Annotated in this window: 58 protein-coding genes, 1 other RNA gene and 1 pseudogene (2 of these 60 only partly in view); 20 read left to right on the top strand and 40 right to left on the bottom strand. The window is 55.5% G+C overall.

Annotated features, from left to right (window positions below):
* From CVU69_01950 to CVU69_01850, 21 genes are all read right to left on the bottom strand, one after another.
* Window positions 1-60, bottom strand: partial view of an XRE family transcriptional regulator gene (locus CVU69_01950; GenBank protein ID PKN13458.1) — the 5' portion only. Its footprint begins 138 nt before the window's first position; 60 of the gene's 198 nt are visible here — the first part of the coding sequence; its start codon is at window positions 58-60; the stop codon falls past the left edge of the window.
* A gap of 136 nt (window positions 61-196) precedes the next feature.
* The gene (locus CVU69_01945) at window positions 197-973 is read right to left on the bottom strand and encodes a prepilin peptidase (GenBank protein PKN13457.1); all 777 of its coding nucleotides are present in this window, start codon (window positions 971-973) and stop codon (window positions 197-199) included.
* Window positions 973-2,052, bottom strand: a complete 1,080-nt coding sequence (locus CVU69_01940) for a glycosyltransferase family 9 protein (GenBank protein PKN13590.1) — start codon at window positions 2,050-2,052, stop codon at window positions 973-975. The genes CVU69_01945 and CVU69_01940 overlap by 1 nt, the downstream gene beginning before the upstream one ends.
* A 41-nt stretch (window positions 2,053-2,093) precedes the next feature.
* On the bottom strand, window positions 2,094-2,483 hold the full coding sequence (locus CVU69_01935) for a hypothetical protein (GenBank protein ID PKN13456.1): 390 nt from the start codon (window positions 2,481-2,483) through the stop codon (window positions 2,094-2,096).
* Window positions 2,484-2,612: 129 nt separating this feature from the next.
* Window positions 2,613-2,969: a transfer-messenger RNA gene (gene ssrA, locus CVU69_01930) on the bottom strand.
* Window positions 2,970-3,040: 71 nt separating this feature from the next.
* On the bottom strand, window positions 3,041-3,733 hold the full coding sequence (locus CVU69_01925) for an ABC transporter ATP-binding protein (GenBank protein ID PKN13455.1): 693 nt from the start codon (window positions 3,731-3,733) through the stop codon (window positions 3,041-3,043).
* Between the two features lie 18 nt (window positions 3,734-3,751).
* A complete protein-coding gene (locus CVU69_01920) occupies window positions 3,752-4,909 on the bottom strand; it encodes an ABC transporter permease (protein PKN13454.1) in 1,158 nt (385 codons plus the stop codon).
* An 8-nt stretch (window positions 4,910-4,917) separates the two neighbouring features.
* Window positions 4,918-5,421, bottom strand: coding sequence for a DUF2318 domain-containing protein (locus tag CVU69_01915; protein ID PKN13453.1), 504 nt, complete (start codon window positions 5,419-5,421; stop codon window positions 4,918-4,920).
* A gap of 9 nt (window positions 5,422-5,430) precedes the next feature.
* A complete protein-coding gene (locus tag CVU69_01910; GenBank protein ID PKN13452.1) occupies window positions 5,431-5,820 on the bottom strand; it encodes a hypothetical protein in 390 nt (129 codons plus the stop codon).
* Window positions 5,821-6,044: 224 nt separating this feature from the next.
* Window positions 6,045-6,506, bottom strand: coding sequence for an SsrA-binding protein (locus CVU69_01905; GenBank protein ID PKN13451.1), 462 nt, complete (start codon window positions 6,504-6,506; stop codon window positions 6,045-6,047).
* 88 nt (window positions 6,507-6,594) lie between these two features.
* Window positions 6,595-7,842: a metal-dependent hydrolase gene (locus CVU69_01900; GenBank protein PKN13450.1), complete on the bottom strand. Its 1,248-nt coding sequence runs from the start codon at window positions 7,840-7,842 to the stop codon at window positions 6,595-6,597.
* Between the two features lie 27 nt (window positions 7,843-7,869).
* Complete coding sequence (gene panP / locus CVU69_01895; protein PKN13449.1) at window positions 7,870-9,501, bottom strand: putative pyridoxal-dependent aspartate 1-decarboxylase; 1,632 nt, start codon at window positions 9,499-9,501, stop codon at window positions 7,870-7,872.
* Between the two features lie 51 nt (window positions 9,502-9,552).
* Complete coding sequence (locus tag CVU69_01890) at window positions 9,553-10,395, bottom strand: pantoate--beta-alanine ligase (GenBank protein ID PKN13448.1); 843 nt, start codon at window positions 10,393-10,395, stop codon at window positions 9,553-9,555.
* On the bottom strand, window positions 10,395-11,195 hold the full coding sequence (gene panB / locus CVU69_01885; protein PKN13447.1) for a 3-methyl-2-oxobutanoate hydroxymethyltransferase: 801 nt from the start codon (window positions 11,193-11,195) through the stop codon (window positions 10,395-10,397). Before panB ends, CVU69_01890 begins: the two co-directional genes overlap by 1 nt.
* A gap of 134 nt (window positions 11,196-11,329) precedes the next feature.
* Window positions 11,330-12,001: a flavoredoxin gene (locus tag CVU69_01880; protein PKN13446.1), complete on the bottom strand. Its 672-nt coding sequence runs from the start codon at window positions 11,999-12,001 to the stop codon at window positions 11,330-11,332.
* Window positions 11,946-13,136 (bottom strand): hypothetical protein, encoded by a 1,191-nt coding sequence (locus tag CVU69_01875; GenBank protein ID PKN13445.1) that lies wholly within the window; start codon window positions 13,134-13,136, stop codon window positions 11,946-11,948. The genes CVU69_01880 and CVU69_01875 overlap by 56 nt, the downstream gene beginning before the upstream one ends.
* Entirely contained in the window at window positions 13,127-13,969 is an 843-nt protein-coding gene (locus CVU69_01870; protein PKN13444.1) for a ribosomal RNA small subunit methyltransferase A, read from the bottom strand. The genes CVU69_01875 and CVU69_01870 overlap by 10 nt, the downstream gene beginning before the upstream one ends.
* Window positions 13,969-14,991 carry a tRNA (adenosine(37)-N6)-threonylcarbamoyltransferase complex transferase subunit TsaD gene (tsaD, locus tag CVU69_01865; protein ID PKN13443.1) on the bottom strand — a complete coding sequence of 341 codons (1,023 nt, stop codon included), beginning with the start codon at window positions 14,989-14,991 and terminating at the stop codon, window positions 13,969-13,971. The genes CVU69_01870 and tsaD overlap by 1 nt, the downstream gene beginning before the upstream one ends.
* Window positions 14,992-15,058: 67 nt before the next feature.
* Window positions 15,059-16,375: a phosphate starvation-inducible protein PhoH gene (locus CVU69_01860; protein ID PKN13442.1), complete on the bottom strand. Its 1,317-nt coding sequence runs from the start codon at window positions 16,373-16,375 to the stop codon at window positions 15,059-15,061.
* A gap of 119 nt (window positions 16,376-16,494) precedes the next feature.
* Entirely contained in the window at window positions 16,495-17,643 is a 1,149-nt protein-coding gene (locus CVU69_01855; GenBank protein PKN13441.1) for a cysteine desulfurase, read from the bottom strand.
* 5 nt (window positions 17,644-17,648) lie between these two features.
* Entirely contained in the window at window positions 17,649-18,707 is a 1,059-nt protein-coding gene (locus CVU69_01850; GenBank protein PKN13589.1) for a GGDEF domain-containing protein, read from the bottom strand.
* A gap of 353 nt (window positions 18,708-19,060) precedes the next feature.
* Between CVU69_01850 and CVU69_01845 the strand changes: the two genes are divergently transcribed.
* The 9 genes and pseudogenes from CVU69_01845 (at window position 19,061) to CVU69_01805 (ending at window position 30,034) form a co-directional block, all read left to right on the top strand.
* On the top strand, window positions 19,061-21,292 hold the full coding sequence (locus CVU69_01845; protein ID PKN13440.1) for a ribonucleoside-diphosphate reductase, adenosylcobalamin-dependent: 2,232 nt from the start codon (window positions 19,061-19,063) through the stop codon (window positions 21,290-21,292).
* A gap of 352 nt (window positions 21,293-21,644) precedes the next feature.
* Window positions 21,645-23,390, top strand: coding sequence for a hypothetical protein (locus CVU69_01840; GenBank protein PKN13588.1), 1,746 nt, complete (start codon window positions 21,645-21,647; stop codon window positions 23,388-23,390).
* Window positions 23,391-23,474: 84 nt separating this feature from the next.
* Entirely contained in the window at window positions 23,475-24,041 is a 567-nt protein-coding gene (locus CVU69_01835) for a hypothetical protein (GenBank protein ID PKN13439.1), read from the top strand.
* A 154-nt stretch (window positions 24,042-24,195) separates the two neighbouring features.
* The gene (locus CVU69_01830; protein ID PKN13438.1) at window positions 24,196-24,756 is read left to right on the top strand and encodes a transposase; all 561 of its coding nucleotides are present in this window, start codon (window positions 24,196-24,198) and stop codon (window positions 24,754-24,756) included.
* Window positions 24,757-24,794: 38 nt separating this feature from the next.
* A complete protein-coding gene (locus tag CVU69_01825; GenBank protein PKN13437.1) occupies window positions 24,795-25,781 on the top strand; it encodes a hypothetical protein in 987 nt (328 codons plus the stop codon).
* Window positions 25,778-26,995, top strand: coding sequence for a hypothetical protein (locus tag CVU69_01820; protein PKN13436.1), 1,218 nt, complete (start codon window positions 25,778-25,780; stop codon window positions 26,993-26,995). Before CVU69_01825 ends, CVU69_01820 begins: the two co-directional genes overlap by 4 nt.
* 34 nt (window positions 26,996-27,029) lie before the next feature.
* A complete protein-coding gene (locus CVU69_01815; GenBank protein ID PKN13435.1) occupies window positions 27,030-27,773 on the top strand; it encodes a DUF4197 domain-containing protein in 744 nt (247 codons plus the stop codon).
* A gap of 230 nt (window positions 27,774-28,003) precedes the next feature.
* A complete protein-coding gene (gene recQ / locus CVU69_01810) occupies window positions 28,004-29,806 on the top strand; it encodes a DNA helicase RecQ (protein PKN13434.1) in 1,803 nt (600 codons plus the stop codon).
* 30 nt (window positions 29,807-29,836) lie between these two features.
* Window positions 29,837-30,034, top strand: a pseudogene (locus tag CVU69_01805) (hypothetical protein).
* Window positions 30,035-30,282: 248 nt separating this feature from the next.
* On the opposite strand, the gene CVU69_01800 reads toward CVU69_01805, so the two are convergent.
* Both CVU69_01800 and CVU69_01795 read right to left on the bottom strand, forming a co-directional pair.
* The gene (locus CVU69_01800; GenBank protein ID PKN13433.1) at window positions 30,283-30,996 is read right to left on the bottom strand and encodes a hypothetical protein; all 714 of its coding nucleotides are present in this window, start codon (window positions 30,994-30,996) and stop codon (window positions 30,283-30,285) included.
* An 80-nt stretch (window positions 30,997-31,076) separates the two neighbouring features.
* Window positions 31,077-31,826, bottom strand: coding sequence for a hypothetical protein (locus CVU69_01795; protein ID PKN13432.1), 750 nt, complete (start codon window positions 31,824-31,826; stop codon window positions 31,077-31,079).
* Window positions 31,827-32,165: 339 nt separating this feature from the next.
* Here CVU69_01795 and CVU69_01790 point away from each other — a divergent pair, with 339 nt between their 5' ends.
* Window positions 32,166-32,816 (top strand): CAP domain-containing protein, encoded by a 651-nt coding sequence (locus CVU69_01790; protein ID PKN13431.1) that lies wholly within the window; start codon window positions 32,166-32,168, stop codon window positions 32,814-32,816.
* 55 nt (window positions 32,817-32,871) lie between these two features.
* Window positions 32,872-33,303, top strand: coding sequence for a hypothetical protein (locus CVU69_01785; protein PKN13430.1), 432 nt, complete (start codon window positions 32,872-32,874; stop codon window positions 33,301-33,303).
* 16 nt (window positions 33,304-33,319) lie between these two features.
* Here CVU69_01785 and CVU69_01780 read toward each other — a convergent pair whose 3' ends face one another.
* The 3 genes from CVU69_01780 to CVU69_01770 form a co-directional block, all read right to left on the bottom strand.
* Window positions 33,320-33,598, bottom strand: a complete 279-nt coding sequence (locus CVU69_01780) for a hypothetical protein (GenBank protein PKN13429.1) — start codon at window positions 33,596-33,598, stop codon at window positions 33,320-33,322.
* A 119-nt stretch (window positions 33,599-33,717) separates the two neighbouring features.
* Entirely contained in the window at window positions 33,718-34,503 is a 786-nt protein-coding gene (locus tag CVU69_01775; GenBank protein PKN13428.1) for a 4Fe-4S ferredoxin, read from the bottom strand.
* 78 nt (window positions 34,504-34,581) lie between these two features.
* Window positions 34,582-34,956 (bottom strand): hypothetical protein, encoded by a 375-nt coding sequence (locus tag CVU69_01770; GenBank protein ID PKN13587.1) that lies wholly within the window; start codon window positions 34,954-34,956, stop codon window positions 34,582-34,584.
* Window positions 34,957-35,191: 235 nt separating this feature from the next.
* Here CVU69_01770 and CVU69_01765 point away from each other — a divergent pair, with 235 nt between their 5' ends.
* From CVU69_01765 to CVU69_01755, 3 genes are all read left to right on the top strand, one after another.
* A complete protein-coding gene (locus tag CVU69_01765; GenBank protein ID PKN13586.1) occupies window positions 35,192-36,529 on the top strand; it encodes a cytochrome ubiquinol oxidase subunit I in 1,338 nt (445 codons plus the stop codon).
* Window positions 36,530-36,542: 13 nt separating this feature from the next.
* Window positions 36,543-37,568 carry a cytochrome d ubiquinol oxidase subunit II gene (cydB, locus tag CVU69_01760; protein ID PKN13427.1) on the top strand — a complete coding sequence of 342 codons (1,026 nt, stop codon included), beginning with the start codon at window positions 36,543-36,545 and terminating at the stop codon, window positions 37,566-37,568.
* An 88-nt stretch (window positions 37,569-37,656) separates the two neighbouring features.
* Window positions 37,657-38,895, top strand: a complete 1,239-nt coding sequence (locus CVU69_01755; protein PKN13426.1) for an FAD-dependent oxidoreductase — start codon at window positions 37,657-37,659, stop codon at window positions 38,893-38,895.
* A gap of 3 nt (window positions 38,896-38,898) precedes the next feature.
* On the opposite strand, the gene CVU69_01750 is transcribed toward CVU69_01755, so the two are convergent.
* From CVU69_01750 to CVU69_01735, 4 genes are read right to left on the bottom strand one after another with little or no spacing between them, the layout of a single operon-like run.
* The gene (locus CVU69_01750) at window positions 38,899-42,003 is read right to left on the bottom strand and encodes a CusA/CzcA family heavy metal efflux RND transporter (GenBank protein ID PKN13425.1); all 3,105 of its coding nucleotides are present in this window, start codon (window positions 42,001-42,003) and stop codon (window positions 38,899-38,901) included.
* A gap of 9 nt (window positions 42,004-42,012) precedes the next feature.
* Window positions 42,013-43,365 (bottom strand): hypothetical protein, encoded by a 1,353-nt coding sequence (locus tag CVU69_01745; GenBank protein ID PKN13424.1) that lies wholly within the window; start codon window positions 43,363-43,365, stop codon window positions 42,013-42,015.
* A gap of 9 nt (window positions 43,366-43,374) precedes the next feature.
* Window positions 43,375-44,751, bottom strand: a complete 1,377-nt coding sequence (locus tag CVU69_01740; protein ID PKN13423.1) for a hypothetical protein — start codon at window positions 44,749-44,751, stop codon at window positions 43,375-43,377.
* A gap of 52 nt (window positions 44,752-44,803) precedes the next feature.
* On the bottom strand, window positions 44,804-45,223 hold the full coding sequence (locus CVU69_01735; GenBank protein PKN13422.1) for a hypothetical protein: 420 nt from the start codon (window positions 45,221-45,223) through the stop codon (window positions 44,804-44,806).
* A 200-nt stretch (window positions 45,224-45,423) separates the two neighbouring features.
* On the opposite strand from CVU69_01735, the gene CVU69_01730 reads away from it, so the two are divergent.
* From CVU69_01730 to CVU69_01705, 6 genes are all read left to right on the top strand, one after another.
* A complete protein-coding gene (locus CVU69_01730; protein PKN13421.1) occupies window positions 45,424-46,146 on the top strand; it encodes a hypothetical protein in 723 nt (240 codons plus the stop codon).
* Window positions 46,147-46,253: 107 nt separating this feature from the next.
* Window positions 46,254-46,586: a transcriptional regulator gene (locus CVU69_01725; GenBank protein PKN13420.1), complete on the top strand. Its 333-nt coding sequence runs from the start codon at window positions 46,254-46,256 to the stop codon at window positions 46,584-46,586.
* Between the two features lie 58 nt (window positions 46,587-46,644).
* Window positions 46,645-47,967: a hypothetical protein gene (locus tag CVU69_01720; GenBank protein ID PKN13419.1), complete on the top strand. Its 1,323-nt coding sequence runs from the start codon at window positions 46,645-46,647 to the stop codon at window positions 47,965-47,967.
* 64 nt (window positions 47,968-48,031) lie between these two features.
* Complete coding sequence (locus CVU69_01715) at window positions 48,032-48,265, top strand: thioredoxin family protein (GenBank protein PKN13418.1); 234 nt, start codon at window positions 48,032-48,034, stop codon at window positions 48,263-48,265.
* Window positions 48,266-48,297: 32 nt separating this feature from the next.
* Complete coding sequence (locus CVU69_01710; protein PKN13417.1) at window positions 48,298-48,723, top strand: thioredoxin; 426 nt, start codon at window positions 48,298-48,300, stop codon at window positions 48,721-48,723.
* A 15-nt stretch (window positions 48,724-48,738) separates the two neighbouring features.
* The gene (locus CVU69_01705) at window positions 48,739-49,437 is read left to right on the top strand and encodes a cytochrome C biogenesis protein (GenBank protein PKN13416.1); all 699 of its coding nucleotides are present in this window, start codon (window positions 48,739-48,741) and stop codon (window positions 49,435-49,437) included.
* 37 nt (window positions 49,438-49,474) lie between these two features.
* Here CVU69_01705 and CVU69_01700 read toward each other — a convergent pair whose 3' ends face one another.
* The 10 genes from CVU69_01700 to CVU69_01655 form a co-directional block, all read right to left on the bottom strand.
* On the bottom strand, window positions 49,475-50,392 hold the full coding sequence (locus CVU69_01700) for a LysR family transcriptional regulator (protein PKN13415.1): 918 nt from the start codon (window positions 50,390-50,392) through the stop codon (window positions 49,475-49,477).
* A gap of 353 nt (window positions 50,393-50,745) precedes the next feature.
* Window positions 50,746-51,120: a hypothetical protein gene (locus CVU69_01695; protein ID PKN13414.1), complete on the bottom strand. Its 375-nt coding sequence runs from the start codon at window positions 51,118-51,120 to the stop codon at window positions 50,746-50,748.
* A gap of 33 nt (window positions 51,121-51,153) precedes the next feature.
* Entirely contained in the window at window positions 51,154-51,906 is a 753-nt protein-coding gene (locus CVU69_01690) for a twin-arginine translocation pathway signal protein (protein ID PKN13413.1), read from the bottom strand.
* Between the two features lie 61 nt (window positions 51,907-51,967).
* Window positions 51,968-53,182, bottom strand: a complete 1,215-nt coding sequence (locus CVU69_01685; protein ID PKN13412.1) for a polysulfide reductase — start codon at window positions 53,180-53,182, stop codon at window positions 51,968-51,970.
* Window positions 53,183-53,594: 412 nt separating this feature from the next.
* Window positions 53,595-53,936, bottom strand: a complete 342-nt coding sequence (locus CVU69_01680) for an alkylphosphonate utilization protein (protein ID PKN13411.1) — start codon at window positions 53,934-53,936, stop codon at window positions 53,595-53,597.
* A 69-nt stretch (window positions 53,937-54,005) separates the two neighbouring features.
* A complete protein-coding gene (locus CVU69_01675; GenBank protein PKN13410.1) occupies window positions 54,006-54,629 on the bottom strand; it encodes a DNA polymerase III subunit epsilon in 624 nt (207 codons plus the stop codon).
* 257 nt (window positions 54,630-54,886) lie between these two features.
* Entirely contained in the window at window positions 54,887-55,387 is a 501-nt protein-coding gene (locus CVU69_01670) for a hypothetical protein (GenBank protein ID PKN13409.1), read from the bottom strand.
* Between the two features lie 6 nt (window positions 55,388-55,393).
* Window positions 55,394-55,990, bottom strand: coding sequence for a penicillin-binding protein activator LpoB (locus CVU69_01665; protein PKN13408.1), 597 nt, complete (start codon window positions 55,988-55,990; stop codon window positions 55,394-55,396).
* A 29-nt stretch (window positions 55,991-56,019) separates the two neighbouring features.
* Window positions 56,020-56,445, bottom strand: a complete 426-nt coding sequence (locus tag CVU69_01660; GenBank protein PKN13407.1) for a hypothetical protein — start codon at window positions 56,443-56,445, stop codon at window positions 56,020-56,022.
* Between the two features lie 50 nt (window positions 56,446-56,495).
* Window positions 56,496-56,896, bottom strand: partial view of a hypothetical protein gene (locus CVU69_01655; protein PKN13406.1) — the 3' portion only. The gene runs 1,003 nt beyond the window's last position; only the last 401 of its 1,404 coding nucleotides appear in the window; its start codon lies beyond the right edge, outside the window; it ends in the stop codon at window positions 56,496-56,498.

The raw sequence follows: 56,896 nt of genomic DNA, 5'->3' as shown, positions 1-56,896 counted from the left end.
TTCAGCCTTGGTCATTAACAGTGACTCTCTGAATTTCTTTACATTATTCACGCAACCCACCGCATATATTGAAATAATAAATCTTATTATGCAAAATTAGGCCTAATTATATGTCCTTCAATAATACAGTCAAGTAATTTTTTTAAAGGGAATATAATTTATCTCTTTAAAAAGGTTCCACATCAGGCTGCAACGATTATCCATAGCGAAAAAATCCGAGATACCAACGTAACAACAATCCTCCATAAAAAAACCAGATCAGAGCAGCTGCAGACAAAAACGGACCGAAAGGAATAGCAAGTTTGCCACTCGCACCTTGACGTAACATCAGCGGAACGCCGACGAGGGTTCCAAGGCATGAACTGATAAAGATGACAGGCAAAATGGCCTTCCAGCCGAGAAAAGCGCCGATCATCGCCAGCAACTTGATATCCCCTCCCCCCATCCCCTCGTTCTTGGTCAGAAACTCGTAAATAATCGCGATCAGCCAAAGGGAACCGCCACCAAGCAGGATGCCAAGGATGGAATCACTCCACGTCAACGGGGTCAAAGCAACTGTGGAAAAGCCAAGAATTACCCCCGGAAGACTAATAACGTCAGGAATAATCTGGTGATCGAGGTCGATAAAGGTCAGAATCACCAACGCCGCCGCAAAGGCCCAAAAGACCAAAGTTGCCGGATGGATTGCAAACATCATGAAAATTTTAAGGAAGAGCAGGCCGGTCAAAATCTCGACCAGCAGATAACGAGTGCTGATTTTCACTTTGCAGGTTGCACATTTACCCCGCAGAAACAACCAACTCACAATCGGAATATTCTGCCACCAGCGAATTTGTGTTCCGCACTGCGGGCAACGCGACGGAGGATGAACGATCGAAAGACCAGCGGGAATCCGGTAAATACAAACATTGAGAAAAGAACCGATGCAAGCACCAAGAGAAAAGACCAAGAGATAGACGATAATGGAGGACATCAATCAATTCCGTTCTGTAGTAACTGTTTTTTCACTGCCTGAATAACTGCATCAACGCTGATCCCCGACAAACACGCCAGCTTATTTTTACATGCAGGGGTCGTACCAAAGAGCGTACAGGGAGAGCAAGGGAGCTGCAGATTAAGAACACTATGCCCTTCTCCGCGTGGTGCCCATTTCTCCGCAATCCCGGGACCAAAAAATGAAACCGTTGGAATTCCTAAAGCAACACCGATGTGTAAAAGGCCAGAATCTCCGCTGACCAAAAGATCGGCACCGGCAATCAATGCTGCCGTTCCGGCAAGACTGGTCTGGCCGGAGAAGTCGTGCCCCCATCCGTCCCGACAGATCGCGTCAGCGGTCGAACAGTCGTCGCGACCGCCGACGACAACCACCTGCCAGCCAATCTCATAAATGGCGCGCGCCAGAAGTCGAAAACGCTCCGCCCCCCAGCGACGAGCTGCGATACTTGCTCCGGGAAAAAGGACAAGGTAACGACCGTCAACCTTTGTCCGTAACGAAGTGATCTCCGATGCTATGTTGTACGGAATTCGCAGCCAGGGTGGAGGTGGCAGTGATTTATACGGAATACCTAGTGGTGTCAACAAGGAGAGAAAGATTTCCGCTTCGTATTTTTCCTGAGAATAAGGAAGCGGATCCGTAAAGAGACGTTGGCGCACGTTGCCGGCAAATCCAATCTTGACCGGAGCCCGCACCATCCGGGCGACAACGGCAGAAAGACAATGCCACTGTTCTGAATCGATAACAACATCATATTGACTAATCAAAGATCGGAGAAATTCAAGGGGCCGATCGTAACACAAGACAGTCACTTTGACCGGCGAAAGGACGAAAACACCGACGTTACGGCGCTCGCCCAGAACAAAGATGCGGGCCGTGGGGAAGCATCCCCGCAAACGTTGTAGCAACGGGAGGAGATGAACTGCATCACCAATTCCGCCAGGACGGATAACAAGAATCGACTGCAGCGCACCGTGAGGCCGCCGCGACGGTGCAGGCCAGAAGCGCACCACCCCACCAACGACACGATCAATGAATTTCAGTAATGAAATCTTGATATTCACTCGGCTTACCCTATAAAAATCCGCCAATAAAATACTTACCTTAAGCGCGCTAGAGCCATGAAGATGATCACCAGTCCTATTGCTACAGTTAACCAGATAACCCGAATACGATTAGTCTCAATCCGTTTAACAAGCTGTGCATTCTGGTCGGCAAGCTCTTTGATAAGCTCTGATGAAGCAAGCATTTGATTCTGCAGATCGGAATGGCCCGCCTCCATGGCGATGAGACGCGCTTCCATGCCGGCTATAAAAGTAGCATCCGGCAAAAAATGAGGGGGTGCAACGTCGGTCAGAGTTTCGGATGAAACAGACTTGTTAGCCACAGCTTTCCACAACTTCTTTGCGGCATCAGCAACCTTGGGAGCATTGCTGATGACTTCCGACCATGGAACTTTTGTCAAAAGTGCAAACCAACCGATTGCCATAACATAAACCTTTCATCACTGAGGACCTTCAACCACCACCCTGCAAGCCGCAAGATAAAAGAAAGCCTCCCTGTATCACACGAGGGAGGCAGCTTACTAAAATCAGTGACCTGATTTTATGCTTCTTTTTGGTGGAGGCGGCGGGAATCGAACCCGCGTCCGAAAATCATCTACGAAAAGCTTCTACATGCGTAGTCCGTATTTTAGTTTACCCTCGAAACTCCCACGGACAGGATTTTCTTTGGGGGATCCTGCTAGATTTCGCTCTCGCGCCGCAGGCGAACTTGAGAACTATCCCACATTAATGACGTCTCTAAACCCCACATGGGCGATGAAGCGAAGAGACGTAGCGGCAATTAAGCCGCTAGTGCGTAACGAACGTCAGTATCGGCGTTTGTATGTGTTGCCAGATTTTTTAACGAGGCCAACTGGCATCCCCGGCATGCAACCTTCGCTTCCTATCCCCGTCGAAACCTTGGCGCCCCCGAAAAGTGCTGAGTGTCAAATCTACGGTTTGTACCTGGTGAGTGTTACTATGCCACAGCTATCGTTAAAGTTCAAGCGGCAGAGAGAGGACGAAACTGATCGCTGGCAATGCGGCCATCACGCAACAGGATAGTACGATCGAAATGGCTACAGGTCTCGGGATTGTGGGTGACCATGACGATCGTCTGCCCCTCGCGGTGAAGTTCGGCCAGAAGCCCCATGATCTCGCTGCTTGTTGCGGAATCGAGGCTGCCGGTCGGCTCATCGGCGAGGATCAGTGGCGGCTTATTGACGAGAGCTCGGGCAATGGCGACCCGTTCCTGTTCGCCGCCAGAGAGCTGATTAGGTAGGTGTCCGATGCGGGCGCCGAGGCCGACCCGCTCCAGAACTTCCTGCGCCCGGCGCCTCTTTTCTCGCGCCGATAGCGACTTGACGGCCATCGGTAGCATGACATTCTCCAGAGCGGTGAGATATGGAATAAGGTTAAAAGCCTGGAAGACAAAACCGAGGTATTCCCGCCGAAAATCAGCGAGCTGTTCGCTGCCGAGGGCATATAGATCAATAGTATTGACGACAACGCGACCGCTCCCCGGCTGACAGAGTCCGCCAAGGATGGAGAGAAAGGTGCTCTTCCCCGATCCCGACGGCCCCATCATCCCGACAAAGGAGCCGCTCTGAATCTCCAGATCGATGCCGTCAAGGGCAACGACGGTATCTGCACCAAGGTAGTGTTTGCTCAGGTTGGTAATTTTAATCAGAGACATCCCTGACTCCTTATGAATTTACAGAGCCCGTAGTGCAACCGTCGGCTCCATGCGACTGGCATGCAGCGCAGGATAAAGGGACGCGAGGGCGCCGACGATGACCGCTAGAAGGAGCGCACCGCCGGCGAGACGCAGATCCCAGATGATTTCCAGGTGGGCTTCCGCCAGAAAGGGAAGGATCATCCGGGTCGCTGTCATACCGAGGAGATAACCGAACAGTCCGGCAAAGCAGCTGACCGTCACGGCCTCGATCTCAATCAGGGCAACGACGTGACCACGACGAAAACCGAGAGCGCGAAAGATACCGATCTCACGAGTGCGCTCATTAACCGAACCCATCATCGTCACCAGCACCACGAGAGCGCCGATTAACAGAACCACTGCAGAGATGCCAAGGGCAAAGGTCTGGAACTGTGCCAGTGCGTGCATACGAGTTTTGACCACTTGCTGAATGGCGTTTACTTCAGCCTGGGGAAGGACGGCAGCGATCTGCTCAACCATCTCTTCAATCGGACAACCGGCACAAAGGGCGGCCACTTCGACAAGAGAGACCAGACCTTCCTTGGCAAAGAGGCGTTGCGCTACCGCCAGAGTCCCAATTACCAGTTCATCATCCTGCGAACCGGTCGGCTGAAGGATGCCGGTGATGACAAAATCGCTGCCATCGATACTGACCTGATCACCTATGGCTAAACCTAACCGCTGCGCCACACTGCTGCCGACGACCAGTTCGTTGTCTTTCGCCAGCGGCCGACCATCGACATTCCACCAGCGCTTCAGGGTAAACTCCACCTCGGAAGAGACCCCCATCAACAGCACCCGCACCCCTTTAATCTCGACAGCACCAAGGACCTTTGGAGCAATCCCTGCGATATTATTGAAGTTCTTTATCTGACCGATCCGCTGCAAATCGGCCATCCGAAGCTCGTTCTGTGTCACGTTGACGCCGGCGAGGGTGATACCGCCATAGCTCAGAGAAAGGTCATCACGCTTGGGGGTGATGACGATATTTGCGCCATAACTGTCGAGCTTGTGCTCGGCATCGAGAGTCAAGGACGTGGCCAGAGAGAAGAGAGTGACAACCGTCGCCACGCCGATCAGGAGTCCGGCAAGGAGGAAGGCCATCCGCCCCTTACGACGACGGAGATTATTGAAGGCGATGGTGCGCAGATTCATATCGCATCCTAACGGAAATAATGGGAACCAGACTCAAGATCGGCCACAGTGATCTCCAGGCTGGTGCCGACCAGAGTCGTCTTGAGGGGGGAAGGATTACAACCGCCACTCACTGTGCCGATTTTAGCCACCGGGAAGGACTGATTGCAGTTCTTGCAGATCATCTGTTCGCCCTTTTGCTCGTAGCCCTTCTTTTCTTGATAGCAGACATCACAGGCATCAAAAGCGGCGCGCAGCGTTCCATCCGTCCCTTTAATCACAAAGAAAGTAATCTTCCCTGTTTGACCCTTATAACTGTAAAAATGAGCTTTGCCGTCGTTCAAATCAGCAATGGGGATGGACAACTTGCCGTCTCTGGCAGCTACACTTGCAGCACCTCCGGTGCCGGGGATGCCAAGCCAACCGACCAGCGCGCTCGCCGTAACCAAAAGAGAAACAACAATCAGCAACAGCGTAACTGACGATTTTTTCATCGGGTTTTTTCCTTCTTGTCGTGACGGGTTATTCATCATTAGGCTCCATTATCTCGTTGTCGGATTGCAACAACTACCACAGCCACCGGCCTTTTTAGCGATCTCAACCGCCCCCGGCGCCACCTTGCCATTCAGGGCGACAATACTCCCCGGATAACCGGCCCTGTTCAATGCAAGAGCAATTTCTCCGGCATCCGTCCGTTTTTCATCGAAGGCGACCTTGACCGTCGTCGTCGCCACATTAACCTCCACCTTACTGACGCCAGCCAGCTTTTCCAGGTCAGCCGTAATCACCTGAACACAGGCACCACAGGTAATCCGCGGCACCAGATACTCGGCGCGTCCAGCCGGACTTTCCGAGGCAACGACGAACATTGCGGCGAGAGCAATAAGCAGGGCTGAAATAATCAGGGAGGAAATCAGTGTCTTTTTATGCATGGGAACTCCTTTTTCAGGAATAGAGTCGAAAGATTGTTTTCATATAGAACCTATACAGAAGCCGTGCCACCCACAAACTGTTCATGCAACCGACTATAATCATTTAACTTAATAGAAGAAAAACACTTCCTGCGTCCTAAAACAAACGAAAACTGCGGAATATCCGACAAGTTATTTGTCGAATATTCCGCAGTTGATCTTATCAAACAGGAGCAGAACAGAAACTAATCGTGCTGTCCCGACTTGAGGATCTTGGCGACCTCCCGCGTTGCCTGCTTCTCTTTCAGCGTTTCGCGTTTATCGTGCGTCTTCTTCCCCTTGCCCAGGCCGATCTCCAGCTTGACTCGACTCTCTTTAAAGTAGATGCGAGTCGGGACGATCGAAAATCCACGCTCGTCGACTTTACGGGTCAACTTGAGGATCTCGGCGTGATGGAGCAGGAGCTTACGCATCCGCGTCGGGTCCGCTGGATTTTCCCGACCGCCCTGCTCATAGGGGCTGATGTTCATGTTATTAACAAAGACTTCGCCGTCCTTGATGCGGCAAAAGGATTCCTTGAGACTGACCTTGCCGAGTCGCAACGACTTGACCTCGGTGCCGGTCAGGACCAGGCCGGCCTCAAAGACATCGTCGATAAAATAGTCGTGATACGCCTTTTTGTTGCTGGCAATAAGTTTGATACCCATATAAATCAATAATCCGTACAAAAGGTTTTCAATGGGGAATAAAGAAGGGGAATTATAGTCGCAGCACTTGTATTTAGCAAGAAACGTCTTAGCGCAACCGTTCAATGCCGCCAAGCCAGAGGGCAACGACCTGATGTTCAGCGCCGCATAACCATCCCGCAAGTCCCGCCACCGGCGGGAGGTTCGCGGCGGTCAGCACCTGCAAATGCGCGCCAGAACCGACGGTCAACACTCCCATCTCCTGTTCCAGTCCCAAGGCCCGCGCCCCGCCGCAAGTGGCGATGGCAAGGAGTTCCTCCGGCGACAATTCCGGGTAGACAGAGCGGGCAAAGGCGATCTCCTCCCAGAGGGAAAGGGAATCGTTGCTCGCTCGCGAGTCGGTGCCGAGAGCAAGAGAAACGCCGGCTTTCTTGTAAAGTCCGATTGGGGCAGTGCCGACACCCAATCGGGCATTAGAACGGGGACAAAGGACAACGATGGCGCCGCTACCGGCAATGCGCACCGCATCCTCCGCATTGACCTGCACCCCGTGAACAAGAAGGGTTTGCGCACTCAAGGCACCCTGTGCCGCCAGCCAAGCAACCGGCGATAGGCCGGGCGCGGGCTCCGGAAGCGGCCAACCGGCGGCAGCGTAAAGTTCCGCGGCAATCGGGCCCCTTCCCTCACGGAGAAAGAGGCTCTCCTCGGGCGACTCGGCACAGTGAATCGCCAAAGGAAGACCAGTGCTGATTGCTTTCTCCAAATGGCGGGCCGAGACCGTATAGGTTGAGTGCGGTGACAGTCCGCCACTCAGGGGGTAAGTAAGCGAACGGGCAGACGCGAGAGCCGCCGCGAGGGCAGGAATGAAGCGCTCTTCGTCGAGTCCGATTGTTTCGAAGAAGATCCGGCCGTAAAGGGGGGAGGCAAGGAGGGGAGCGAGGGCGCCGGGGGTGGTGAGAATGTCGCCGACCGCCCCGGTCCCGGCGGCAAGGAGCTGACGAATTCCGGTGCTGACAGAAGCCGGCACCGGGTCGGCCCCGATGGAGCGGCGCACCCGGATCAATCGCCGGATCCAGCCGACAAAGCTCGTAGGCAGAGTCGTTTCGCCGCACGCAGTTGTCCACTGGGGAAAATCGGTGAGTTCGAGATGGCAGTGGGCGTTGACCAGAGGAGGAAGGATGACGGCATCACCGTAATCGATGACTTCGGCGGCACTGTCTTGCAGGGTCGAATAACTGCCAACAGCAGCGATACGCCCCCCAACGATCAGCAGGGCGCCGTCTTCAATCGCCGGCGCTCCGGCGCTCGGAAGGAGGTAACGGGCGCGTAAAAGTTTTGCTTTTTTCATCGTTCCCATCGGTTCCCACAGGACGCCCCGTCAAAGTCAGCAGAGCGCCATCACTTGCTGGAGCAAAGTCGCAATCTCCGGTTGCTGCACGATCTCGCACTGTTCCGCTAGAACCGTAGCGAGGATCTCATCGGTCGTCAGCGGATTGGCGAGAACGACGCGCAGCACCGTCAACTCCTCATCATAACGAGGGACTCGCAATCGCGTCCGGGAAACAAACGTCTTGCCTGCTTCGCGCTGACTCTTCTGCAGCAATTGGCAGGCCTGATCCAGAAGGAGATTAATCTGCCCAGCCTGCTCCGGAGTCGACCGGGACAGTTGCTGCTGCACCGATTGCGGGCAGTAGCGGTAAGTCAGGATATTCAACTCCGGCTCGCTGGTCAGCTCAAAATCAGGGTGCTGGCGGATCATTTCAGCAAAAGTTTTTGCCCGCTCGATCCCGAGATTAATCAGGAGTTCATACCCTTTGCGACCGATAATCGATAATCCGGCATGAACGAGCAGCGACTTCCCCGGCCGTGAGCCTTCAAGGGTGTGGCTGCCAAGATCTTTCGATCCGTGCCGGAGGATATAGTTGGCGTGATGTTCGATCGCCGAGAGCGCGGTCGGATCTTTGAAGACGACCATCCCCGCCCCCATCGGCACATAAAGCTGCTTGTGTGCATCAATCGTCACCGAGTCAGCCCGTTCGATGCCGGCAAGGAGCGAGCGGTGCTGGTCAGAAAAGAGGGTCGGCCCGCCCCAGGCGGCATCGACGTGAAAATGGCAGCCGAGTTCTTGAGCAAAATCCGCCAGCGCATCAAGGGGATCGATGTTGCCGGTCTCGGTCGTCCCGGCGATACCGACCAAAGCCAGGGGACGGATATTCTCACCCTTCAGTCGGCGGCATTCTTCTCGCAATGCATTGAGATCGATGCGGTTGTTGGCATCGGTCTTCACTTTGACGAGATGATCACGGCCGAGGCCAAGGAGATCCGCTGCTTTGCCAAAGGAATAGTGGCCGCGTTCGGAAACGAGGACGGCAATCCCTTCACAGCCAAGGTGCTTCATCGATCGGGCCAGCCCTTCCTGGGCAATGCCGCGGAACTCGGGGCCGGACGCAAAGAGGCGGTTGCGCGCCACCCATAGCGCCGTCACGTTGGCGATCGTGCCGCCGGAGCAGAATGCGCCGAGCGCGTAAAGACTGTTATGGATCCATTGCGGATAAAAATCATCCTCACGGCGATAAACGAGATGATGCAGCATGGCCAGCACCTGACGCTCCATCGGCGTGAAGGCCTTGGAGGTCTCGACCTTGACCAGATTCTGATTGAGGGCGGTCATGATGCGGGATAAAGGCAACATGAAATAAGGGAGCGCCGAAGTCATGTGACCGATAAACGCGGGGGCGGCCGTGTGAACTGACTGGGCGACCAACTTCTCTTTGACAAACTCGGTATATTCGGAGACGTAGGTCGGTTCTTCGGGGATGTTGGAAGAGGAGAAATCCGCCTCGATCTCTTCGAGGTTGCGTTCGATGGCAACGATATGAGTTTGCAAAAAACCGGCAACATCAGCGGCGATCATCTGATCGATCGACCCGAGGGTCGAATCGCGCGCTTCCGGCACGGTAAAGATCCGGTAAAGATTTTCCAGATTGGCGCGGGCTACATCGCGATTTTTCGGCATCTTTCATTCACCTTGAGCACAGCGGTCACAAGCGACGACCGACTGGCAGATTCATAGCAGAAAACTGTTGTCGATCAGCCGGGTCTTGCCGATAAAGACGGCGAGCAGGAGGACCGAATCTCTGTTGATCGCCGTCTGTTCCTGCAACGTGTCTTGATGGCAGATCTGCAGATAGTCGATGCGGGCCGCCGGTTGAGCAGCGATCAACGCCCGCAGGGCGGCAACAATTTCTCCAGCGTCGCGCTCCCCGGCACCGGCCATCTTCCGCGCGGTGGCAATCGCCCGCGACAGGACCAGAGCCTGCTGTCGCTCGTCGGGAGTCAGGTAGACATTACGCGAACTCAGCGCCAAACCGTCGGCCTCGCGCACGATCGGCATACCGACAATCTCTACCGGAATGTCGAGATCGCGTACCATACGGCGGATCACGGCAAGCTGCTGAAAATCCTTGCAGCCAAAGAGGGCCACATCGGGCTGAACAAGATTAAAGAGCTTGGCCACCACTGTCGTCACGCCGCGAAAGTGGCCGGGACGGCTGGCGCCGCAAAGGACATCAGTCAGCCCTTCGACATTGACCCAGGTCGAAGCATCGGGGGGATAAATGGCGGCGGATGAAGGTGCAAAGACCAGATCCGTACCGGCCACACGGGCGAGTTCACTGTCGTTCTCCAGCGCCCGCGGATAGGTGGAAAGATCTTCGTTCGCCCCGAACTGGGTCGGATTCACAAAGATAGACAGAACGAGAAGATCACCGCGCTTGCGCCCTTCCTGCAACAGAGAAAGGTGCCCATCGTGCAGAAAACCCATGGTCGGGACAAAAGAGATTCGCTGCCCTGCCCTTTTCGCCGTCAAGGCACGCTGCTGCATTTCTATTGGGCCAGTAACCATCTCCATCAGAAACTGTGCTCCTTACCGGGGAAAGCGCCAGCCTTGACCTCATGGATATAGTCGTTGATCGCGCCACTGATCAGCTCCCCGGCATCGGCATAGCGCTTGACGAATTTCGGGGAGTACTTCTCGCAGAGGCCGAGGATATCGTGAATGACCAGCACCTGACCGTCGCAGGCGCTGCCGGCACCGATACCGATGGTGGGAATCGTCAATCGAGCCGTGATTTCGGCGGCGAGGGTGCTGGGAATCCCTTCCAGTACCACCGCGAAAGCCCCGGCGCGGGCGACCGCCTCAGCATCGGCGAGGAGTTGGCGAGCCTGGGTTTCCTGCCGTCCCTGCACCTTGTAGCCGCCCATGCGATGGATCGATTGCGGCGTCAGACCGATGTGGGCAATCACCGGTATATCCATATCGACAATCGCCCGAATCGTTGCCGCAACATGTTCCCCCCCTTCGAGTTTGACTGCCCGCGCCCCTCCCTCCTTGATCAGCCGGCCGGCATTGCGTCGTGCCTCGGCCAGCTCAACCTGATAGGAAAGGAAGGGCATATCCGCCACAACAAAAGTCCGGGGAGCGCCGCGCACTACAGCGCGGGTATGGTAAACCATCTCATCCATGGTCACCGGCAGGGTATTGTCATAGCCTGCGACGACGCTGCCAACGGAATCGCCGACGAGGATCATATCGAGACCAGCCTGCTCCATGAGGCGGGCAAAAGGATAGTCATAAGCGGTGAGCACGGAAATCTTCTCCTGCTCCTCTTTCATCCGTTGAAAATCGAGGATGGTCTTCGCTTTTTTCATCGGCAACCTCCGGTTATCCTTCAAAAATCTGATAAAGCGCCTTCGACAGGTACAAGTAAAAAAGCGTTTTGCATATAGCATGGAGCACCGCAGAGTGTCCATATTTTTCAGGGGGAGCCGCCGGGTAAACCCCTCTATTTCGGCAGTAATTCCTTACCGATGCTGTAGGCGATCCCGACCTTTTCCCCCAACCCCCAGTATTCGCGAATGCCTCCGAGATAAACGAGGGGATCGATCACCGCAGTGTCGTAGCCACCCTCACGACAGGCCGCTGCAGCAATGTGGATTTCGAGAACTTCCCCGAGAATCAGGCGATAATCACCGATGGCAACTTCATTCGTTACCCGGCATTCAAGGTTCAAGGGGGACTCGGCGAGGATCGGGGCGACGACGTGCAATGCGGCCGTCGGAGTAAGATCGGTCGCTGCCAGCTTATCGACATCACGTCCGGAGACGAGACCGCAATAGTCGCCGGCCACCGCCTGGCTGCTCGGGATGACATTGACCGTAAAGACGCCACTCTGCTGAATATTGGCATAAGTCTGCCGGCCGTGATGGAGAGAGAGGGCGATTGTCGGGGGAGTCTTACTCACCATCGATACCCAGGATGCGGTCATAATATCAATCGTCCCCTCCCTGTCTACACTGACGATCCAGGTCGCAGGCTGGGGAAAGAAGGTAATACCGGGGCCGAGGGTCTTTTTGTCTTTATCCATCCGTTCCTCTCTCTCTGAAAAATTTTTTACCTCCTCAAGGGAGGAAGAAGGTCCAAAATGACACAGCTTTTGAAAGAGGAAGATCCTCATTCAGGACTGCCTCAAATTTTTGCCTGAGCTTATCCTGACGGCCCGCCTTACTAATCAGGATATTCAGATGTTTGGTAGAGTTAAGCCACTGTTGTGCCTTGCTTTGAGCTGCATAAACCTCATGAAATTTTTCGTTCAATCGTTCTTGATAGCGCGCCAGGAAGCTTGCATCAAAACGTTTACTGGCCAAAGCTTCCGCAGCAACTATCCCCGCCAACTCACCACTCTCTAACGCCTTGCCGACCCCGGCACCGAAGAGGGGGGAAGAACTCCCCGCCGCTTCGCCGGTCACGAGAAGTCCATCCGCATAAAGTTTAGCGTTAACCAGACCTGTACGCAGGACTGAACTGCACGGCGTGCCGATCATATCCTCCTGCCCGACAATTTTTGCGGAAACAGGATAAAAGCGGGACAGATACTCCAGGCGATTTAGAAGATATTGTTGATCAGGACGTTCGGGCGGCGTGAGGAAATGCCCGCAACCGATGCTATATTGGCGCTCCGGCAGGGGACACATCCAAAAAAATCCCGGAGCAATAGCCGGATGGCAGGCGATGCGCAATGTCGTATCGCCTGGGTTGTCATAATCCCGGTAGTAGGCACGAATCGCCACGGCGGTCGGCGCCTCAACCTCAACCAGGCCAAAACGCTGCATTGTCTCAGGACGGGCTCCGGAGGCGAGAATGACCAGCGGTGCGAATATTTCTGTCACCCCCCCATCACGACGGCAGCGTACACCGCAAAGCTGGCCGTCAGAGGAGCGGATGGGTTCAAGAACCTCGCCGCGCCATAACTCGACACCGCAAGCACGAAGACGCTCATGAAGAAGGGCATGCAGATCGGGTCTTTTTAAGGACAGGGAGCGAACCGCAAGTTCGACCTCAACGCCATTGGGGGCAGTGATATGCAGTGTGTCCAGGGTTTTGCTAACAGCGGCAAGAGCATCTGCAACGCCGAAACGGCTCAGAGCACGCAAAGCATCAGGGAGAAGGGCATCACCACAAGCCTTGACTTGCGGCAACGCCAAACGTTCAATCAGAACGACGGCATGTCCTTGTCCGGCAAGATGGAGGGCGGCGGCACAGCCGGCAGGACCAGCACCGACAATGATGACATCGCTGCGGATCAAAGACATCCGTGGAAGGCCTCTCCTTCTTCGTCTCCGAAGGCATTACTGAGGAGCGCAAACTCGCTGAGACTCAAGGTTTCACCACGACGCCTGCCGTCAATGGCGGTCGCAGCCAGAACAGCATCGATGCGGGCAGTGGTGAAACCGGCACCACCCAAGGCGTTGCGCAAGGTTTTACGGCGCTGGCCGAAAGCCCCTTTGACGACCCGACGAAAGGTTGCGTAATCGTCGAGGGCTACACGTGCAGCGGGGAGCGGATCGAGCTGAACAACGATCGAGTGAACCTTCGGCGCCGGGTGGAAAGCGCCGGGTGGGACGATCACCACCTTGCGAACGTCGAACCAGAGCTGGCAGAAGACCGAAAGGACACCATAATCCTTCCCGCCCGGCGGAGCACAGATGCGGTCGCCGACCTCCTTTTGAAACATCAGCACCAGCCGTTTGAAGAGATCCCGCTCTTCGATCATCTTGAAGAGGATCGGCGTCGAAATATTGTAGGGCAGGTTGGCGGCAAGAATGTAGGGGGGAGCCGGAAAGAGAGTGCGCCAGTTCAGGCCAAGCGCATCACCGGCATGAAGATGCAGGCGTGGATCGGGGCGCTGCTGCCAGAAGGAGATGAGATCTTTATCGATCTCGATAATGTTGACTTCCCGCGCCCGCGCCAAAAGATCCTTGGTAAGGGCGCCGAGACCTGGGCCGATTTCGATGACCCGATCCTCCTCGCCAATAGCCGCGGCAGCGATGATTTCCGCCACCACCTGGCGATCCTGCAAAAAATTCTGCCCGTAACTCTTCTTGGTGCGAAAGCGGTCCTGCCCCGCTTCATACTGCGTCTCCATCAGACTACCTGCTTTCCGACCCGATCCAGGGGCCAGCTCGCCAGAGCGTTAAGATCCAGCCCGCCATGATCGCCGCGCTGCAGATAAAAATCGCCGGCAACGCCGAGCATCGCGGCATTATCGGCACAAAGGGACATCGACGGGAAAAAGACCTCGTGATGGTATTGCGACGCGACTTCATGAAAACGCTGGCGCAGACCGCTGTTACAGGCAACGCCGCCGCAGACAACGATGCGCGACAGCTCGTGATCCAAGGCCGCACGCAGGGTTTTGCGGGTGAGGACATCGACAACCGCGGCCTGAAAGGAGGCGCAGAGGTCATTGAGAGCGCTCCCCTCTACCGTCCCCCCGACTTGACGCAGATGAGTGGCGACCGCGGTCTTCATACCGCTGAAACTGAAGTCGACACTATCTTTGCGGGGCAGCGGACGCGGAAAATCGATCGCCTGCGGATTCCCCGTCTTTGCCAGTTGATCGATGCGGGCTCCGCCGGGGTAAGGAAGCCCGAGCATCTTGGCGACCTTGTCAAAGGCTTCGCCGGCAGCATCGTCAATCGTCCGGCCGAGGGTCGTATAGGCACCGATGCCGTCGACCCGGTAAAGGTGCGTATGTCCGCCGGAGACGGCCAGAGCCAGATAAGGAAAGGCTACGGGCTGTTCAAGTTGAATGGCGAGGAGATGTCCTTCGATGTGATGAACGCCGCAGAACGGAATCTGCCGGGCAAAGGCAAGGGACTTGGCGTAGGCAAGACCGACCAGGAGGGCCCCGACCAGACCGGGGCCACGGGTGACAGCGATCCCCTGTATCTCCTCGAGGGTGTGGCCGGCCTTTTCCAGAGCGGCATCGACCACCGGGATGATCGCTGCCAGATGCTGACGGGATGCAATTTCCGGTACCACGCCGCCGAAACGGGCGTGAATGTCAACCTGGGTGGCGACGATACTGGATAAGATCGTGCGGCCGTCACGAATGACGGCGGCAGCAGTTTCGTCGCAGGAACTTTCTATGCAAAGGAGGAGCATGTCGCCGAGAGGACCTCATGTAGAGGCAGGGGCACGGCGGGCCGTGCCCCTGCTGTGCAGGAAATTTTTACAGTAAATTAGCAGCCATCTCGGCCAGGGGTGAACGTTCCCCCTTGGTGAGGGTCATATGACCGGCGATCGCTTGATCCTTGAACTTTTCGACCGCATAGGAAAGACCATTGCTCGAAGCATCGACGTAAGGGTTGTCGATCTGGTAGGGATCGCCAGTGAGAACAATCTTTGTCCCCTCCCCGGCCCGGGTAATGATCGTTTTGATTTCGTGCGGCGTCAGGTTCTGGGCTTCGTCGACAATCATGTACTGCTTCGGAATCGAGCGGCCGCGAATATAGGTCAACGGCTCGATTTCGAGGATGCCCATGTCGATAAGTTCTTTGTAACCGCGCTTGCGCTTGCCCCGTTCTTCAACACTGCCCAGGAGGAGTTCGACATTATCAAAGATCGGCTGCATCCACGGCGCCAGCTTCTCTTCGACATCACCGGGGAGAAAACCGAGATCACGCCCCATCGGGAAGACCGGCCGGGAAACGAGGAGGCGACTGTAGACCGCTTCATCCGAAACCTTGAGGAGTCCGGCGGCAATCGCCAGGAGAGTCTTGCCGGTGCCAGCCTTGCCGACCAGCGTCACCACCTGAATCTCGTTGTTAAGGAGAATATCGAGGGCAAACTGTTGTTCACGATTACGCGGCTGAATCCCCCAGATCCCTTCCTTGGGGGCCCGGCTCAATGCAACTATGCGTCCGCTCGGCGCATGAAAACGTCCAATCCCGGTATGGTTGAGGTTGGCAGAGTCAATGAGGGTAACACATTCATTCGCCCGATAGTCGTTGCCGATCTCAATGTAACCCTGACCATAAAAACGATCGACAATCTCCTTATCTACCATGACCTCGGCCTGACCGGAATAAAGTTCGTCAATCGGTACTTTGCCGGTTTCATAATCTTCCGCCGTAAGGCCAATGACATCCGCCTTGATACGCAAGTTCGTGTCTTTGGTGACGAAGACGACCGGACACTCGCAACTCTTCATCAAATCGGCGGCTACGGCAAGGATCCGGTTATCCGCCTGTTCGCCGCGCAGCTCCAAGGGCAGACGATGCAGGGCGTCATCAGTGCAGAGAACCACTTTCAGCTGGCCGCCCCCCTCCAATGGCACCCCTTCCATCAGCCGGTTTTTTTCCCTGAAGCCGTCAAGAATGCGGGAAACCTGCCGGGCGTTCCGTCCCGTTTCATTGAGATCTTTCTTGAAACGATCGATCTCTTCGATCACCGTCATCGGGATAACAACATCATTATCTTCAAAACGTAAAAGGGCCTGAGCATCGTGGAGCAGAACATTGGTATCAAGGACATAGGTCTTTTTCATAGCAGCCTCCGCAAAGGGATAAAAGCATCAACTTTATTACGAACGCAATCAAGAACTTCCAAACTTTCCGGAATTCAACGAAGCATCGAAACCCTGACAGACCATGACGGAGTTAACCATCAGTTTTTGCTGGAAATTGTGGCGACAGCGGCGATGAACTCTTCGATCTCCTCCGGAGAATTCATCATACCGGGGCTGACCCTTACAGTCCCGACCGGATAGGTGCCGATGGCACGGTGCGCGTCAGGAGCGCAGTGCAATCCGGCCCGAACACAGATGGAAAACTCTTGATCGAGACGAAAAGCGACCGTAGAAGGATCGAGTCCCTTGATATTAAAGGAGAGGACCCCGCCGCATTGCGCTGCATCGCCCGGTCCGTAGAGAACGAGGTCGGGGAGAGCCGCCAGGCCGGCCAAAAGTCGGCTCATGCACTTGATTTCATGTTCTCTGATTGCAGCAAGACCGACTTCCTCCAACCAGGCGATCCCAGCCGTCAACCCGGCCAGACCCGGTGTATTCGGAGTGCCACTCTCCAGGCGTTCGGGCATCACCTCTGGCATCAGATCAGAGTGTGAGTTGGCGCCGGTGCCGCCGTAAAGAAGAGGGACCAGTTCCAACCCCGGGCGCACATACAAAAAACCGCTTCCGACCGGACCATAGAGCCCTTTGTGCCCCGGTGCGGCGAGGAGGTCGATACCGAGGGTCTCAACGTCGATCGGCAGCAGTCCGGCACTCTGCGCTGCATCGACGAGGAGAGTGACGCCATGATTGCGGCACCACGGCCCGATGGTCACAAGATCCTGAATTGTTCCGGTGACGTTAGAGATATGGCCAAGAACCGCCAGCGCCGTCGGGGCGACGGCACAAGCCCGACAAAAATCTTCTGCAGAAACAAAACCATACCGGTCAGCCGCCACCTTGACAACCTCGACACCGCGCTCTTGCAGAGCCCGCAACGGACGCGCCACGGCATTGTGCTCCATATTCGTCGTCACCACCCGGTCGCCTGGCTGCAAAAAGCCGAAGAGCGCAAGATTGATCGCTTCAGTTGCATTACTGGTAAAAGCAATACGACTCGAATCGCTTATCCCGAAGAAGTTGGCCACCGCCTCACGCGCGGTAAAGACGATGCGACTGGCATCAAGGGAGAGCTGATGTCCGCCCCGCCCCGGATTGCCGCCGGCTTGGCGTAAGGCCTCATCGATGCGGCAATAGACCGCTTCCGGTTTAGGGAAGGAGGTGGCGGCGTTATCGAGATAAATTGCCATAACGTTTAATCACATCCATTTCGCAAAGAAGAACTGCAAGCGGAACAGTAGACGCGGTTCTTTCCTTCCCGCTTGGCCCGATAAAGTTGGTCGTCTGCCTCTTTGAACAGCGCATCGCCGGTTCCGTCATGAGGATAGGAAGCAACGCCGATGCTCACCGTCACCCCCTCCGGGGCGATACCGGCAAGGGCTTCCTGCGTGCCGGCAATAATGCCCAGTCGCAAGCGCTCGGCAGCGACCAGTGCCTGCTCTAGATTCGTTTCAGTAAGAATAGCAATGAATTCCTCCCCTCCGTAACGGAAAGAATAATCACAGGTGCGCAGGACAGATTGCAAGGTCCTGGCGACGGCAATCAGGGCTTTGTCCCCGACGGGATGACCATGGCGATCATTAAAAAGCTTGAAATCGTCAACATCGATCATCACCAACGACAAAGGTTTTTCATAACGGATGGCACGAACCATCTCTTCGTCAAAGCTTTCCAGAAAGTGACGGTGGTTGTACAAACCGGTCAAGCCATCGGTGCAAGCAAGAAGATGAGTTTTAACATGCAGTCGCGCATTGTCGATACTCATGGTGGCAAAAGAGGCGAGGATGGAGAGCATATGCAGACGCATCGGCGTGAAAGTGCGGGGGACAAAATCATCAAGATAAAGGATACCGATGATCTTTTTCTGCATCTTCAGGGGGACGGCAATCAGCGAACAAATCCCTTCCCCGATCGTCAAGGGATTTTTAAAAAACGCTTCCCCTTGCGTATCTTCAACAACAAAGAACTGCCCCTCGCTGAGGATCCGATGGGTCAGTCCGCCCGGAGTGACTTCCCAGCTCGACCTTGAAGTCAGTGCTTCGCTTAAACCGATATGAGCGTGCAGTGCAAGTTTGTTAATAGACTCATCATATAAAGCAATACTCCCGGCAGGCATATCCATGATGCCCATAGCACTACAGAGAATATTATGGAGAACTTCGTCCAGATCGAGTGAAGAGACAACGACCTGTGCCACAGAAAGAACCTCGCGCAGACCATTCAACTCTTCGTCAGTAAATTCATCCTGGTTCAGTACATTTTCGCGCCCGGTAAACCGCCTGATGCTCAATGTAAGCCCTCACTTTCCAGGAAGCATATAAAGACAACCACCGCCAACAACTTTACATGGATCGACTGCTTAAAATTTATGAATTACTAACACATCCAATCATGAATGCAAAGAGTCAAATCGCCAGAGGAGAAGGTAGAAACCCCCGTTCCCCCTTGTGATCGCTGCAACAAATTTTTCGATTTTTTTACGACTCCCATCTTGACACGCACGACATATTGTGGTTTAACTCTTGCCACCATACACCATCTAGTGTCATTCAACGAAAACATAAAATAGCTCTAAGTTATTGAATCCTCAAAGGGAGGGCCCATTTCATGCCCGCAAAGACGACCGAAACGACCACCAGCCTTTCAAAAAATGCCATCACTGTCCTTGAGCGCCGTTACCTCAAACGTGATCTCGACGGCAAGCCGACCGAGACCCCGGCCGCGATGTTCCGCCGCGTCGCCGAAGCGATTGCCGGCGCCGAGACCAAACTCAAGACCGGCGTCGATGCCAAGGCGCTCGCCGACGAATTCTACCGGATGATGACCTCCCTCGAGTTCCTCCCCAATTCGCCGACGCTAATGAATGCCGGCCGCGAACTCGGCCAACTCTCCGCCTGTTTCGTCCTGCCGGTCGGCGACTCGATGGAGGAGATCTTTGAAGCGATCAAGCAGACCGCCCTCATCCACAAAAGCGGCGGCGGCACCGGCTTCTCCTTTTCACGCATCCGCCCCGCCAACGACGTTGTCCAGTCGACGAGCGGCGTCTCCAGCGGCCCCCTCTCCTTCATGAAGGTCTTTGATGCCGCCACCGAAACGATCAAGCAGGGCGGCACCCGGCGCGGCGCCAACATGGGGATTCTCCGTGTCGACCATCCCGATATCATGGATTTTATCATGTGCAAGCGGGATCAGACCGTCCTCACCAACTTCAACATCTCCGTCGGTATGACTGAAGCCTTTATGGAAGCGGTCGAGAAAGATGCCGACTACCAGCTCGTCAACCCCCGCAACAAAGCCGATGGCCGCACCCTCCCCGCCCGCAAGGTCTTCGAACATATCGTCGAACTCGCCTGGAGCAACGGTGAGCCGGGGATCATCTTCCTCGACCGCCTCAACCGCGACAACCCGACGCCGCTGGTCGGCGAATTCGAAGCGACCAATCCTTGCGGCGAGCAACCCCTCCTCCCTTATGAAAGCTGCAACCTCGGCTCGATCAACCTCGCCCTGATGCTTAAAGGGAACCAGGTCGACTGGGATCGTCTCCGCAAGACCGTGCGCAGCGCCGCCCGCTTCCTCGACAACGTCATCGAAGTCAACAACTACCCGATCCCGCAGATCGACAAGATGACCCGCGCCAATCGCAAGATCGGCCTCGGCGTCATGGGCTGGGCGGATATGCTGATCATGCTGAACATCCCCTACAACTCGCAGGAAGGGGTGGAACTCGGCGAGAAGGTGATGAAGTTCATCACCGACGAAGCGCGGATCATGTCGCAGGAACTCGCTACCGAGCGCGGCGCTTTCCCCAACTTCAAAGGGAGCACCTTCGACAAGAAGGGGAGCAAGCCGGTACGCAACGCCACCAGCTCGACCATCGCCCCGACCGGCACCATCTCGATCATCGCCAACTCCTCCAGCGGCATCGAGCCCCTCTTCGCCGTCAGCTACGTCCGCCAGGTCCTCGATAACGACATCCTCGTCGAGGTTAACCCCCTCTTCGAAAAGATCGCCCGCGAGCGCGGCTTCTATTCGCCGGAACTGATGAAACTCATCGCCCAGCACGGTACGGTCAAGGATATCGACCAGGTCCCCGAGGACATCCGCCGCATCTTCGTCACTTCCCACGACATCACCCCGGAAGACCACATTCGCATGCAGGCGGCCTTCCAGAGATACACCGACAACGCCGTCTCCAAGACCGTCAACTTCTGCAACACCGCCACCAAGGAGGATGTCGCCACCGTCTACCGCCTCGCTTATCAGCAGGGGTGTAAAGGTGTGACGATCTACCGCGACGGTTCCCGCGACATGCAGGTCCTCTCGGTCGGCAAGAAGGACACCCCGGCCGAAGCCGCTGTCCCGGTCGAAGTCCAGAAGACCGGCCGCAAACGCGACCGTCCCCGCGCCCTCAAAGGCTCCACCTACCAGATGGAGACCGGCTGCGGCCCCCTCTACATCACTATCAACGAGGATAACGCCGGCCTCTTCGAAGTCTTCACCACCATGGGCAAGGCCGGCGGCTGTGCCTCCAGCCAGTGCGAAGCGATCGGCCGCCTCGTCTCCCTCGCCTGGCGCTCCGGCGTCCAGGCCCGCCAGACGGTCAAACAGCTGATCGGCATCAGCTGCCACAAACCGGCCGGTTTCGGCGACAACCGCATCACCAGCTGTTCCGACGCCGTTGCCCGGGCGATCATGATGCACGTCCAGGCGCACGAAGAAGGAATGGAAGGGACCATCCACTCCCAGAACGGCGGGGCCTGCCCCGAATGCGGCGGCGTCGTCGAGCACGAAGGCGGCTGTTGTGTGTGCCATGCTTGTGGCTACAGCGAGTGCGCGTAAGGTGAAGACGGAGGGGGAGAGGAAGCGAAAGATGCTGGATTAAAATGATGCGGGGCAGATCGGTGACAAGCCGGACTGCCCCGCTTTTGTGTGTGACCGGCCGAACCCTCCCCCCCATTCAACAACTTTACGTGTTCCCGTAGGGGCGACCCGGCGGGTCGCCCGGTTCCACGCCGCTGATTTGTTTTCGTAGGGGCGGACCGCGTCCGCCCGCTTGGCGCCGTCGACCTGCCGCCTTTGCCGGTGATTCGCCCATGCCCGGTGATTCGCCCATGCCCGGTGATTCGTAGGGGCGACCCGGTGGGTCGCCCGGTTTTGACTAGGAGTTACAACTCAAATGAAAAATAACCCGATTATCATTGAATCATTCTCGCTAGCCGGGTATCGAAGCTTCGGCAAGAATATTCAGCGCTTTGACACCCTTTCAAAAATCAACCTATTCATAGGTCAAAACAACAGCGGAAAATCCAACATCCTTAGATTTATTCATGATATCTATCCTCTCCTTTCACAGGGGCAGGCGATTAAATTCAATCCCCTTGATCGACACCTACCAACTGGTGCAAATTTTGTAGTTGGCTTGGCTGTTTCGTTGAAAATCGATGACCTTGGTAACCATGCAGATTTCAACCAGAAAATAACATCGAAATTCCCAGAAAATGTCAGAGGAACTCAAGCACCTGGCTACGCACTTCGCGTATTTCAAAAGAAGTCTGAATCAGATGAGAGTAAGTATGTTTGGTTTGACTTTGGTAACGACTTAAAACTTATTGATTCCTCATGGAAAATGACATTCGACATCCTGGAAGACAGAGAAATTAATAGTTTATGGAAAGCATTGACTGGACAAAGCGGCGGGGGAAGAGAACAGCACTGGTATCCAGAATCGATTAGAAGATTAGCTCCTAATTTCACCGCTATTAATTCCGTAATGATCCCAGCTATCAGAAAAGTCGGGAACAAAGGTTCAATATCCGAAGATTTTAGCGGCGAAGGAATTATCGAACGCTTGGTCAGACTGCAAAATCCGGATGTTCTCAAGCAGGAAGATCGTAATAAATTTAAAAGTATCAATAGATTTTTGCGGAACGTGCTAGACAACGAGACGGCAACCATAGAAATACCCCATGAAAGAGACACCATTCTCGTTCACATGGATGGAAAAACTCTCCCTCTTGAATCACTGGGAACCGGAATTCATGAAGTGATAATCTTGGCGGCAGCAGCTACCATCCTTGAAAACACAGCAATATGTATGGAGGAGCCAGAGCTTCATTTAAATCCCATCCTGCAAAAAAAACTCGTTAGATATTTGCTTGAATCCACAAAAAATCAGTATTTTATCACCACGCATTCAGCGGCTCTTATGGACACGCCAAATGCCGAAATCTACCACATAAATTTGGAGCAAGGTGAATCAAGGGCGCGAAGAGCGACCTCTGACAGACACAAGTCAGAAGTATGTGAAAACCTTGGCTATCATCCATCCGATTTATTGCAAGCAAATTGCATCATCTGGGTCGAAGGCCCGTCAGATCGAATCTACCTTAATTCTTGGATTCACTTTGTTTCACCAGCGCTGATAGAAGGCATCCATTATTCCATTATGTTCTATGGGGGGCGTTTGGCATCTCATCTGTCTGCCGACGACATGGACGAAATGGTCGAAGATTTTATTTCGCTCCGACGCTTAAATAGAAGGTCAGTAATTCTCATCGATAGTGACAAAGAAAAACCAAAGTCGAGAATAAACGCCACAAAGACGCGTCTATCTCAAGAGTTCAATGCTGGCCCTGGCTATGCCTGGATCACAGATGGAAGAGAGATAGAAAACTACCTTCCGCCAGATCAGATAAGAGCCGCTATAAACGAGACGAAGCCTTCAGCACGAATCAATTCTAGCTTTGAGAAATATGCAAATACGCTTTCGATAATTACTAAGGGCGGGGATAAAGCTCAAGCTTCAAAGGTTGATGTAGCAAAACACATCACGAAAAAATTCGAACCAAATTTCGATATCCTAGACCTTAAAAAGCAAGTCTTAAAACTAATTTCTTTCATCAAGGAATCGAACCCAATTATTCATCCCGGCGGCTAAAATGAATTAAATGGGGGGGCTTTTAGTACAAACCGGGCGACCCACCGGGTCGCCCCTACGACACCAACCAAGCGGGCGCATGCAATGCGCCCCTACAGCAAACATCACCTCGCGCCTGCACGCCAACTTATCACCGAGGTTGCCATGCTCATCTTCCGCGTCACCCAAAAACTCGCCACCAAGCTCAAGATCGCCCCGACGGTCGCCCTCCCCCGCGCCGCCGACCCCCTGACCGACTGGACCGCCAACCTCTTTGTCGCCGACCGCTGCCAGTACATCATCGTCACCAACAGCGCCACCCTCTATTCGGTGATCTTCCCCGGACGCGGCATCACCAAACCCGAGCATTTCATCGAACGCGCCTACGAGGCCCTGGTAAGACAGATGATCAAGGACGGTTGCGGCGCACTCTTCAAGGAACGGATCATCCCGGCCGGGGACGAGGTCGTCTTCATCAAGACCGGCGACCGCAAGGTCATGGGCTCGATCAACGACCTTGTCCGCTGCGCCCAAGCCCATATTGAATACGGCGGTGACACGCCGGAGGAGACGTCGGATAAAATCGTCGAGACCCCGATGGGGGCGCTGAAATATGGCCGGCCACGGGATGAAATGCGCACCCTGGCCGATCCGCCGCCAGCGCCGCCCTAGCCTGACAATGTCATCCCCTTTCGACGGAAAGGGTAATCCAAACTGGGCGACCCACCGGGTCGCCCCTACGACACCAACCAGACGGGCGCATGCAATGCGCCCCTACGGTACAACGAGGGACAGAATCTTTAATGATCATCATGGAGGGGGTTCCATGCCGCAGCCATCTGACTTACAGCACCGTCGCTCCATCCGCCTGCGCGACTATGATTACGCCGCTAACGGGGCGTACTTTGTGACCCTCTGTACGCACGGTAAGACCTGCCGCTTCGGGGCGGTGGTCGATGGCGAGATGCAGCTAAATGAATCAGGGGAGATGGTACGGGACGAATGGCTGCGGACCGCTGAAGTTCGGCCACAGGTGGTTTTGGATGCCTTTGTCATTATGCCGAATCATCTGCACGGCATTATTTTGATCGATCACCCCGTAGGGGCGACCCGGTGGGTCGCCCGATCAACGTCCTCCGATTGCGACAACCGGGCGACCCACCGGGTCGCCCCTACGCCCGGCCCAGCGACGGGGTCGTTGGGCGCGATGATCGGACAATTCAAGGCCGCGGTGACCCGCCGGCTCAATGCGACAGGCGGGGTGAACGGGGCTCTCTGGCAACGCAACTATTACGAACACGTCATCCGCAACCAAGCTGATTTCGAAGCAATTCGCGATTATATCGAGGCCAATCCGGCGCGCTGGGCCGAGGATGAATACCGATAGATTTTTTTGGGCGAAATCAAAGACGTCAGCCCTTGACAATGAACAAAGGACGGATCGCAGATAACGACAGGAGAAATAAGATGCAGGACGCATTGAATGATCTGGAGGGGGCCAAAATTCTCGGTCGGAAACAGGCGGCACTGCTGCGCCGCATCTACAGCCGCGAACTCTTTTCGGTGCACTGGGAACTACGGCTCCTCCTTTATGCCGGCATCCTCATTCTCACCACCGGCCTCGGCCTGCTCATCGCCAAACACTTCGCCTCCATCGGCCACCTCGCCCTGCTCGCGGCCATCGCCCTGGGATGCGCGGGCTGCTTCATCTATTGCCTGCGCCACGGCGGCGGCTTTGTAGCCGCGCGACTGCCGGCCCCCGATGCAGCCTACGACTACATCCTACTTCTCGGCTGCCTCCTCCTCGGCTCCCTGCAGGGCTACCTCGAACTCCGTTACCAGCTCCTCGCCCAGGACTGGAGCTGGTGGCTCCTCGGCTCCGGCCTTTTCTACCTCCTGGCCGCCTACTACTTCGACAACCGCCTCGTCCTCTCCCTCGCCCTTACCACTCTCGGAGCCTGGCTCGGCGTCAAGACCAGCCTGCTTACCGGGGGGATGTGGGAGGGCGCGCTGCGGGGGAACGCCCTCGGCTTCGGCGCCACGGTGATCGCCGCGGGCGCGGCCCAGGTTCGGCTGAACTGGAAGAGCCACTTCCTCCCCGTGCATCTGCACCTGGGGATCAACATCCTGTTCGCCGCGCTGGTCGCGGGGGTCGGCTCCCGGAGCATGGGGCTACTCTACCTCGTTGGCATCCTGCTGAGCGCTGCGGGGAGCGCCCTCTACTCCCAGCGCACCCGCAGCTTCGCCTTTCTCCTCTACGCCGTGTTGTACGCCTATCTGGGGGTCACCATCTTCGTGCTGGAGCGCGGCCGCTGGCAGGCAGAAGGGATCCTCTTCTACTTTCTGATCACGGCGACGGCCCTGATCTCGGCGCTAGTGGCCTTTCACCGCCGCTTCCGGAGCGCCGAATGATCGCCCTCTATGCGCAAGGTGAGAAGCGGGTTCAGGTGGTCGAGGAGTCCCGGCGCTGGGAGGAGGCGGGACTGATCTCGCCAGCCCAGGCCACGGCAGTACGGGAACGCTATCGTCCCGAACTGGTGCGGGTGAACCTTTTCATCCGCATCCTGTTGGCGTTCTTCACTGCCATCGGCGTGGTGGCTCTGATAGCCCTCCCGGCCGTGCTCCTTCGTGTAGAGCAGACCGGCATGACGCTCCTCTTTCTGCTCTTTGTCCCCCTGTGCGCCTGGGTGGCGGATCATCAGCTCATTCAGGGCCGCCGTCTTTACCGCTGCGGCGCTGAAGAGATACTGCTATTTATGGCCGTCGTCTTTTTGGCGCTGGCAATCGGCATCCCCTCCCACGATTGGGGACGAAGTGTGGAACGCCTGAGTTGGCTGGCAGCCCACGGCGTCTTCCTGATCGGTGCCACCCTGCTGGCGATCCGCTACGGCTATGCCCTGGCGGCGCTGGGGGCGGTGGTGGCCCTTGCCGCCCTCCCCTTCCATCTCGCCGAGGCGCTGCACTGGTACCGGCCGGGGTGGAGTCGGGTGGTCCTCTTCCTCCTGTTAAGCACGCTGGGGATCTGGGCACAGCAACAGCTCGGCCGCCGGGGAACTCTGCCACGGGGCACCATCTGGTGCCTGGAGACGGTGCGTCTCACCGTCCTGGCGGGGATCTACCTGGACGTGAACCTACTCGCCCACCGCCTGCTCTGGCTGGACTGGCTCGGCTGGATGCCGGGAGCAAGAGGCGGCTACTGGTCCGCCCCCTGGGTTGATCCTCTCTGCGCCGCGCTCACCGCCCTCCTCCCCGTCGCTGCCCTGGGGCTGGGGATCGTCCACCGGGATCGGGCGCTTCTTTGGTACGGAGTCTTCACCGGCACCGCCTCGATCCTCACCCTCAAATACTTCTACCACCTCGGCTATCTCGCCGAGCAGCTGACGATCGCCGGCCTTGTCCTCGGCGGGCTCGCCTTCGGCCTGCTGCGCTGGCTGCGCCGCGGTGCGGAGCGGCGCCGGGGAGCCTTCACCGCCGAGCCGTTGCTGGAGCCCCGTCTCTACGGCCTGGATGCCGAAGCCCTGGCGGCGATGCAGCCTCTGGCGCCAACGCCGAAGGAGGCCCCGAGCGGAGGCTTCCAGGGGGGCGATGGCGAATTTCGCGGCGGTGGAGCCTCCGCCAGTTATTAAACGTTCACTCTGAGAGACTAACCAAGGAGCCGGTATGATATCTCGATTAAATTCTCCCTTCCGTTTGGGACTCGCCCTTCTCCTCCTCACCGGCGGATTGACCGCTTGCACCGAGGTCGAACTGCAACGCGCCCTCGCCAACCTGCCGCCGACGTTGAACCAACCGGCAGCCCTTTCGACCGCTGACATTGCCGCAGGACTGAAAGAGGCGCTGCGCATCGGCAGTGAACGGGTGGTCACCCAGGTCGGACGCACCGACGGCTTCAACGCTGATCCGGCGATCCATATCCCGTTGCCGCAGAAGCTCGCCGACGCCCGCAATGTTCTGGCAATGGTCGGCCTGAACGGCGTGCTCGATGATCTGGAAACCCGCTGCAACCGCGCCGCCGAAGCTGCCGCGCCGCAGGCCAAGGCGCTTTTCTGGCAATCGATTCGCGCCATGACCCTCGACGACGCCCGCGCCATCTTCAACGGCCCGAAAGACGCGGCGACCCGCTACTTCCAGGGCAAGATGACGCCGGAATTGATTATCACCATGCGCCCGGTGATCGACGACAGCCTCGCCCAGGTCGGCGCGGTGCGCCTCTACCAGCAGGCCGTCGCCAAGGTTGAAACCCTCCCCTTCACCCCAAGCATCAAGGTCGACCTCACCGGCTATGTGGTCGGTAAAACCACGGATGGTCTCTTCCACTACCTGGCGGTCGAAGAAGCTGCCATTCGGCAAAATCCGGTGAAGCGGACCACCGAACTGCTGCAACGGGTCTTCAGCGGGACGTAAAGAGAACCGGTAACTCGGGGAGTTTGTATAACGGGGAAACCGCATTGTCTGCAACTTGAAGAACGACACCGTGGAAATGCTGACCATTTTGAAGGCCTGCCATTATTGCGGCGAAGTGACTCGGGAGAATAAACATTTCATCCTTTTCCGTTGACTTCCCAGGGCACTCTTGCCATCCTCTCCCTGCCGCGGGCACACCATCAAACCAGTCCGCGCCTGGAGATCCATTCTTGTTGCCCTCTCCCCGTGAAACCCTGCAAAGTGTCTTTGGCTACAGCGCCTTTCGCCCCTATCAGGAAGAGATCGTCGATCGCCTGATCGCCGGCCACGACGCTTTTGTCCTGATGCCGACCGGCGGCGGCAAATCCCTCTGTTTTCAGGTCCCGGCCCTGCACCGCCCCGGTGTCGGCATCGTCGTCTCGCCGCTAATCTCGCTGATGAAGGATCAGGTCGATGCCCTGCAGGCCAACGGCGTGCGCGCTGCGGTTTACAACTCCTCCCTGAAAGCGGCGGAAGCCCGTCAGACTCTGGCGAAACTCCATGCCGGCGAGCTTGACCTCCTTTATGTTGCGCCGGAACGGTTGATGAGTGAGGATTTTCTGGCCCGCCTGCGGGAGATTCCCATCGCCCTCTTCGCTATCGACGAAGCGCACTGCGTTTCCCAGTGGGGGCACGATTTCCGCCCCGAATATATCCAGCTCGGCCGATTGCGTCGCCACTTCCCCGGCATCCCCCTCATTGCCCTGACCGCCACCGCCGACCCGCAGACCCGCGCCGACATCCTCCCCCGCCTCGGTTTACAGGACGCGGCGGTCTTTATCGCCGGTTTCGATCGCCCCAACATCCGTTACTCTGTCGTCGACAAAGTCAAACCGGCGGTGCAGCTCCTGGCCTTTGTCAAGAACCGCAGCAACCAGTCCGGCATCGTCTACGCCCTGTCGCGCAAACGGGTGGAAGAGGTGACCGCCAAACTGGTCGGCGCCGGCCACAAAGCCGCTGCTTACCACGCCGGATTACCGGATGGCGAGCGGCAGCGCGTGCAGGAAGCCTTCTTGCGCGATGATGTGCAGATTGTTGTGGCGACGGTCGCTTTCGGCATGGGGATCGACAAACCGAACGTGCGCTATGTCGTTCATTACGATCTCCCCAAGAATGTAGAAAGTTATTATCAGGAGACAGGCCGCGCCGGCCGCGACGGATTACCGAGTGAAGCCCTTCTCCTCTTCGGTTACGGCGATATCGCCATCAGCCGCGGACTGATTGAAAAGGGGGGGAATCCCGAGCAGAAGAGGATCGAGCTGCACAAACTCAACGCTATGGTCGGTTTCGCCGAAGCGCTGAACTGTAGGCGCCGCATCCTCCTCGGCTATTTTGGCGAACATCTTGCCGAGGACTGCGGCAACTGCGACATCTGCCTCAACCCACCTGAGACCTACGACGCCACGGTCGACGCCCAGAAGGCCCTCTCCTGCGTCTACCGCGTCGGCCAGCGTTTCGGTATCGGCCATGTCCTCGATGTGCTGCGCGGCGCTCGCACTCACCGCGTTCTCGAACTCGGCCATGATAAACTCTCGACGCACGGCATCGGCGCGAATATGAGCAGCGAAGTGTGGAGCAGCCTCTTTCGCCAGCTCATCCATCTCGGCTATCTGCGCCAAGACGTCGCCAACTTCTCGGTCCTCAAACTCACGGAGGCCGCCCGACCGCTGCTGCGCGGAGAACAGAAATTAACTCTGGCCAAGCCCCGCCTCAAGGTGGCTCCGGAGAAGAAGTCCGCGCGCAAAAAACCCGGCGAGATCGATTATGATCAGGAGCTCTTCGACCTCCTGCGCACCCTGCGCAAACAGTTGGCGGATAGGGCTGGCGTCCCCCCCTACGTCATCTTCAGCGATATCTCCCTGGCGGAGATGGCCGCTTATCACCCGACCACTCCGGAAGCCCTGCTGCGAATCAACGGCGTCGGCCGTCTCAAGCTCCAGCATTACGGCGCGCCCTTTATCGAGGAAATCAAAAGTTATCTGGTACAATCCTGATGAAATAATGACAACTAACGGAGGAAAAGCATGGAAATCGATTTAAATGTACTCGCGTATCTGCTCGGCAAAGGAAAATCTTATGTAGAAAAGGCGGTGCAGGGGACCGGCTATCTGCCGCGCACCGTTCTCGGCGTCGCCACCAATCTCATCGACACCGACGGCAATATCGATCTCCTTGCCCCCAAACCCCGGGCAACTTACGAAAAGTTCCTCAAACCCCTGCTCTTTGCTGTCCCCTGTCAGGGGCTGGATGGCCCGGAGAGTTGTCAGGGCAACGGAATTATCGAAGGGGAACTTCTGCTCAAATCCTACCGCGACGAAGAGTTGCGCTGCAGTGCCTGTCGCACCGCCATTACCGCGCACGCCGTTAGTTAACCGCAGCAAAAACCGAAAAAAGGGTTGCACCGCAAAACGCGGGCAACCCTTTTTGTATTTGAAATCGTTGGGGCAATTCATGAATTGCCCCTGCACTGCTAGTCGCGACTGCCGCCAAGGAGGCGCAGGAGCATGAGGAAGAGATTGATAAAGTCGAGATAGAGTTTGAGGGCGCCGATAATGGCGAGCTTCTTGCGCTCCTCGCCATGGGCAAAGCCGTTCTGCGCCAGAACTTTCAAACTGTGGGTATCGTAAGCGGTCAACCCGGTAAAGACCAGCACCCCGGCGCAGGAAACGACCCAGGTCATCGCCGGGCTCTGCAAAAAGATATTGACGATCGAAGCGATGACGACACCGATCAGCCCCATGAAGAGGAAGCTGCCCCAGGAAGAAAGATCCTTCTTGGTGAGCAGACCGTAAAGGCTCATTGCCCCGAAGGTGCCGGCGGTGACGAAGAAGGTCGAAGCGATGGACGATTGCGTATAAACGACAAAGATCGACGCAAAGGTCAACCCGCTCAGGGCGGCGTAGACGCAGAACATCAAGGTCGCGGCCGTCGCACTTAAACGATTGATCGCCGCCGAAAGAGCGATGACCAGACCGACTTGACCGATGACCAGTCCGTAAAAGACCAGCTTGTTGCCGAAGATCATCTGCATCAGTGCCGGGGTTGTCACCGTGTAGAGGGCAACAATCGCCGTCAACCCCAGCCCCACGGTCATCCAGCCATAAACACTGCGAAAAAAACTGCCAACATCACTGACGCCATCTCTGGCAGCAGTGGTACTGGTATAAATAATCGGACGTTCCATGTTTAGGTTCTCCTTGTGCTTGGGGTTGAAATTATTCCGCAATATTAAAACAGTTGAAACTTTCTCGCAAGTCCCAGCCACTAACCTTCGCTGCTCCCTTCCAGGTGGGGCTGATGCAACTTGACCGGAGTGCCGCGTCTCAGTCGCAAGTTGAGCATTTCGACCATCACCGAGAAGGCCATAGCAAAATAGATATAACCCTTGGGGATATGCATATCCAAACCATCACCAATCAGAGCGACACCGATGAGGAGGAGAAAACTCAAGGCCAGCATCTTGATCGTCGGGTGTTTTTCGACGAAGTCACTGATCGCACCGGCGAAGAACATCATGAAGCCGACAGCAATGACGACCGCGGCGATCATGACGGGCAACTGGTTGGCCATCCCCAGGGCGGTAATGATCGAATCGAGGGAGAAGACGATGTCGAGCAGGAGGATCTGGACGATGACGGCACTAAAGGTTGCCCCGACCCGCGCGGACGCAACCACTTCTTCTCCTTCAAGCTTTTCGTGAATCTCCATGGTGCTTTTCCAAAGGAGGAAGAGACCGCCGGAGAGCAGGATCAGGTCCCGCCCGGAAATTTCATTGCCGATCACGGAAAAGAGCGGAGCGGTGAGTCCCATCAGCCAGCTCAGAGAAAAAAGGAGAGCAACGCGAATAAACATCGCCAGCCCGAGGCCGACCTGGCGAGCCTTCTTCTGCTGATGGGCGGGCAGTTTGCTGGCCTGAATGGAGATAAAAATAATATTGTCAATGCCCAAAACAATTTCCAACGCCGTCAGTGTGACCAGCGCCATCCAGACCTGCGGATCGGTCAACCACTCCATGTAGTTCTGCCTCCTTAATTACTGCGGTGGGTAAAAAAAAAGACCCTTACCCCGGCAAAATTTGCCTGGGATAAAGATCTTGCTGACGATTAAAATCGTCCCCAACCCGGGCTTTCGCCGTATTGACGGGTCTGGGGCCGGCCTGGTCGGTGGCCGGTAGCTACTCCTCTTTACAGACGTGAAGAATGCCCATCTTTATTTCTAATGTCAAGGGACTTTTCTTGTCTTTGTCCACAGAAGCAATCAAGGGACTGCATCAAGGGACTGGACGTTCGCCGTAGGGATTGCTACTCTGACAAGAAAAATTTAAGATCTTCATCCATGGGACGGTGCCTGATCATGCTGCCTTTTTTTATCATTGCCCTCTTTTTCATCGCAACTCCGGCTTACGCTGCGACCGAACTCGAACGGATCATTCTCCAGGAACTCAATGTTGCCCGCATGCAACCGGACGCCTATATCCGCTATCTTGGGCACTACCGCAGTCTCTTCAAAGGCAAGACATATATTCAGCCAGGGACAAATCTCTTCATCCGCACCGAAGAGGGCACTTCGGCAATCGATGAAGCCATCACCTTTCTGCGCCGCCGCACCCCCCTGCCGCCACTGCGTTGGGCCGATGGCTTAGCCCGCTCCAGCGCAGAACTGGTGCGGGCGCAGTCCAAAAACAAAGAGACGGGACACGGCTCCGGCCGTCTGGCGATGGCCCAACGCATCCAACGCCATGGCCGCTGGACTATCGCGATCGGTGAAGCGATTACTTACGGACCATACGTTGCCGACCGCGGCCGCGATGTTATTGCCCAACTGATCGTCGATGACGGTGTCCCCGGCCGTGGTCATCGCACAACTATTTTCGATAAAGACTACCGCCTCGCCGGAGTCAGCTGCGGCCCCCATCCCACCTTCGAAACCGTATGCGTCATCGACTTTGCCGGAGGGGAAACAGGGAAGACGCCGGTAAAGAAAAGCGCTTTGCCTGTCGATTAAAAAACCATAATATCAGTCTATTACTCTCATTCAACTCTAGTCCCAGGAGGCGACCATGTCAAAAAACAAATTTCTCCCTTGCCTGTTCATGCTTCTATTGATTTTAGTTTGTGCCAGTACAGCTTTTGCTGTCGCCAAGACCTTCCACGCGAATGGCAAACTTGAATCGGAGACCTTTTACAGTCCGCAAAACCAGACAAAAGAGAAAACCCTTTGGTACGACCAGAATGGCATTCTCCAGGCTGAAGAAATATTCAGCAGCGAGACCTCCAAGGTTGTGACTTTTTATAACGACAAGGGGCAGAAGAAGACGGAAGAGACCATCATCGCCGGCAAGCGCGTGCGCGTGCGCGCCTTCCACCCTAACGGCAATATTATGGTCGACTACACGCTTAAAGATGAAAAACTTGACGGGAAATATACGGAATATCGTGAGGACGGCAAGATTTCCAAGGAGATCGACTATAAGGACGGCAAGGAAATTTAAAGTTTTCTTTATACTTTCACTCTTTCTTCTTGCCGGCCTCGACAAAGATCCAGCCGCGCAGCGCCATGCACTCTTGCACCGGTTCATCCCATTCCTGCACGATCACCGGCCGATCCGCCCCAAAAGCGCGCGGATCGGTGATCGATGCGTAATACATACAGTCAGCCAGGTCGCGCTCGCGTTGAGCGACATCGAGTCCTTGCGGATGCTGCCAGGACCAGCCGGACGGACTGCCGCTACAGCCTGAAAGCACGGATAATAGAACAAACAAAAACAGACCGTTCGCTATCGGCATCGTCTTATCTCCTCACAAATTACCAACTCCAACACGCCTGAATTATACACCTGAAAATAAAAAAGCGGAGACGGACATTGATCCCGGCTCCGCTTTTTTATTTTTCAGCTTTGCAACGGCTACTTCACATCCCCCTGGATACCGATGCGAATCGTGATCAGCGGTACTTCTTTGCCACTATCAGCAATCGCCCGTTTGGCAATTTGAATCAACCCTGAACAACAGGGGACTTCCATGTGCGCCACAGTCAGGCTCTTGATCTCGTTGAGCCGGAGCATGGCGGTAAGTTTCTCCAGATAGGCCTGACCGTCGTCAAGTTTCGGGCAACCGATCAGCAGCGCTCTCCCCTTGAGGATATCGCGATGAAAATCTGCGTGGGCAAAGGGGACACAATCAGCGGCAAGGAGAAGATCCGCACCTTTGAGAAAGGGGGCGGTCGGCGGAACCAGATGCATCTGCACCGGCCACTGCCGCAACTCCGAGGGACGCTCACCGGCGAGATCGGCTCTGGCGGCCGCACTGACCGGCGCAAAGTCACGCAGGGCCGCTGACGGACAGCCACCACCGTGACCATGAGCATGTTTGGGTGGAGCAAAGCTTTGCACCGCGGCAGAGGGGCAGCCGCAAGCCGAAGCCGGCGCGGGGGCAGACGGAGCTGCTTTTTCGGCAGCGTGTAGATGCTCAGCGACCGCTTCCTTGTCAAACTCATCCGCCACCCGCTTTTCGATCAGAATCGCCCCTTGCGGACAGTGTCCGAGGCAAGCACCGATGCCGTCACAAAGATTGTCAGCGATCAATTTTGCCTTGCCGTTGATCAATTGAATCGCCCCTTCGGCACAAGCCGGCACACAGAGGCCGCAGCCGTTACATTTTTCTTCATCAATATGGACAATTTCGCGAAACATAGGGATCTCCTTTAGATGTTTAAGTTGAATGGAGGATAACTGAGCGGCAGGTCTTTAACCTTGACGCCAGTCAAAGTTCTAAAAAAAATAGTGCCAAAGGAGATCCAGGCGGCCGCGCAGGATAAGATGCCGGCCAGAGAAGCGCATGACTTTGCGAATTTCTGCACGACGCTCCGGTTTGTAACAATGGATCGGACAATCTTTACAGGTCGGCTTCGGGTCGAGCGGGCAGGCACGGCGCCGGGCAACGGCATAAGAAAGGAGCTCCCGACACTCCGGACAGAGGCAGGCATCGCCCAGAGCCAATGGTGCCAGTGCGGCAGCAGCGTCGATCGGTTCGCGCCCGGCCGGGTTGTGATGCACCTGACACCAGCAGGCAATAAAGCGCGCCAGCAGGCGAAGGTCCTTGAGCTCTTTGCCCGTCAGGGCGATGGGGTGATCCGCTGTATTCATGTTCATAGGGTGACTATACACTATCCCGGCCGCGCTTTAAATTGACACAAATCAATCAGAGCGATTGCCGTCTGCGCGCCGCCGGTGTATGGTTGCAAAATAATTCATTAGAAGAAGAAAATAACCTTGACTCCCATCAAGGCAGAGTCTATAAAGATTACGAAATAAGTCCTATTTCACCGTGGCCGTAAATTTTGTCCATCATCTTCACTTTTCTGGAGGCCGTCCAATGGATATGGATGTAGTGCTGCTCAGCCGATGGCAATTCGCTATCACCTGCATGTTCCACTTTATTTTCGTCCCCCTCACTCTCGGACTTTCGGTGCTGGTGGCGTGGATGGAGACCAGATACGTCCGCACCGGCGATGAAATGTGGCTGCGCATGACCAAGTTCTGGGGGAAACTCTTCCTCATCAACTTTGCTCTCGGTGTCGTCACCGGTATTACCATGGAGTTCCAGTTCGGCATGAACTGGGCAGAATATTCCAGCTATGTCGGTGACATCTTCGGTGCCCCCCTGGCAATCGAAGCGACTGTCACCTTCTTTCTGGAGTCGGTCTTCATCGGCCTGTGGATCTTCGGCTGGGACAAGGTCTCGAAGAAGACCCACGCCGTCACCATGTGGCTGGTGGCGCTCGGTACCAACCTGTCAGCGCTGTGGATCCTTATTGCCAACGGCTGGATGCAGAATCCGGTCGGCTATGTCATCCGCAACGGTCGCGCCGAGATGGTCGACTTTGTCGCCGTCATTACCAACAAGTACGCCATCATCAAATTTTTTCATCAGATCACCTCCGGCTACACTGTCGCCGCCTTCTTCGTCATGGGGATCGCTGCCTGGCATCTGCTGCGCAACCAACATACCGAGTTCTTCAAGCGCTCCTTCAACACCGCCGCCAAATTCGGGCTCGCTGCCCTGATCGTCGTCCTGGTCACCGGCGACTTCCACGCTGTCGAGATTGCTGAAGTGCAGCCGAGCAAATTTGCCGCCATGGAAGCGGTCTGGGAGACGCAAAAAGCCGCACCGATGAATCTCCTCCTCTTCCCGGATGAGGCCAACGAGCGCAACCTTGTCGAAGCGATCAAGATCCCCGGCATGCTCAGCCTCATGGCTTTCCACGATGTCAACGGCGTGGTCAAAGGGCTCAAAGACTTTCCCCCGGATGAGCGGCCGCCGGTCTGGCCGGTCTTTATCAGCTTCCGACTGATGGTTGGGCTCGGCACCCTCTTTGTCTTTCTGGCGGTGATCGGAGTCTGGCTGGCGCGCAAGGATCAACTCCAGAAGTACCCTCTCTTTCTGAAGATCATGGTCCTTGCCATCCCCCTCCCCTACCTGGTCAACCAGTTCGGCTGGATCGTTGCTGAACTCGGGCGTCAGCCCTGGCTGGTCTACGGCGTCTTCAAGACCGCCGATGGTGCCTCCAAGGCGGTCTCTGCCGGGCAGGTAGTCGGGTCATTGATCGGTTTCACCCTGCTCTACGGTTTTCTCGGCGTGATCGACATTTATCTCCTCGTCAAAAACGCCAAAAAAGGGCCTGAAGCACCGGCCCTGTCCCAGTCCAGCGACTATTAAGGAGGAGGCGATCATGACCTTTCAAATTATCTGGTTCATTCTTTGGGGCGTTCTCTGGAGCGTCTACTTCATGCTCGACGGCTTTGTCCTCGGCGCCGGCACCCTGCACAATGTCCTCGCTAAGACCGAACTGGAGAAACGTACCATTCAGCGTAGCTTCGGCCCGGTCTGGGACGGCAATGAAGTCTGGCTCCTCACCGCCGGCGGCGCTACCTTTGCCGCCTTCCCGATGACCTACGCCGCCATGTTCAGCTATCTGTACACCGCCCTCCTCCTCCTCCTCTTCTCGCTCATCGTCCGCGGCGTTGCGGTCGAGCTGCGCAACAAAGAGAAGGACGAGCGCTGGCACAATGCCTGGGACAAAGCCCTGATCGTCAGCAGCTTCCTCCCGGCCCTCCTCTTCGGCGTCGCCTTCGGCAACTTCTTCCGTGGCCTGCCGATCGATGCCGCCGGTTATCAAGGCTCTTTCTTTGCTCTTCTTAATCCCTACGGGCTCCTCACCGGCGTCCTCTTTGTCGTCCTCTTTCTCCTGCATGGCGCCCTGTATGTAGCGGTGAAGACAACAGGAGTTGTCGCTGACCGCGGTGCCGCCCTTGCCGGCAAACTCTGGCCCGTTGTCCTCGTCGTCGCTGCGACCTTCCTGGTCTCCACCAACTTTGCCACCAAACTTTTCGTCAACTACTTCAACCATCCGGCCCTCTTCCTCGTCCCGCTTCTGGCGGTCGGGGCCCTGGTCCTGGTCAAGGTCAAGCTGGTGCAGAACAATCGTCTCTTTGCATTTGCCGCTTCCTGTGCCACCATCCTCCTGGTGGTGACAACCGGCCTGGTCGGTCTCTTCCCCAACCTGATTCCGTCCAACCTTGATACCGCTTACAGTCTGACCATCTACAACTCATCGTCGAGCCCCTACACCCTCAAGATCATGACCGTCGTTGCTTTTATCTTCGTGCCGATTGTCATCGCTTACAAGATCTGGGTTTACAGGATCTTCCGCGCGCCGGTCACTCCAGAAGAAGCGGTCAACGATCAGCTGTACTGAAAACTATTAACTACCGGCAGAATCTCAAGAAGTCGGGTTGCATTTGCAGCCCGACTTCTTTGTTTGCAAAACAGGATGCAGGTTACCCATGAAAAAACGAGTCATCATTGTCGGTATGGGATTTGGCGGCATCCACGCCGCCCGGGTTCTGACGAATCAGGGACTTGAGGTCGTACTGATCGATCGGAATAATTACCATCTCTTCCAGCCCCTCCTTTATCAGGTTGCCACGGCCGGACTTGAACAGGAATCGATCGCCTATTCGGTGCGGGCCATGGCCCGCCACTGGCCGGGGGCACGTTTTCATCTCACCGAGGTCAACGGCTTCGACCTTGCGGCACGCACCGTCTGCACCGATCAGGGTCCCATTCCCTACGACTATCTGCTGGTCGGTGCCGGCAGCGTCACCAACTACTTCGGACAGAACAGCGTCGAACGCCATGCCTTCGATCTCAAAGAACTGGCCGATGGCGAGACACTACGCAACCATATCCTTACCGCCTTTGAGCGGGCTGTTAATGAAACGGATCCAGAACGGAGGCGGGCGCTGCTGACTTTTGTTATCGTCGGCGGCGGCCCGACCGGGGTCGAATTTGCCGGTGCCCTCATCGAACTGGTCAACTATGTCCTCACCAAAGACTACCCCGAACTTAGCATTGCCAGTGCACGGGTGGTCCTGATCGAAGCCGGCGACAAGCTGCTGAGCGCCATGCCCGCCGAGTTGCAGGCCTATACCCTGAAAAAATTGCAGCGTATGTCCGTCGAGGTCCACCTCCACACCCGCGTTGTCGATGCCGACGCCGAACGCGTCATCCTCGCCGACAACACCGTCATCCCCACCCACACCCTTTTCTGGTCGGCCGGAGTCAAAGCCGCTCCCCTCACGGCTAACTTGGGGGTTGCGACCAAAACCAACGGACGCATCCCGGTGCAACCCGACCTCACCTTGCCCAATCACCCTGAGGTTTTTATCATCGGCGACATGGCATGGCTCGAACAGGACGGGGCGGTCCTTCCCATGACCGCCCCGGTCGCCATGCAGATGGGTCGCTACGCCGGTAAAGCGATCCTCGCCCGGGAAATGAAGAAAACACTGCCTCCCTTTCACTACCACGACCGGGGGAGTATGGCGACCATCGGCCGCAATGCGGCCGTCGCCAGCGCCTTCGGCCTGCACTTTCGCGGTTATCTCGCCTGGCTGGTCTGGCTCCTTCTCCACCTTTACTACCTGATCGGCTTTCGCAACCGGATCGTCGTCATGCTCAACTGGGTCTGGTACTACTGGTTTCATGAGCGCCAGGTACGGTTAATCACCAAACGCAAATGATTGTTAAAGGGTTGAGTCGTTAGTTGACTTTTTCCTATCCAGCAATAGATAGAACGCCGGCAACACAAAGAGGGTGAGAAGGGTCGAGGTCAGGACCCCGCCGATAACGACCGTTGCGAGGGGCCGCTGCACTTCAGCACCAACTCCGGTCGAAAGAGCCATCGGCAGAAAACCGGCGGCAGCGACGGAGGCCGTGGCGACGACCGGCAGCAAACGTTGTCGGGCACCTTTGACCACGGCATCCGCCAAAGTCTCTCCGTTGGCATAAAAAGTCCGGATCGCAGCGACCAGGACCTGACCGTTGAGGACCGCGAGACCGGCCAGAGCGATGAAGCCGACCGCGGCGCTGACCGAAAAGGGAATGCCCCGTAGCCACAGGGCAAAGACCCCGCCGACAGCGGCGAGAGGGATGCCGGTGTAGATAATCAGAACGTCACGCAAGCGCTTGAGACTAAACCAAAGAAGGACAAAGATCAGGAGCAGAGTCAGCGGCACCACCACTGCCAGCCGTTTTTGCGAACGTTCGAGATTTTCGAACTGCCCGCCCCATTCCATAAAGTAACCGGGCGGCAGCTTGACCTCCCGGGCGATTTTCTCCCGTCCCTCGGCGACAAAGGAAGCAACATCGCGGTCGCGAACATTGACCGAGACCTTGAGCAATCGCCGGCCCCACTCGCGATTGATCGTTGACGGGCGCTGCTCTTCGCTCAACGTTGCCAGGGCGCGTAGCGGCAGAATCGCCCCGTTCCGGGTCGGAATCAGGGTGGCGGCAAGGGCGGAGACATCTTCGCGCCGGTCATCGGGGAGGCGCAGGACCAACGGGAAAGAGCGCTCCCCCTCAAAGACCTCGCCCACCCGCGGAGTGCCGACCGCAGCGATGACGTCAAGGACATCTTTGGCCGGAACGTTATAGCGGGCGAGCTTTTCCTGATCGAGCTTGATCTGCAAAGTCGGCTGACCGGTGATCTGCTCGGCGGCCACATCGGCAGCGCCACGTACCTTCTCCATCGATTGTTTCACCTGCTCACCGAGAGCCACCAGTTGTTCGAAATCGTCACCATAGATCTTGATGCCGACATCACCACGAATCCCCGAGAGCATTTCATTGACCCGCAGTTCGATCGGCTGGGTGAAGACGACGCGAATACCGGGGAGCCCGACCATCTCCTTCTCGATGGCGGCGGCCAGCTCATATTGTGTCTTGGCCTTGGTCCAGTGCTCGCGAGGATAAAGGGACATGAAGATGTCCGTCAGTTCCGTCCCCATCGGATCAGTCGCGGTCTCAGCACTCCCCAGGCGGCTCCAGACTGCTTTGACTTCATCAGGGAATTTTTCCAGAACCAACTTTTCCAGTTGCTGGTTATAGGCCATCGACTCATCGACTGAGACACCGGCGAGACGCACGACGCTGGCGACGATAGAGCCTTCACTCATCCGCGGCAGAAACTCGCCGCCAAGCCGGCTGGCAACAACCCCGGTGACGATCACCAAAAGCGCCGCTACCAGCAGGGACAGGCGACGATAATGCAACACCCGGGCAAGAGCCGGAGTGTAGAGACGTTGGAGCCAGATTTCTGCCCAACCTGTGTGCACTTTGCCCTCTTTTGGCAAAAACTGAAAAGAGAGGATCGGCGACAGGAAGATCGCCACCAGCAGCGCCCCCAACAGGGCGAAAATAAAGGTCCACGCCATCGGTTGAAACATCTTCCCTTCGATCCCCTGCAGGGTCAGGACAGGTAGAAAGACCAGGGCGATGATCCCCATGCCGAAAGCGATCGGACGCCCGACCTGACAACTCGACGCCAGAATTGACGCCATCCGTTCTTGCGCGGTGAGTGGGCGACCGAGATGCAGCTGCCGTTCGTTCAATCCGCGCAGATTCGCCTCGGTCATCACCACCGAACCATCGACGAGAATACCGAAGTCAATTGCTCCGAGCGAAAGGAGACTGGCGGCAATCCCCATCTGCCCCATACCGAGGGTGGCAAAGAGCATCGACATGGGGATGGCGGCAGCAACCAGGAGTCCGGCGCGCAGATTTCCCAGGAGGAGAAAGAGAATGGCGATGACGAGAATCGCGCCGGCAACGAGGTTGTGCTGCACCGTCTCAATCACGTGATCGATCAGTTCGGTGCGGTCGTAGACGGTTTCAAGAATAATGTCTTCGGGTAACGCCTGACGCACCTTGTCCAGACGCTCTTTTAGCGCCGTTGTCACTTCGCGGCTGTTCTCCCCCATGAGCATGAAGCCGAGGCCGAGAACGACTTCCCCCTTCCCCTGCGCGGAGACGGCACCGCGGCGCAATTCGTGGTCGATGCGCACTTCGGCAACATCACGCACCCGCACCGCGGCCCCGCTATGGCTGGTCAGGACGATGGCGCCGACTTCTTCCAGGCTGGTCACCTGGCCAATGCCATGCACCAGCAGAGTCTGCCCGGCGGTAATTACCTGACCACCACCAACATTAGCGTTATTTTCCTGTAGGGCTTCACTGATGTCACCGAGGGTGAGACCATATTTGATCAGCGACTCGGGGGCGACAATGACGTGATACTGCCGCTCCACCCCTCCCCAGGAATTAATCTCGGCAACGCCGGCGACTTTGCGCAACTCCGGCTTCACCACCCAATCGTGCAGGGTCCGGAGTTCGTCGAGGGTACGTTGCGGATTATCGGAACGGAGGAGATAATGGAAGACTTCGCCGAGACCGGTGGAGATCGGCCCGAGTTCAGGGCGTTCGATTCCCGGCGGCAATTCAACTGCGGCGAGTCGTTCCATGATCAGCTGTCGCGAATCGTAGATCGGCATGTCATCACTAAAGGTGGCGACGACCTGAGAAAGACCAAACTTGGAGATGGAACGGACGCTGACGAGAGAAGGCAGACCGGAAACAGCCAGTTCTACCGGCATGGTCAGCTGCCTTTCCACCTCTTCCGGACCGAGGGCCGGGGCGATGGTATTGATCTGCACCTGCACCGGCGTGGTATCGGGGAAGGCATCGATCGGCAGGTGCAGCAGCGACCAGGCGCCGGCGCAAAAGGTGACGACAAAGAGGAGGACCACCAGCAGGCGGTTCCTCAGGGAGAATTCAATCAGGCGTTCAAACATGGCGGCCCCCTAGTGATCGGCGCAGGACGCGCCGAGACGCGACTTGAGCACTTCGGATTTCAGGGCGAAGCCCTGCGTTGCCACCACCTTTTCTTCTGCTTGCAGGCCGGCTTCGACCAGAATCGACTTCCCCCGTCGCGGTCCGGTCGCCACCCGGCGCAGCTCAAAGAGATCGGATTCCCGTTCGATAAAGACAAAGGGCTTGCCGTCGATCATCTGCACGGCATTGCCGGGGATCTCCAGAGCCTCGCCGGCTACGGCCCCAAGGAGACGGACCTGTCCAAAGAGACCGCTCTTGAGCAGCTGCTGAGGATTTTCCACTTCGGCCAACACCTTGAGCAGGCGCGTCTGGCCGTCGAGAGCAGGAGCAATCTGAACGACTTTCCCGGTGAAGCGCTCCCCTTCCATGCCGTCAAAGAGCGCCTCGATCGGCGCGCCGACCTTGGCGAGGGCGATGCGATCGGCCGGAAGAGACAACTCGATCCCCATACTGGCGAGATTGACGACGGTGAAGAGGGGCGTTTCCGGCAGGATCGACTGCCCGGCAACGACGCTCCGTTCTGCAACGATTCCGGTTAATGGCGAGCGCAGTGCCACAGTCGACCCGCTCCCCCCCTTGGCACTGGCACCATAGAGAGCGAGACTTTGCCGAGCCTGCTCCAGCGTCGCGGCGGCAGCTTCCTGCTCGGCACGAGCCACCTCAACATCCTGTTGAGCACTGATCCCTTTGGCGAAGAGCTGCTCTTCCCGGCGCAATGCGGTCTCGGCCAGGTGCAGCCGACTCTGTGCCGTCGATAATTCGGCGCGAGCGCCAGAAACCTCCGTCGAAGCGATTTCGGCGAGAACCTGCCCCTTGATGACCGCGGCTCCGACATCGACATGCAGCCGTTGCACCACGCCCGAGGTCAGGGCTGCAACCTGCGCCAGTCCGTTGCGGCTGTAAATTGTCTGCGCCGGGAAGACGGGACCAGTGGCACTTGCCACCTTTTGCGGCAGCACCGCCGCCACCCCGGCCCGCGCCGCCGCTTCCGGCGTCCCTAAACGCACCAGGACCCCTTGCCCCGGCAAGAGTGGAATAATCAGATCCGGATTGCACAGGGCATCTTCGGCTTCCAGCATCCGATGCTCCGTACAATATTCACCGGCTTCTGGCTTCTCTCCATGGCCGTGCCCTTCGTGGCCATCCTCCCCGGCTTCTTCTTCGTCGTGATCATCGTGATCATCGGCCGCCTTGCTCTCCGCAACATGCTCCTGTTCTTCCCCATGTGACGAACTATGGCTCCGCGATGAAGCGGCAAACCAGCCGCCGGCAGCGGCCGCGACGAGCATGACGACAATTATAGCAATTCGCGTTATCTTCATGATGATTCCTCAGTCTTTCTCAAATTGATCTCTACCGGACAGCGGCGCCTGCCCGAGGATCTGTTGCAGTTCGACCGCCGCCAGTTGGGCCGTCAGAAGCACGTCAAGGTAACGCCCTCGAACCTCAACCAGATTGCGCTGGGCATCCCGTACTTCCAGCACCCCGAATTTTCCGGATTGATAACCGTAGCTGGCGGCCTCGTAGGTTTGCTGTGCCGAGGGGATGATCTGCTCTCGTAATACCTGCGCTTCAGCCGTACTGGCGGCGAGGGATTGCCAACTCTCGGTCAAGCCGGCGCGGCCCTGGATCAATCCACTGACTTCCTGTGCCTGCGCCGCCGCCAGACGATGCGTGGCAGCCTGAACATTCCCTTGATTGCGGTCAAAGAGGGGGAGAGGCAGGGAAAAGCCGAAGATCAAAGCGTTATCGTCGGATTCATTGTAATGACGCAGACCAAGAGCGAGGGTCGGGTCGACGAGACGGTTGGCCCGAGCCAAAGCGAGATCACGACGTTTCGCTTCGCTCTCCAGTTGCCGGCGCGCGATCTCCGGGCTTTGCCCCAGCTGCGCTTGAATTTCGGCATAGGCGGGCAGCAGTGGCAGGCGGCTCAAATCACCCACGGCCCGGCCCAGCTCCACCTCTTCAAAGCCAAGATTCTCAGCCAGGGTCTGTCGTGTCGAGGTCAGCGTCAGCATCGCCTTCTCTCTGTCCAAACGGGCCTCGGCCAAAGCAGATTGGAAACGATACTTTTCCACGTTCGGAGCCCGGCCGGCCGCGATCTTCTCCTCGACAACCGCCAACGTCTGTGTCGCCAAAGCGACCTGTTCATCAGCAAGTGTGAGGCGCTCCTGCGCGCCAAGCAGCATCCAGAAATGCCGGGCAATGCGCGCCTGCACGTCCATTCTGGCGACCTCCAGGGCACGCAGAGCACGATCATGCTCCAGTTCGGTTAGGCCGCGGCGCAACTGCCGTTTGTTGCCAAGCTCAATCTGCTGGCTCAGCTGCAGCGTCGTCTCAGCAACATCGAAGCCGCTGTAGGCGCCACTGCCGGCAACATTCGCCAATTCGATTGCGAGTTCGGGGTTAATGAAACGGGCGATTTGGGAAATTTCCGCCGCGCGGGCACGGGTTTCCTCAGTATAAGCGCTCAGCTCCGGGCTGGTTTGCAAGGCGCGTTCGAGTACGGCCGGTAAGCTAAGCAGCGCGGCTGAAGACGAAGAATTTACCGACAAATCCGGTTCGTTGACCGCCGGTGCGGCGGCGAGGGCATGGACCATAGGCGTTACCAGCAACCCAAGGACGGCCCCGGCAATAAAGAGGGTCTTGGTAGACATCAGGATGACTCCGAAAATCAGGGAGGGAAAGCAGACACAGAAATCCCGCACAGAGACTGAGTCCCTGAGTGAGAAATGACCATCAACTGGAGAAGGGGAAGTTTTAAATAACCAGGACTATCGAACGGAGGGCATCAAGTGCCACGGCACGCGGAAGTTCTACAAAAGCGGGGAATGGGGTTTGCAGATAAACAGAAGCCGCGAGGCAACGCAAGGTCGTATCAAAACCTGGCGGCTTTATGGTGACAACTTTGTCCGATTCAACTTTTTCTGCTGAGGCGACGCTGCTGGCATGAGGTGAAGTGATGGGGAAGTGCCGACACTCAACCCCGGTGTGAGCTGTTGTGGTACAGGAAAGCTCTCCTTGAACCTTCGGTTCGGTGACACAATCGGCAGAAATCACCACATGGGCATGACCATCAGCGCTCAGGCACCAAGCAAGGCCGTTCGTCGTCGCATTCCCGCCGAGGAGGTAAAAAAATACCTGCAGTAAAATGATTATTTTCATGGACGACTGACGCATACGACCTCACAGTGAATGTTGAACTTATAGCATGGGCTCAGAAACAGAGTCAAACCGTACTCGCACCTGTCTCCTCTCAACTAACGGGGGCAAGTCCTTGCAAATCGACCAGCTTCGATTATCTTCATGTAAAGTCATGTAAAGGCCGGCAACAGTGCGACCATGGCCTACTTCATTACTCAAGGACAAAGGAGAGCAAGATGAGACATTTATGTGCCGGATTATTGTTATTGACCGGAGTTTTCCTGATCAACAATGTTGACGCAGCAGAAAAAACCTGGACTGACGAAGCTGAACTTTCCTTTGTCAGTACCAACGGCAACAGCAAAGTGACGACTTTATCCGCAAAAAATCTCTTGAAAGTTCCATTTTCCGAGCGTTTTTCAGGGAGTTGGAAGCTGCAGGGCTTGTATGGCAAGACTGATGGCGTCAAAAATGCTGAGGCCTATATGACCGAGTTTCGCAGCGATTATGCCCAAACAAGTCGACTCTTTTATTTTGCCAGTGCCGGGTGGTTCCAGGATAAATTCTCCGGAATAGATAGCCGTTATGTTTACGGGCTCGGCAGCGGCTACAAATTCTTTGACGGTCCGAAAAGCTTTTTGGTCGGAGAAGCCGGATTGACCTACACCCAGGAAGAAGACACCGCTGGCAATGATAATGAATATCTAGGCGGGCGACTATTCGCTCAGTACGCCTATCTGTTCAATGACGCCAACAAATTCACCCAGAGCATCGAGTATTTACCGGACTTTGACGATTCCAAAAACTGGCTGTTTAATAGTGAAACGGCCCTAATATCGGCCTTGAACAGCAATTTCTCCATGAAGACCGCTTATCTGGTGAAATATGACAACCAGCCGGTCGCGGGGCTGACCAAGACCGACAGTATTGTCAGTGTTGCCCTGGTAGCCAACTTTTAGGGCCATCGGCGCGAAAAAACTTTGCCGACTACTCAAGGTTGATATTTTTTCTTGCATTGCTTGGCTATTTGGCTAAAATGCCAAATATCTACCAAGGAGACTTATCCATGCTCGAACAACGCAAAGCCTATCTCGAAGCCCGCGCACGGGTGCTCAAAGCCATGGCCCATGCGACCCGACTCTTTATCATCGAAGAATTGGAAAAAGAAGAACGTTGCGTCTGCGACCTGACCGCGATGATCGGCGCCGATATCTCTACCGTGTCCAAACACCTCTCCGTACTAAAACAGGCAGGTATTGTCCGCGATGATAAGCGCGGCAATCAGGTCTTCTATCGGTTGCGGGTCCCCTGCATCCTGAACTTCTTCGGCTGCGTTGAATCAGTATTGCAGAACCGGGCAAAGGAGCATGCCGCCTCCCTGGAGGCCGTCGGGCACTAGTTTTAATATCAAAAAACTTGGCAATTAAGCCAAATAACCATTAACTTCGGACGACGCAATGAACTGGAAGGAAGAATGGAAACCGCTGGCGGTGATGGTTACCGCTTTCATCGCCATCTATTACCTGCCGCTGGAATGGCTGCAGTTACAGATGCGCTTGCCGCAAAGTCTATGGGAGGCCCTGTATCTTGCCCGCTGGTATGCGCAGGAACATGTGTTGCTCTGTCTGGTTCCGGCCTTCTTCATTGCCGGCGCCGTCGGAGTCTTCGTCAGCCAGGCAGCGGTGATGAAGTATCTTGGCCCCAAGGCCAACAAGACAATGGCTTATGGCGTCGCCTCGGTGTCAGGGACGATCCTGGCCGTCTGCTCCTGCACCATCCTGCCGCTCTTCGCCGGCATCTACCGCATGGGCGCAGGCCTCGGACCGGCCAGTGCCTTCCTTTACTCGGGTCCGGCCATCAACATCCTCGCCATCGTCTTGACCGGCGTCGTCCTCGGCCCGGAGATGGGCATCGCCCGTGGAGTGGGGGCTGTTGTCTTTGCCGTGCTCATCGGTCTGGCCATGCACTTCATTTTTCGCCGCGAGGAAGCGGAAAAACTGACCGCGGCAGCCGCCATGCCCGAACCGGCAGTGTCCCGCCCCCTCTGGCAGAACGCACTGTACTTCGCGGCCATGGTCGGCATCCTGGTCTTTGCCAACTGGGGACAACCGGGCAGCGACAGGGGTCTGTGGCACAGCATCTACGCGGCTAAGTGGAATCTGACCGCCCTCTTCGCCCTGGCGCTGGCCCTGATCCTGGTGGCCTGGTTCAAGGTCAAGAAGTGGGTGATGATGATCGCGGCCCTGCCGGTGGTGGTGCTGGCGCTGGCCCTGCCGGACTATCCCCTCCTCCCCTTTATTGCCGGCGCCATCGGTCTCTCGGTTTTGACCTCAACCGCGCCGACTGAGGATGACAGCGAGCTGAGTGACTGGTTTTCCGCCAGTTGGGATTTCGCCAAAAAAATTCTGCCGCTGCTGTTGTTCGGCGTGCTCATCGCCGGGGCTCTCCTCGGCCGTCCCGGCCATGAAGGGCTGATCCCCTCCGGCTGGATTGCCGGCCTGGTCGGCGGAAACTCCCTGCAGGCCAACCTTTTTGCGGCGGTGGTCGGCGCCTTTATGTACTTCGCCACCCTGACGGAAGTGCCGATCCTGCAGGGGCTAATCGGTTCCGGTATGGGCAAGGGGCCGGCACTGGCGCTGCTGCTGGCCGGACCGGCGCTGTCGCTGCCGAGCATGCTGGTCATTCACAGCGTCATGGGGACGCGGAAAACCGTCGTATTTGTTTCGTTAGTGATCGTCATGTCGACAGCTGCGGGGATGATTTACGGTGCGCTGTTTTGATCCTCGCTGCACGGCTATACATGCAGCGTAAACCGTTCCACCACACCAACCACAGGAGAAAAAGATGAAAAAGATCCAGATCCTCGGCTCCGGCTGTGCCAAGTGCCAAAAATTAATGGAAAATACCAAGACCGCCGCCGAGACTCTCGGCCTTCCCTATGAAATGGAGAAGATCACTGCCATCAATGACATTATGAAATTCGGGATAATGACCACGCCGGGACTGGCAGTGGACGGCAAGGTCTTATCGCAGGGGAAACTCTTGTCTGCCGATGAAATAGTAAAACTGTTGCGCTGACATTCTCCTTCCCCGTAGAAAGGCAGATCGCTATGTACCACTCCCGTTTCTTTGTCGGCAGAACCGTTCAGCGCTTCCTCATTCCGGCCTGCATCATTTTACTCTTTCTCTCCTTGGCCGCCTGCAGCAAGGCGGAGAGCCCGGCCAACAGCCCTGTCAGCAAGGCAGCGAGCGGTCTTCCCCGCCTGGTCGATCTCGGGGCTGACAAGTGTGTCCCCTGCGTGGCCATGGCGCCGATTCTGGCCGAGTTGAAAAAAGACTATACTGGACGTTTCGAAGTGGAATTCATCGATGTCTGGAAGCACCGGGAAGAAGCGGCCCTCTATGGAGTACAAATGATTCCGACGCAGATTTTTTATGATGGTGCGGGCAAGGAGCTTCACCGACGGAGCGGTTTCATCGGCAAGGAAGACATCCTTGCCACCTGGAAGAAGCTCGGCTACGATTTTAGCAAGTAGCCAGGAGGCCGGTCCGTGGAAACAATCTTTACCGCTCTCAACCATGCCGTCACCGGCGCACCGTTCGTCGCCTTGGCAGCGGCGACCGCCTGGGGGGTCCTGAGTATCGTCCTTTCCCCCTGTCATCTGGCCAGTATTCCCCTGATTGTCGGCTTCATCGACGGCCAGGGACGGATGAACACCGGCCGAGCCTTCCTCATCTCCTCCCTCTTCTCCGTCGGCATTTTACTGACCATCGCCTTGGTCGGCCTGCTCACGGCCGCCACCGGGCGGATGCTCGGGGATGTCGGTCCCTGGGGAAACTGGCTAGTGGCGCTGATCTTCTTTGTCGTCGGCCTGCATCTGCTCGACCTGATCCCCCTCCCCTGGGCAGGGCCAAGTCCGGTCGGCATGGCGCGCAAAGGCCTGATGGCCGCCTTTCTTCTCGGCCTTATCTTCGGCATTGCTCTCGGGCCCTGTACCTTTGCCTTTCTGGCACCGATGTTGGGGGTCACTTTCAGTCTGGGCACCGACCGCATGCTCTTCGGCGCGGCACTGCTGCTCGCCTACGGCGTCGGTCATTGCTCCGTTATCGTCCTGGCCGGTACTTTCACTGGAGCGATTCAGCGTTATCTTGACTGGACAGAGCGTTCCAAGGGGGCGCTGCTACTGAAAAAGGTCTGTGGTGTATTGGTGATCTTCGGCGGGGTGTGGATGATTTACTCAACCCCTTGATATTTGCGCGCGGTCAAATTAGAGGGTAAAACCCTCTTCAACTTGCCTGACTCTTGGTATTAGTATCGAAAACTGTCTGCACACAGGTAATGAACTTTTGCAGGAGGGGATCAGCTCTTCTGGCACTGGGGTAAAAGAGGGTTCGCAAACGGGTGTGTTGAAATTTGGGTACCTGGTGGGCCAGAAGACTGCCACACTTCAACTGGGCAGCAACCAGACTGCGCGAGACGAAGGAGATACCATGCCCTGCAAGAACCGCCTCCAGGGTAAAGCGGAGGTCGTCAGAGATGAAGACACTGTGGAAGTCCGTAGCCTCCTTGCCACAGGCCGCCAGATTACTCAGCAATAACTGCTTGGAACTGCATCCGTCGTGCCTGGCATAGAGACGGAAGGAGAGCAGGCTGTTCAGGTCCACACTTCCGGCGGGCAAGCCCAAATGCGGCGCACTGACAAAGACCAGTTCATCGATGGGCAGAGAATGCATCTGGAAGGTCGAAAGATCGAGATTGTCGCAGTGTTCGATGATGGCCAGATCATAATCGTTTTCCTGAACACCTTTAATCGCCTGGTGAGGCTGCTGAAAGATGAACTTGAGATCAGCAAGGTCGGCATTTTGCAAAATGAAGTCATTGAGGACCACCGGCAGATAAGCCATGCCGAACGTTGGCGTACAGCACAGAGACAGGCGCTTAATCTGGCCGAGACGCTTCAGGTCCTCTACCATCTCCCGTTCCTGCGCCACCACGACTTCTGCCCGCGCCAGAATCAAGCGCCCTGCCTCGGTGGAGACAAGCTCGTTACCTGAACGATCCAGAAGTTGATGCCCGAAATATTCTTCAAGAAATTTGATGCGCTGCGACACAGCCGACTGGGTGAGATGCAGCAGTTCGGCGGCCTTGGAAAAGCTGCCGGTTTCAACCACTTTCAGCAGAGTTTTCAGGTAGCGTGTTTCCATTCATTAACTTCCTTGCAAGAGTGATATTTAATGAGGTGCATTAGACTTATTAATGGCCCCATAAGAATCATTATTTACCCTACCATGGAAGCCTGTTGACTTAACAGAATTTTCGACCATATAGCACATCGATGCATATGCGAAGTAAGAAGTGCTATGGGAATAGATATGGCAGGAAGGCGTTATTGCGATGAGAAAATTTGGTGAGGGGGAAAATACCTGAACCGTGCTGAATTGCGGCAGCTCTACGCGTGTGCTACAAATAACCGGACCATTAAACTGTCTAACGCTGTTAATAAAAAAAACCGGGCACATCAACAATGTGCCCGGTTTTTTCAAGATTTACGTATGAATTATTTATGGCTCTCTTGTTTCGCCTCGGGGAGACCTTTGACCCCGGAATGACAGGAGGCGCAACGGCTATCAGAGTCGAAGGCCGTTGAACCATCATGACAAGCGCCGCACCATTTCCCCGCAGCTAGTCCCGCCATGGTAAAGTCAGGCTCATTCTGAACGGAAAGTGCGTCCATCTGGAAAATATCGTCATGACACATGTCACAGGAAAGGCCATTTTTTTCTACATGGTCTTTATGGGAAAAAGTAACCGACTTCAGTGGCTTTGTATAAATTATATCGTCCGGCGTTTCATCAGCATATCCAATCCCTTGAGCAGCGCCAATCGCGAAGGAGATACCTATAGCCGCAACAAATAAAAATTTCTTATACATATTCAAATACCCCTTTTCAGACAATTTATTCAATTAGCCCCTGGTGTAAAATACATTCGGCTTAGTCCCTGCTTCCGGACGAAGAACCCAGATGGTCTTTTCCAGTTGATGGACCCATTTGTAAGCAACACTACTGGGGTCAGAAAGATCCCCGAAAGTCCTGGTGCCAGTGGGGCAGGCTTCTACGCAAGCAGTCAGCTTGTCACCCTTAGACAACTTTGTATCCCAGCAGAAGTTACACTTGTCGACGGCGTGCTTCTCTTCACTGAAATACCGTGCGTTATAGGGACAACCTTCCTGACAGGTGAGACAACCGATGCACTTTTTGGTGTCCATCTGGACGATACCATTAGCCTTGTCCTTATAGGTTGCTCTGGTTGGACAAACCCGAACACATTGGGGAATATTGCACTGGTTACAGAGAACCGCAATAAACTCTCTGTTCTGACCAACCGCCTCAGGCATATCCCGCTGAAGAATGCGTGTCCGATATCCTTCTGCCGGGACATGATTGGTCTTGGCACAAGCCCCAACGCAGAGTTCGCAATCAATGCAGAGATTCTGACGGATAATCATAGCGTAATGCGGTTTATACGGATATTTTTCTTTATATTCAGCCGCTGAGGCAAAAACCTTGTTACCCCCTGATACCGCTGAGAACATTGTACCACCGGCTACAATTCCAGTGATGACCAGCCCCATCTTCAAAAAGTCCCGACGCTCCTGCATCGACACATTTTCCAAACCTTCATTTTTAAGTGCGGATAGATCATTTTTGTTGGACATATCACAACCCCTTTACAGAATAAAAATAAGTTTGATTGCTGAACAGGCGCTGTGCGCTTTCTCAGTGCTCCGTATCTTTATGCCCGGCAAAAACCTTTTCGCCAAGAAGGAAAAGGAATGCTGTCAAGGCAAAGCCGCTAACGGTTATGATAATTTCATAAAGCGAAGGGAAATAGGAGAGCATATGCTTGTATTCATTGACGCCGAGTTCGTGATAAACCGGCAGGATCTGGCCAACTATTACCAAATCATAGCGCATGACAAAAATACCGATGATCATCGATGCAGAACCAATGAACATCATCATCAGATTTCTCCCCTTGGAGAAATAGAAGAGCGCGAGAGGAATAATCATTCCCATCCCGATTTCAAACACCCAGAAATTAATGGCGTATGGGCCTGCAATTAAGGCCATGATCGACTCGTATTTACCTGCTGGATTGCCGGCCAAGCCACCAAGCGTCTTCCAGACAGTGAAAAATGTGATGATGAGAATAAGCAACACCCCTAAGTTGGAAGTAACTTCGAGGTTGCGCTTCATTGCAAGATCCATCTTTTCATTGTTTACTTTGTAGGCGAGGTAATGGAAGAAAATGATAACCGCACAACCGGTCATCATAGCTGATGTGATGAAGTAAATTGGCATAAAAGGTCCATGCCAGAATTCCCGGCCCATCAGAAGTCCGAAAACTGCTCCGAGGTTACTGTGGGCCGTGATGCCTGCAACTGAACCAGCAAATCCGCAGATCACCGCAGGCTTGTGCTTGTTAAGATTAAGAAAGATAAATTCGGCAAACATGAAGACCAGATAGATCCCGTAGAGGGTACCCATCCACCAGATATTTGAAAGAAGATTCGGCGAAATGACGTTGTAAATAGCCATCCGCCAAGGGATTTTAATTTCGAACGCAATAATAAAAAAGCCTGAGAGGATGGTGATAATAGAGAGGAAGACCGATCGTTTGGCAATCGGCATAAAATCCTTGAAGCCGAAGACATGTCCGATTGATGAGACAAGACAGAGACCGGTGGAGGTAACGACGAAAAAGACATACGCCGATATCAGGATTCCCCATGGGATTTCACGGGTTGTATTATAAAACAAATCGTGACCCATGATCGTTGCATGTAATCCTGCCGCCAATCCAGCCAAAAACAGCAGACCGGTGACAAACAGAGCAATGTAGTACCCGCTACTTGCTGACTTGAAACGTCCTACCAATGCCGCTTCCAGAGAATTAAGGCTCCACTCGGTTGGTGCTGCACCTTTTGACATAAACGACTTCCTCTTTTCGTATTATTTTTGTTGCAAAATGATGCAAAATTGTTGCGAATTGTTGCAGAATTATTCTCTAGGCGAGTTTACAGCGCCTCTTATATCAGTAAATAATCAATATGGCAAGAACAATGCTCCTCAAGATAAACTGAATTTTTTCAGGAATTAACAAACAAATTTAGACTTTTAGCTGTTCATTACAAAATTCTTTTACGAAGATTTTCATCTTAAAAATTTGCCGGTCTGTTTATTTGTGAGAAGCCGTGAAATGACTTACCCTTTTCTTGCCGGCATAAAAATCTACACACCCCTGATATTTACTCATAATAAGAAGCAACAGCAGCACGTATTTTTAAGAAAATTATTTATTACGCCATTTAAAGCGTTGATCCTTATCCATCGATCGGTCTCGTTAGCTCTTCTTGACGAATTCCGACTTCAGCCCCATCGCGCCGATACCGTCTATCTTGCAGTCGATGTCGTGGTCGCCGTCGACGAGACGGATATTCCGAATCTTGGTGCCGACCTTGACGACCAGTGACGAGCCCTTGATCTTTAGGTCCTTGATCACCGTCACTGCGTCGCCGTCGTTCAGTTCGTTACCGTGGGCGTCGCGCACCACCTTTTTCACCTCGACTGGTACGCCTGCCACGGCGCTGGACCATTCATGGGCACATTCCGGACAGATGAGCATGCTGCCGTCTTCGTAAGTGTAGGTGGATTTGCAGGCTGGGCAGGGGGGGAGAGTAGTCATGGGGCTCCTATGTATTGATGATGAAATGAGGTTGTGAACTTAAGAGCTTTTCCGCTGGTTGAATAACTTTCAGCACTGCTCCGCAGCAATTTTTCGCAAAAAACCCGGCACGGCGGCTTTCGGCACCTTGGCCAACTGCTGCATCAGCGCAAAGGGGACTTGGCTGAACTTGAAGTTGTCCTTGAGGTCACTGACCATGCTGATCCAGAGATGGGCGGTCATCTCCGCATCGGCCAGGGCCCGATGATAGACGCCGTTGGTGACGAGATTCTTGTATCTGACCAGGGTCTCCAGACGGTGACTCGGCGCCTCAGGATAAAGACGACGGGCAAGGAGCAGAGAACAAGCGAATTCCTGGCGGCGCTCCTTATTGATGCGCCGCAATTCAGCGTCAAGAAAGCGCCGGTCGAAGCTGGCGTTGTGGGCCACCAAGTGGTGACCGGCCATGAACTTGGCAAACTTCCCCATTGCTTCGGCGATGGACGGGGCGCCGGCGAGCATCTTGTTGGTGATGCCGGTGTACTCCTCGATGAAGCTGGTGACCCTCATCTCCGGATTCATCAGGCTCTGGAATCGGTCAACGATCCGATTATCTTGAAGGAGAACTGCACCGACTTCAATGGCCCGATCCCCATAATCCGGGGAAAGACCGGTGGTTTCGAAGTCGAGTACCACCACGCTGTAATTGCCCATAATCTCCGCTAAATCTCCATTTTCCCGATTATTCCTCTGGCCTCTGCAGGTTCAAACACAAAAATATTTTCACACGGATAAAATCTGATGATACGGATTTTCACGGATTTAAACAGCTGGAGCTTTATTCCTTAGATTAATCCGTCTCTTATCCGTTATATCCGTGTCATCCGTGTGCAACAGCTTTTCCAGGTTCATAAAGAAGGGCACGGAAAATTTTGGTTTCCGTGCCCTTCTCATTCCTGTGCAGATGAATCTTAACGCCCGCCGCGGACCGGCCAGAGATAATAGAGTTTATCCTCCGGTTTAACGGTGACTTTGCCGGTCGCAAAATCGGCGATATACATTTCACTGTTCGATTCGCGGGTCGAGGTCCAGTAGCCGTAATCTTTGACATCCTCGTAACCAAGATTGCGCAGAGCCAGATAAGGCCAAGTTTCAACCTTCTCGACCTTGTACTTCCCGACCTTTTTGGCATATTTGAGGAGGTCGTTCATCTCGTCACGGGTCGGAACCCTCCAGTCGGCATAACCGGCGAAGGTGCTTTTGTTGAGATTCTGAATGAAGGCATAGACATTGTCATCGGCCCGCCAGGGGAGAGGCTTATTGGCGAGGTTGGCATTTTTCATCCAGGTAATACCGGTCTCGGTGTCAATGGCAGTCTTTTCCTGCATAGCCATGCGACTGACCGGGACCGAGCAGGCGGAGAGGAGAATAAGCAGGGCCAGAAATCCAGCGTGGTGAAGAATCCGGCGCATGATAAATTACCCTCCGAAAGTCGATCTTTTAAAGGTTTTGCGGATTTCCTTTTCATCGGACCATTCGAGAATCCCGGTCCTGAGATTCTTCAGGTTCATGGTGAATTTATAGTAGGTGTCGGTGATGTTCCCCTGTTTCTGCCGGATTTCCGAAAAGTTAGCTGTCAGCAAAAACTCGGCGCCGATCTGCTGGCCAAAGTCGACAGCCGTCTTGGGATCGACCAGACCGCTCTCCTGCTGAATCGTCAATTCTTCAATGGCAGCGTCATCAGTGGTGCGATCAATAAAGCGAAACTTGCCGGAACGGATCAGCTTGGTACGAATCGAGTCAGTGATCGATTCAGTATCGATATGCTGCATGGTCTTGTTCTTGACTCTATCGACGGCAATCACCGGCCGCCGCTGTGCGGTCATCTCGACAATCGGCGGGAAGGTCAAGAGTGAATCGACCATCGCTTCGCCGATCTGCTGCAAATCCGAAGAACCAAACTCCACACTCAGCGGTTTCGCCGACCCGGCATCGCCGTACTGAACCTTCGAAGCACAACCGGCGATCAGCGCCAGCAGGAGGAGTAGCGTGCAGCCTGAAAAAATTCTCTTCATTGGTGTTCTCCTATCTTCGGGTAATTAATTTAATCCGCGTCGCGCAGCAGCAGTTTGTAATCACGACCACGAGGATCCGGGGCGAGCCCCTGAATGGTCTTGCTCTCTTTGCCGTAAATGATCAACGGCTTCCAGGTCGCCGACGCCGCATTGAGGGCGAGACCATTCAGATCGAACCACTCAAACTTGTACTGAAAGCTGAGGGTCTCCCCAGCCTTGGAGTGCAGCGTCACTTGCGCCAACAACATATCCCCGGCCTTGGAACTGGTCATCTCGTCAATAGCAATTTTACGGGAGAGTGAGGTGCTGTTGTAAACAACCTTGGTGTTGAGCAGCGGGGCACCATCATCTGTCCAGCCGACCTTGGCGCGCCCTTCGGCGCCGGCCGTTGGCGAGCAACCGTAAAGAACTGTCATTCCTACCATCAGCAATGCTGCGAGTTTCAGGAATTTCATGGGGATACCTCCGTTTTAGATTAAGAGCGTGAGAGCGGGGCGCAGCGCCTCTATTTTTCAAAAGAAACAACTGACGTATGAAACTGATTTCCGGTCTTGACGGCATAAAGGATGGTCTTGCCGCCGCTTTTGACATCAATAGCGATATCGGTCGCGAGCAGGCTGTTCGGTGACTGCAAACGTAGCGGCTGCTCCCCGGCCGGCAGGTTGACCCGCAGGATCTGAACATTCTCCGGCAGGGTCAACCAGCTGCGCAAGTCGGCATTCTCACTGATCACCGAATACACCATCATCCCCAACTGAGCAACGTCGCCGAACTTCTGCCTGGCCGCTTGTTGCGCCAAAGTCTTACTCACTGCTCGCAAGACCTGTCGGGTGAGGAGAATCGGCATCTTCTCCTGCAGCGACTTGAGCGCCAGGCCCCGCACATCACAAAGCAATTCTGTCATTC

Source organism: Deltaproteobacteria bacterium HGW-Deltaproteobacteria-4 (genome assembly GCA_002841765.1).
Classification (GTDB): Bacteria; Desulfobacterota; Desulfuromonadia; order Desulfuromonadales; family UBA2197; genus UBA2197.
This window is presented reverse-complemented; position numbering and strand designations above follow the sequence as displayed.

What these genes read in the sequence shown, in the direction of transcription:
- CVU69_01945 (PKN13457.1), bottom strand. Translation starts at nt 973, where the DNA reads ATGTCCTCCATTATCGTCTATCTCTTGGTCTTTTCTCTTGGTGCTTGC.
- CVU69_01935 (PKN13456.1), bottom strand. Translation starts at nt 2,483, where the DNA reads ATGGCAATCGGTTGGTTTGCACTTTTGACAAAAGTTCCATGGTCGGAA.
- CVU69_01925 (PKN13455.1), bottom strand. Translation starts at nt 3,733, where the DNA reads ATGTCTCTGATTAAAATTACCAACCTGAGCAAACACTACCTTGGTGCA.
- CVU69_01920 (PKN13454.1), bottom strand. Translation starts at nt 4,909, where the DNA reads ATGAATCTGCGCACCATCGCCTTCAATAATCTCCGTCGTCGTAAGGGG.
- CVU69_01915 (PKN13453.1), bottom strand. Translation starts at nt 5,421, where the DNA reads ATGATGAATAACCCGTCACGACAAGAAGGAAAAAACCCGATGAAAAAA.
- CVU69_01910 (PKN13452.1), bottom strand. Translation starts at nt 5,820, where the DNA reads ATGCATAAAAAGACACTGATTTCCTCCCTGATTATTTCAGCCCTGCTT.
- CVU69_01905 (PKN13451.1), bottom strand. Translation starts at nt 6,506, where the DNA reads ATGGGTATCAAACTTATTGCCAGCAACAAAAAGGCGTATCACGACTAT.
- CVU69_01900 (PKN13450.1), bottom strand. Translation starts at nt 7,842, where the DNA reads ATGGGAACGATGAAAAAAGCAAAACTTTTACGCGCCCGTTACCTCCTT.
- panP (PKN13449.1), bottom strand. Translation starts at nt 9,501, where the DNA reads ATGCCGAAAAATCGCGATGTAGCCCGCGCCAATCTGGAAAATCTTTAC.
- CVU69_01890 (PKN13448.1), bottom strand. Translation starts at nt 10,395, where the DNA reads ATGGAGATGGTTACTGGCCCAATAGAAATGCAGCAGCGTGCCTTGACG.
- panB (PKN13447.1), bottom strand. Translation starts at nt 11,195, where the DNA reads ATGAAAAAAGCGAAGACCATCCTCGATTTTCAACGGATGAAAGAGGAG.
- CVU69_01880 (PKN13446.1), bottom strand. Translation starts at nt 12,001, where the DNA reads ATGAGGATCTTCCTCTTTCAAAAGCTGTGTCATTTTGGACCTTCTTCC.
- CVU69_01875 (PKN13445.1), bottom strand. Translation starts at nt 13,136, where the DNA reads ATGTCTTTGATCCGCAGCGATGTCATCATTGTCGGTGCTGGTCCTGCC.
- CVU69_01870 (PKN13444.1), bottom strand. Translation starts at nt 13,969, where the DNA reads ATGGAGACGCAGTATGAAGCGGGGCAGGACCGCTTTCGCACCAAGAAG.
- tsaD (PKN13443.1), bottom strand. Translation starts at nt 14,991, where the DNA reads ATGCTCCTCCTTTGCATAGAAAGTTCCTGCGACGAAACTGCTGCCGCC.
- CVU69_01860 (PKN13442.1), bottom strand. Translation starts at nt 16,375, where the DNA reads ATGAAAAAGACCTATGTCCTTGATACCAATGTTCTGCTCCACGATGCT.
- CVU69_01855 (PKN13441.1), bottom strand. Translation starts at nt 17,643, where the DNA reads ATGGCAATTTATCTCGATAACGCCGCCACCTCCTTCCCTAAACCGGAA.
- CVU69_01845 (PKN13440.1), top strand. Translation starts at nt 19,061, where the DNA reads ATGCCCGCAAAGACGACCGAAACGACCACCAGCCTTTCAAAAAATGCC.
- CVU69_01835 (PKN13439.1), top strand. Translation starts at nt 23,475, where the DNA reads ATGCGCCCCTACAGCAAACATCACCTCGCGCCTGCACGCCAACTTATC.
- CVU69_01830 (PKN13438.1), top strand. Translation starts at nt 24,196, where the DNA reads ATGCCGCAGCCATCTGACTTACAGCACCGTCGCTCCATCCGCCTGCGC.
- CVU69_01825 (PKN13437.1), top strand. Translation starts at nt 24,795, where the DNA reads ATGAACAAAGGACGGATCGCAGATAACGACAGGAGAAATAAGATGCAG.
- CVU69_01820 (PKN13436.1), top strand. Translation starts at nt 25,778, where the DNA reads ATGATCGCCCTCTATGCGCAAGGTGAGAAGCGGGTTCAGGTGGTCGAG.
- CVU69_01815 (PKN13435.1), top strand. Translation starts at nt 27,030, where the DNA reads ATGATATCTCGATTAAATTCTCCCTTCCGTTTGGGACTCGCCCTTCTC.
- CVU69_01800 (PKN13433.1), bottom strand. Translation starts at nt 30,996, where the DNA reads ATGGAACGTCCGATTATTTATACCAGTACCACTGCTGCCAGAGATGGC.
- CVU69_01795 (PKN13432.1), bottom strand. Translation starts at nt 31,826, where the DNA reads ATGGAGTGGTTGACCGATCCGCAGGTCTGGATGGCGCTGGTCACACTG.
- CVU69_01790 (PKN13431.1), top strand. Translation starts at nt 32,166, where the DNA reads ATGCTGCCTTTTTTTATCATTGCCCTCTTTTTCATCGCAACTCCGGCT.
- CVU69_01785 (PKN13430.1), top strand. Translation starts at nt 32,872, where the DNA reads ATGTCAAAAAACAAATTTCTCCCTTGCCTGTTCATGCTTCTATTGATT.
- CVU69_01780 (PKN13429.1), bottom strand. Translation starts at nt 33,598, where the DNA reads ATGCCGATAGCGAACGGTCTGTTTTTGTTTGTTCTATTATCCGTGCTT.
- CVU69_01775 (PKN13428.1), bottom strand. Translation starts at nt 34,503, where the DNA reads ATGTTTCGCGAAATTGTCCATATTGATGAAGAAAAATGTAACGGCTGC.
- CVU69_01770 (PKN13587.1), bottom strand. Translation starts at nt 34,956, where the DNA reads ATGAATACAGCGGATCACCCCATCGCCCTGACGGGCAAAGAGCTCAAG.
- CVU69_01765 (PKN13586.1), top strand. Translation starts at nt 35,192, where the DNA reads ATGGATGTAGTGCTGCTCAGCCGATGGCAATTCGCTATCACCTGCATG.
- cydB (PKN13427.1), top strand. Translation starts at nt 36,543, where the DNA reads ATGACCTTTCAAATTATCTGGTTCATTCTTTGGGGCGTTCTCTGGAGC.
- CVU69_01755 (PKN13426.1), top strand. Translation starts at nt 37,657, where the DNA reads ATGAAAAAACGAGTCATCATTGTCGGTATGGGATTTGGCGGCATCCAC.
- CVU69_01750 (PKN13425.1), bottom strand. Translation starts at nt 42,003, where the DNA reads ATGTTTGAACGCCTGATTGAATTCTCCCTGAGGAACCGCCTGCTGGTG.
- CVU69_01745 (PKN13424.1), bottom strand. Translation starts at nt 43,365, where the DNA reads ATGAAGATAACGCGAATTGCTATAATTGTCGTCATGCTCGTCGCGGCC.
- CVU69_01735 (PKN13422.1), bottom strand. Translation starts at nt 45,223, where the DNA reads ATGCGTCAGTCGTCCATGAAAATAATCATTTTACTGCAGGTATTTTTT.
- CVU69_01730 (PKN13421.1), top strand. Translation starts at nt 45,424, where the DNA reads ATGAGACATTTATGTGCCGGATTATTGTTATTGACCGGAGTTTTCCTG.
- CVU69_01725 (PKN13420.1), top strand. Translation starts at nt 46,254, where the DNA reads ATGCTCGAACAACGCAAAGCCTATCTCGAAGCCCGCGCACGGGTGCTC.
- CVU69_01720 (PKN13419.1), top strand. Translation starts at nt 46,645, where the DNA reads ATGAACTGGAAGGAAGAATGGAAACCGCTGGCGGTGATGGTTACCGCT.
- CVU69_01715 (PKN13418.1), top strand. Translation starts at nt 48,032, where the DNA reads ATGAAAAAGATCCAGATCCTCGGCTCCGGCTGTGCCAAGTGCCAAAAA.
- CVU69_01710 (PKN13417.1), top strand. Translation starts at nt 48,298, where the DNA reads ATGTACCACTCCCGTTTCTTTGTCGGCAGAACCGTTCAGCGCTTCCTC.
- CVU69_01700 (PKN13415.1), bottom strand. Translation starts at nt 50,392, where the DNA reads ATGGAAACACGCTACCTGAAAACTCTGCTGAAAGTGGTTGAAACCGGC.
- CVU69_01695 (PKN13414.1), bottom strand. Translation starts at nt 51,120, where the DNA reads ATGTATAAGAAATTTTTATTTGTTGCGGCTATAGGTATCTCCTTCGCG.
- CVU69_01690 (PKN13413.1), bottom strand. Translation starts at nt 51,906, where the DNA reads ATGTCCAACAAAAATGATCTATCCGCACTTAAAAATGAAGGTTTGGAA.
- CVU69_01685 (PKN13412.1), bottom strand. Translation starts at nt 53,182, where the DNA reads ATGTCAAAAGGTGCAGCACCAACCGAGTGGAGCCTTAATTCTCTGGAA.
- CVU69_01680 (PKN13411.1), bottom strand. Translation starts at nt 53,936, where the DNA reads ATGACTACTCTCCCCCCCTGCCCAGCCTGCAAATCCACCTACACTTAC.
- CVU69_01675 (PKN13410.1), bottom strand. Translation starts at nt 54,629, where the DNA reads ATGGGCAATTACAGCGTGGTGGTACTCGACTTCGAAACCACCGGTCTT.
- CVU69_01670 (PKN13409.1), bottom strand. Translation starts at nt 55,387, where the DNA reads ATGCGCCGGATTCTTCACCACGCTGGATTTCTGGCCCTGCTTATTCTC.
- CVU69_01665 (PKN13408.1), bottom strand. Translation starts at nt 55,990, where the DNA reads ATGAAGAGAATTTTTTCAGGCTGCACGCTACTCCTCCTGCTGGCGCTG.
- CVU69_01660 (PKN13407.1), bottom strand. Translation starts at nt 56,445, where the DNA reads ATGAAATTCCTGAAACTCGCAGCATTGCTGATGGTAGGAATGACAGTT.